Source organism: Streptomyces sp. NPDC090045 (genome assembly GCF_044747975.1).
Classification (GTDB): Bacteria; Actinomycetota; Actinomycetes; order Streptomycetales; family Streptomycetaceae; genus Streptomyces.
The window spans coordinates 1-56,670 of record NZ_JBIVFA010000020.1; the positions used below are offsets into that span (position 1 = coordinate 1).

General features: G+C 71.0%; 51 protein-coding genes, 5 tRNA genes and 2 pseudogenes (1 of these 58 only partly in view). 40 read left to right on the plus strand and 18 right to left on the minus strand.

The features are described from left to right. From ACIPYQ_RS36340 to ACIPYQ_RS36360, 5 genes and pseudogenes are all read left to right on the plus strand, one after another. Window positions 1-395, plus strand: a pseudogene (locus ACIPYQ_RS36340) (urease subunit alpha); the annotation flags it as partial. A gap of 19 nt (window positions 396-414) precedes the next feature. Next, window positions 415-1,461, plus strand: a complete 1,047-nt coding sequence (locus ACIPYQ_RS36345) for an agmatine/peptidylarginine deiminase (RefSeq protein WP_401258496.1) — start codon at window positions 415-417, stop codon at window positions 1,459-1,461. A 28-nt stretch (window positions 1,462-1,489) separates the two neighbouring features. Then, window positions 1,490-2,110 (plus strand): TetR/AcrR family transcriptional regulator, encoded by a 621-nt coding sequence (locus tag ACIPYQ_RS36350; RefSeq protein ID WP_361768342.1) that lies wholly within the window; start codon window positions 1,490-1,492, stop codon window positions 2,108-2,110. A 415-nt stretch (window positions 2,111-2,525) separates the two neighbouring features. Further along, window positions 2,526-4,154, plus strand: a complete 1,629-nt coding sequence (gene cimA, locus ACIPYQ_RS36355) for a citramalate synthase (RefSeq protein ID WP_401258498.1) — start codon at window positions 2,526-2,528, stop codon at window positions 4,152-4,154. Between the two features lie 59 nt (window positions 4,155-4,213). Then, the gene (locus ACIPYQ_RS36360) at window positions 4,214-5,560 is read left to right on the plus strand and encodes a hypothetical protein (RefSeq protein WP_401258500.1); all 1,347 of its coding nucleotides are present in this window, start codon (window positions 4,214-4,216) and stop codon (window positions 5,558-5,560) included. Between the two features lie 30 nt (window positions 5,561-5,590). Here the strand turns inward: ACIPYQ_RS36360 and ACIPYQ_RS36365 are convergent, their stop codons facing one another. Then, on the minus strand, window positions 5,591-6,211 hold the full coding sequence (locus tag ACIPYQ_RS36365; RefSeq protein ID WP_361768348.1) for a YceI family protein: 621 nt from the start codon (window positions 6,209-6,211) through the stop codon (window positions 5,591-5,593). A 280-nt stretch (window positions 6,212-6,491) separates the two neighbouring features. On the opposite strand from ACIPYQ_RS36365, the gene ACIPYQ_RS36370 reads away from it, so the two are divergent. Together ACIPYQ_RS36370 and ACIPYQ_RS36375 are read left to right on the plus strand one after the other, a co-directional pair. Beyond that, complete coding sequence (locus tag ACIPYQ_RS36370; RefSeq protein WP_361768350.1) at window positions 6,492-8,075, plus strand: acyl-CoA carboxylase subunit beta; 1,584 nt, start codon at window positions 6,492-6,494, stop codon at window positions 8,073-8,075. A 23-nt stretch (window positions 8,076-8,098) separates the two neighbouring features. Continuing rightward, window positions 8,099-8,299: an acyl-CoA carboxylase subunit epsilon gene (locus tag ACIPYQ_RS36375; RefSeq protein ID WP_401258501.1), complete on the plus strand. Its 201-nt coding sequence runs from the start codon at window positions 8,099-8,101 to the stop codon at window positions 8,297-8,299. Window positions 8,300-8,463: 164 nt separating this feature from the next. Here ACIPYQ_RS36375 and ACIPYQ_RS36380 read toward each other — a convergent pair whose 3' ends face one another. The 8 genes from ACIPYQ_RS36380 to ACIPYQ_RS36415 all read right to left on the minus strand — a co-directional run bounded on the left by ACIPYQ_RS36380 (window position 8,464) and on the right by ACIPYQ_RS36415 (window position 18,782). Next, window positions 8,464-9,051 (minus strand): ATP/GTP-binding protein, encoded by a 588-nt coding sequence (locus ACIPYQ_RS36380; protein WP_073911148.1) that lies wholly within the window; start codon window positions 9,049-9,051, stop codon window positions 8,464-8,466. Continuing rightward, window positions 9,032-9,586, minus strand: coding sequence for a DUF742 domain-containing protein (locus ACIPYQ_RS36385; RefSeq protein WP_319722193.1), 555 nt, complete (start codon window positions 9,584-9,586; stop codon window positions 9,032-9,034). The genes ACIPYQ_RS36380 and ACIPYQ_RS36385 overlap by 20 nt, the downstream gene beginning before the upstream one ends. Before the next feature lie 93 nt (window positions 9,587-9,679). After that, window positions 9,680-10,093, minus strand: coding sequence for a roadblock/LC7 domain-containing protein (locus ACIPYQ_RS36390; RefSeq protein WP_030037347.1), 414 nt, complete (start codon window positions 10,091-10,093; stop codon window positions 9,680-9,682). Window positions 10,094-10,103: 10 nt separating this feature from the next. Continuing rightward, on the minus strand, window positions 10,104-13,286 hold the full coding sequence (locus tag ACIPYQ_RS36395) for a nitrate- and nitrite sensing domain-containing protein (protein WP_401258504.1): 3,183 nt from the start codon (window positions 13,284-13,286) through the stop codon (window positions 10,104-10,106). Window positions 13,287-13,619: 333 nt separating this feature from the next. Next, window positions 13,620-14,204, minus strand: coding sequence for an ATP/GTP-binding protein (locus ACIPYQ_RS36400; protein WP_266605322.1), 585 nt, complete (start codon window positions 14,202-14,204; stop codon window positions 13,620-13,622). Then, entirely contained in the window at window positions 14,185-14,577 is a 393-nt protein-coding gene (locus tag ACIPYQ_RS36405; RefSeq protein WP_030037344.1) for a DUF742 domain-containing protein, read from the minus strand. The genes ACIPYQ_RS36400 and ACIPYQ_RS36405 overlap by 20 nt, the downstream gene beginning before the upstream one ends. Window positions 14,578-14,729: 152 nt before the next feature. Next, on the minus strand, window positions 14,730-15,143 hold the full coding sequence (locus ACIPYQ_RS36410) for a roadblock/LC7 domain-containing protein (protein ID WP_030708442.1): 414 nt from the start codon (window positions 15,141-15,143) through the stop codon (window positions 14,730-14,732). Between the two features lie 9 nt (window positions 15,144-15,152). Then, a complete protein-coding gene (locus tag ACIPYQ_RS36415; RefSeq protein WP_401258505.1) occupies window positions 15,153-18,782 on the minus strand; it encodes a nitrate- and nitrite sensing domain-containing protein in 3,630 nt (1,209 codons plus the stop codon). A 579-nt stretch (window positions 18,783-19,361) separates the two neighbouring features. On the opposite strand from ACIPYQ_RS36415, the gene ACIPYQ_RS36420 reads away from it, so the two are divergent. From ACIPYQ_RS36420 to ACIPYQ_RS36465, 10 genes are all read left to right on the plus strand, one after another. Continuing rightward, entirely contained in the window at window positions 19,362-19,550 is a 189-nt protein-coding gene (locus ACIPYQ_RS36420) for a hypothetical protein (RefSeq protein WP_361768357.1), read from the plus strand. Window positions 19,551-19,646: 96 nt separating this feature from the next. After that, window positions 19,647-20,453: a fumarylacetoacetate hydrolase family protein gene (locus ACIPYQ_RS36425; protein WP_361768359.1), complete on the plus strand. Its 807-nt coding sequence runs from the start codon at window positions 19,647-19,649 to the stop codon at window positions 20,451-20,453. Further along, window positions 20,446-21,921 carry a glutamate--tRNA ligase gene (gltX, locus tag ACIPYQ_RS36430; RefSeq protein ID WP_361768361.1) on the plus strand — a complete coding sequence of 492 codons (1,476 nt, stop codon included), beginning with the start codon at window positions 20,446-20,448 and terminating at the stop codon, window positions 21,919-21,921. The genes ACIPYQ_RS36425 and gltX overlap by 8 nt, the downstream gene beginning before the upstream one ends. 126 nt (window positions 21,922-22,047) lie before the next feature. Next, a complete protein-coding gene (locus ACIPYQ_RS36435; protein WP_401258507.1) occupies window positions 22,048-22,719 on the plus strand; it encodes a DUF4241 domain-containing protein in 672 nt (223 codons plus the stop codon). 10 nt (window positions 22,720-22,729) lie between these two features. Then, window positions 22,730-23,458 (plus strand): HAD family hydrolase, encoded by a 729-nt coding sequence (locus tag ACIPYQ_RS36440; RefSeq protein WP_401258508.1) that lies wholly within the window; start codon window positions 22,730-22,732, stop codon window positions 23,456-23,458. An 86-nt stretch (window positions 23,459-23,544) separates the two neighbouring features. Next, a tRNA-Gln gene (locus tag ACIPYQ_RS36445) sits at window positions 23,545-23,616 on the plus strand. Window positions 23,617-23,643: 27 nt separating this feature from the next. Then, window positions 23,644-23,716 (plus strand) — tRNA-Glu (locus ACIPYQ_RS36450). A gap of 61 nt (window positions 23,717-23,777) precedes the next feature. Further along, window positions 23,778-23,850: transfer RNA gene (locus ACIPYQ_RS36455), tRNA-Glu, on the plus strand. A gap of 24 nt (window positions 23,851-23,874) precedes the next feature. Next, window positions 23,875-23,946 (plus strand) — tRNA-Gln (locus ACIPYQ_RS36460). Window positions 23,947-23,969: 23 nt separating this feature from the next. Continuing rightward, window positions 23,970-24,042, plus strand: a tRNA-Glu gene (locus ACIPYQ_RS36465). 152 nt (window positions 24,043-24,194) lie between these two features. Here ACIPYQ_RS36465 and ndgR read toward each other — a convergent pair. Further along, the gene (gene ndgR, locus ACIPYQ_RS36470) at window positions 24,195-24,911 is read right to left on the minus strand and encodes an IclR family transcriptional regulator NdgR (protein WP_007266782.1); all 717 of its coding nucleotides are present in this window, start codon (window positions 24,909-24,911) and stop codon (window positions 24,195-24,197) included. 184 nt (window positions 24,912-25,095) lie between these two features. Here ndgR and leuC point away from each other — a divergent pair, with 184 nt between their 5' ends. From leuC to ACIPYQ_RS36490, 4 genes are all read left to right on the plus strand, one after another. Beyond that, the gene (leuC, locus tag ACIPYQ_RS36475) at window positions 25,096-26,520 is read left to right on the plus strand and encodes a 3-isopropylmalate dehydratase large subunit (RefSeq protein WP_361768367.1); all 1,425 of its coding nucleotides are present in this window, start codon (window positions 25,096-25,098) and stop codon (window positions 26,518-26,520) included. A gap of 3 nt (window positions 26,521-26,523) precedes the next feature. Continuing rightward, window positions 26,524-27,117, plus strand: coding sequence for a 3-isopropylmalate dehydratase small subunit (gene leuD / locus ACIPYQ_RS36480; RefSeq protein WP_319722185.1), 594 nt, complete (start codon window positions 26,524-26,526; stop codon window positions 27,115-27,117). Window positions 27,118-27,254: 137 nt separating this feature from the next. Continuing rightward, on the plus strand, window positions 27,255-27,482 hold the full coding sequence (locus tag ACIPYQ_RS36485; RefSeq protein ID WP_030009267.1) for a hypothetical protein: 228 nt from the start codon (window positions 27,255-27,257) through the stop codon (window positions 27,480-27,482). A 144-nt stretch (window positions 27,483-27,626) separates the two neighbouring features. Next, a complete protein-coding gene (locus tag ACIPYQ_RS36490) occupies window positions 27,627-28,307 on the plus strand; it encodes an HU family DNA-binding protein (RefSeq protein ID WP_401258511.1) in 681 nt (226 codons plus the stop codon). 314 nt (window positions 28,308-28,621) lie between these two features. Here ACIPYQ_RS36490 and cofC read toward each other — a convergent pair. Next, a pseudogene (gene cofC, locus ACIPYQ_RS36495) lies at window positions 28,622-29,299 on the minus strand (2-phospho-L-lactate guanylyltransferase); the annotation flags it as partial. Window positions 29,300-29,491: 192 nt separating this feature from the next. Here cofC and ACIPYQ_RS36500 point away from each other — a divergent pair. The 3 genes from ACIPYQ_RS36500 to ACIPYQ_RS36510 are packed head-to-tail and all read left to right on the plus strand — an operon-like array spanning window position 29,492 to window position 32,448. Next, the gene (locus ACIPYQ_RS36500; protein ID WP_361768372.1) at window positions 29,492-30,244 is read left to right on the plus strand and encodes a lysophospholipid acyltransferase family protein; all 753 of its coding nucleotides are present in this window, start codon (window positions 29,492-29,494) and stop codon (window positions 30,242-30,244) included. Further along, a complete protein-coding gene (locus ACIPYQ_RS36505) occupies window positions 30,241-31,251 on the plus strand; it encodes an NAD(P)H-dependent glycerol-3-phosphate dehydrogenase (RefSeq protein ID WP_401258513.1) in 1,011 nt (336 codons plus the stop codon). The genes ACIPYQ_RS36500 and ACIPYQ_RS36505 overlap by 4 nt, the downstream gene beginning before the upstream one ends. 39 nt (window positions 31,252-31,290) lie before the next feature. Beyond that, a complete protein-coding gene (locus tag ACIPYQ_RS36510) occupies window positions 31,291-32,448 on the plus strand; it encodes a D-alanine--D-alanine ligase family protein (protein ID WP_401258514.1) in 1,158 nt (385 codons plus the stop codon). Between the two features lie 94 nt (window positions 32,449-32,542). On the opposite strand, the gene ACIPYQ_RS36515 is transcribed toward ACIPYQ_RS36510, so the two are convergent. Beyond that, the gene (locus ACIPYQ_RS36515; RefSeq protein WP_361755353.1) at window positions 32,543-33,034 is read right to left on the minus strand and encodes a DUF3515 domain-containing protein; all 492 of its coding nucleotides are present in this window, start codon (window positions 33,032-33,034) and stop codon (window positions 32,543-32,545) included. 23 nt (window positions 33,035-33,057) lie between these two features. Continuing rightward, window positions 33,058-33,291, minus strand: coding sequence for an Lrp/AsnC family transcriptional regulator (locus ACIPYQ_RS36520; RefSeq protein WP_030011290.1), 234 nt, complete (start codon window positions 33,289-33,291; stop codon window positions 33,058-33,060). A 245-nt stretch (window positions 33,292-33,536) separates the two neighbouring features. Here ACIPYQ_RS36520 and ACIPYQ_RS36525 point away from each other — a divergent pair, with 245 nt between their 5' ends. Continuing rightward, entirely contained in the window at window positions 33,537-34,520 is a 984-nt protein-coding gene (locus ACIPYQ_RS36525) for a thiamine-phosphate kinase (RefSeq protein ID WP_361755120.1), read from the plus strand. Further along, the gene (thiD, locus tag ACIPYQ_RS36530; protein ID WP_361755123.1) at window positions 34,517-35,317 is read left to right on the plus strand and encodes a bifunctional hydroxymethylpyrimidine kinase/phosphomethylpyrimidine kinase; all 801 of its coding nucleotides are present in this window, start codon (window positions 34,517-34,519) and stop codon (window positions 35,315-35,317) included. The genes ACIPYQ_RS36525 and thiD overlap by 4 nt, the downstream gene beginning before the upstream one ends. Window positions 35,318-35,405: 88 nt before the next feature. Here thiD and rpmB read toward each other — a convergent pair whose 3' ends face one another. Then, a complete protein-coding gene (rpmB, locus tag ACIPYQ_RS36535) occupies window positions 35,406-35,591 on the minus strand; it encodes a 50S ribosomal protein L28 (protein WP_007266795.1) in 186 nt (61 codons plus the stop codon). 240 nt (window positions 35,592-35,831) lie between these two features. Between rpmB and ACIPYQ_RS36540 the strand changes: the two genes are divergently transcribed. From ACIPYQ_RS36540 to mutM, 9 genes are all read left to right on the plus strand, one after another. Further along, entirely contained in the window at window positions 35,832-37,526 is a 1,695-nt protein-coding gene (locus ACIPYQ_RS36540) for a DAK2 domain-containing protein (protein ID WP_401258516.1), read from the plus strand. 26 nt (window positions 37,527-37,552) lie between these two features. Next, window positions 37,553-40,765 (plus strand): helicase-related protein, encoded by a 3,213-nt coding sequence (locus tag ACIPYQ_RS36545; protein ID WP_401258517.1) that lies wholly within the window; start codon window positions 37,553-37,555, stop codon window positions 40,763-40,765. A gap of 73 nt (window positions 40,766-40,838) precedes the next feature. Continuing rightward, window positions 40,839-41,420: a 16S rRNA (guanine(966)-N(2))-methyltransferase RsmD gene (rsmD, locus tag ACIPYQ_RS36550; protein WP_361755132.1), complete on the plus strand. Its 582-nt coding sequence runs from the start codon at window positions 40,839-40,841 to the stop codon at window positions 41,418-41,420. A 14-nt stretch (window positions 41,421-41,434) separates the two neighbouring features. After that, complete coding sequence (gene coaD, locus ACIPYQ_RS36555) at window positions 41,435-41,914, plus strand: pantetheine-phosphate adenylyltransferase (RefSeq protein ID WP_361755356.1); 480 nt, start codon at window positions 41,435-41,437, stop codon at window positions 41,912-41,914. A gap of 103 nt (window positions 41,915-42,017) precedes the next feature. Beyond that, window positions 42,018-43,040, plus strand: coding sequence for a DivIVA domain-containing protein (locus ACIPYQ_RS36560; protein WP_401258518.1), 1,023 nt, complete (start codon window positions 42,018-42,020; stop codon window positions 43,038-43,040). A gap of 129 nt (window positions 43,041-43,169) precedes the next feature. After that, on the plus strand, window positions 43,170-43,820 hold the full coding sequence (locus tag ACIPYQ_RS36565; RefSeq protein WP_030773532.1) for a YceD family protein: 651 nt from the start codon (window positions 43,170-43,172) through the stop codon (window positions 43,818-43,820). A 2-nt stretch (window positions 43,821-43,822) separates the two neighbouring features. Beyond that, window positions 43,823-43,996: a 50S ribosomal protein L32 gene (gene rpmF / locus ACIPYQ_RS36570; RefSeq protein WP_003965982.1), complete on the plus strand. Its 174-nt coding sequence runs from the start codon at window positions 43,823-43,825 to the stop codon at window positions 43,994-43,996. 19 nt (window positions 43,997-44,015) lie between these two features. Beyond that, window positions 44,016-44,861, plus strand: coding sequence for a ribonuclease III (gene rnc / locus ACIPYQ_RS36575; protein WP_327416644.1), 846 nt, complete (start codon window positions 44,016-44,018; stop codon window positions 44,859-44,861). A gap of 115 nt (window positions 44,862-44,976) precedes the next feature. Next, window positions 44,977-45,861: a bifunctional DNA-formamidopyrimidine glycosylase/DNA-(apurinic or apyrimidinic site) lyase gene (gene mutM, locus ACIPYQ_RS36580; protein ID WP_361755140.1), complete on the plus strand. Its 885-nt coding sequence runs from the start codon at window positions 44,977-44,979 to the stop codon at window positions 45,859-45,861. Here mutM and ACIPYQ_RS36585 read toward each other — a convergent pair. Beyond that, window positions 45,834-46,244, minus strand: a complete 411-nt coding sequence (locus tag ACIPYQ_RS36585) for a winged helix-turn-helix transcriptional regulator (RefSeq protein ID WP_401258519.1) — start codon at window positions 46,242-46,244, stop codon at window positions 45,834-45,836. The genes mutM and ACIPYQ_RS36585 overlap by 28 nt on opposite strands. Before the next feature lie 140 nt (window positions 46,245-46,384). On the opposite strand from ACIPYQ_RS36585, the gene ACIPYQ_RS36590 reads away from it, so the two are divergent. Beyond that, the gene (locus ACIPYQ_RS36590) at window positions 46,385-46,996 is read left to right on the plus strand and encodes a flavodoxin family protein (protein WP_362241278.1); all 612 of its coding nucleotides are present in this window, start codon (window positions 46,385-46,387) and stop codon (window positions 46,994-46,996) included. Between the two features lie 42 nt (window positions 46,997-47,038). On the opposite strand, the gene ACIPYQ_RS36595 is transcribed toward ACIPYQ_RS36590, so the two are convergent. After that, window positions 47,039-47,983 (minus strand): CAP domain-containing protein, encoded by a 945-nt coding sequence (locus tag ACIPYQ_RS36595; RefSeq protein WP_401258521.1) that lies wholly within the window; start codon window positions 47,981-47,983, stop codon window positions 47,039-47,041. Window positions 47,984-48,120: 137 nt separating this feature from the next. Between ACIPYQ_RS36595 and ACIPYQ_RS36600 the strand changes: the two genes are divergently transcribed. The 4 genes from ACIPYQ_RS36600 (at window position 48,121) to ACIPYQ_RS36615 (ending at window position 55,012) form a co-directional block, all read left to right on the plus strand. Beyond that, the gene (locus ACIPYQ_RS36600; RefSeq protein WP_078909436.1) at window positions 48,121-48,402 is read left to right on the plus strand and encodes an acylphosphatase; all 282 of its coding nucleotides are present in this window, start codon (window positions 48,121-48,123) and stop codon (window positions 48,400-48,402) included. Between the two features lie 348 nt (window positions 48,403-48,750). Next, a complete protein-coding gene (locus ACIPYQ_RS36605) occupies window positions 48,751-48,969 on the plus strand; it encodes a hypothetical protein (RefSeq protein ID WP_030708500.1) in 219 nt (72 codons plus the stop codon). A 219-nt stretch (window positions 48,970-49,188) separates the two neighbouring features. Next, window positions 49,189-53,364 carry an AAA family ATPase gene (locus tag ACIPYQ_RS36610; protein WP_401258523.1) on the plus strand — a complete coding sequence of 1,392 codons (4,176 nt, stop codon included), beginning with the start codon at window positions 49,189-49,191 and terminating at the stop codon, window positions 53,362-53,364. A gap of 217 nt (window positions 53,365-53,581) precedes the next feature. Further along, a complete protein-coding gene (locus ACIPYQ_RS36615) occupies window positions 53,582-55,012 on the plus strand; it encodes a sugar porter family MFS transporter (RefSeq protein ID WP_401258524.1) in 1,431 nt (476 codons plus the stop codon). A gap of 40 nt (window positions 55,013-55,052) precedes the next feature. Here the strand turns inward: ACIPYQ_RS36615 and ACIPYQ_RS36620 are convergent, their stop codons facing one another. Both ACIPYQ_RS36620 and ACIPYQ_RS36625 read right to left on the minus strand, forming a co-directional pair. Further along, entirely contained in the window at window positions 55,053-56,039 is a 987-nt protein-coding gene (locus tag ACIPYQ_RS36620; protein WP_401258526.1) for an LLM class flavin-dependent oxidoreductase, read from the minus strand. Window positions 56,040-56,102: 63 nt separating this feature from the next. Further along, window positions 56,103-56,670: the final stretch of a cytosine permease gene (locus tag ACIPYQ_RS36625; RefSeq protein ID WP_401258527.1), read on the minus strand. The gene runs 893 nt beyond the window's last position; the window shows 568 of its 1,461 coding nt (coding positions 894-1,461); its start codon lies beyond the right edge, outside the window; its stop codon occupies window positions 56,103-56,105.

The following is a 56,670-nucleotide window of genomic DNA, read 5'->3' on the forward strand; positions in this document are numbered from 1 at the left end:
GGCGCCCGCAGTTCTTCGGCGCCAAACCCCAGCTCGTCCTCAAGTCGGGCTTCCCCGCGTACGGGGTCACCGGCGACCCCAACGCCGCCACCGACACCTGCGAACCGCTGGTGCTCGGCCCGCAGTTCGGCTCGTACGGGGCCACCGCGGCCGACATCTCCGTGGCCTTCGTCTCCGCCGCGGCCGCCGCCCTCGGCTCCGACGAGATGCCGACCCGCCGGCGCCGGGTCGCCGTCCGCGGCACCCGCGGCATCGGCCCCAAGGACCTGCTCCTCAACTCCCGGGTGGGCGCGGTCGATGTGGACGCGCGCAGCGGACTCGTCTCCCTCGACGGGGAACCGCTGCGCTCCGAAGCCGCCGAGTCGGTCTCGCTCAACCGCCTGTACTTCTTGTAAGCCTGTGAGGACCCCTGCCATGACTGCACAGCCCGCCAAGCCCGTGAACGACGGCTTCCGGATGCCCGCCGAGTGGACTCCCCACGAGCGCACCTGGATGGCCTGGCCCAGCCCCAACCCCACCTTCACCAACGAGCAGGAGCTCGCCGAGGCCCGCGAGGCCTGGGGCGCCGTCGCCCGCGCGGTCCGTGCGTACGAGCCCGTGACCCTGGTCGTCTCGCCCGGCGACGCCGACAGCGCCCGCGCGATCGTCGGCGACGGCGTACAGCTGGTCGAGCAGGAGCTCGACGACGCCTGGATGCGCGACATCGGCCCGACCTTCGTCACCAACGACGCCGGCGAGATCGCGGCCGTCGACTGGACCTTCAACGGCTGGGGCGCCCAGGAGTGGGCCCGCTGGGACCACGACTCGAAGATCGCCCGGCACGTCTCGGACGTGGCCGGCACCCGTACGTACAGCACCGAGCTCGTCAACGAGGGCGGCGCCATCCACGTCGACGGCGAGGGCACCGTGCTCCTCACCGACACCGTGCAGCTGGGCGAGGGCCGCAACCCCGGCTGGACCCGCCAGCAGGTCGAGGCCGAGATCCACGCCCACCTCGGCACCACCAAGGCGATCTGGCTGCCGTACGGCCTGGCCGGCGACTACGGCACCTACGGCACCCAGGGCCACGTCGACATCGTGGCCGCCTTCGCCCGCCCCGGCGTCGTCATGGTGCACACGCAGCCCGACCCGGCCCACCCGGACCACGAGCGCTGCAAGACCATCGCCGCCATCCTGCGCGCCTCCACCGACGCGCGGGGCCGGCAGCTGGAGGTCGTGGAGATCCCCGCTCCGACCGTGCTGGAGGAGGACGGGGAGTGGGTGGACTACTCCTACATCAACCACTACCTGTGCAACGGCGGCGTGGTCCTGTGCTCCTTCGACGACCCGCGCGACGAGGAGGCGGCGGAGATCTTCCGCGGACTGTTCCCCGAGCGGACCGTGACACTCGTTGACGCACGTACGATTTTCGCCGGGGGTGGCGGTATCCACTGCATCACCCAGCAGCAGCCGAAGGTCTGACCTTCGGGAAACGGACGAGGAGTGGGCCATGGTGGCGGGTGGAGTGCCGGTACGGGCGGCGCGCAAGAACGCGCCCCCGCGCGAGGACGTACTCGTCGCCGCCATGGCCACGATCGCCGAGCGCGGCCTGGAAGGCCTGACCATGGCCGGTCTGGGCCGCGAGGTCGGCATGAGCAGCGGCCACCTCCTCTACTACTTCCGCAGCAAGGACGAGCTCCTGCTGCAGACCCTGGAGTGGAGCGAGGCGGCGCTCGGCAGCGAGCGGCGGGCCCTGCTCTCCCGCCGCGGTCCGGTCGCCGAGCGCCTGCAGGCGTACGTCGACCTGTACGTGCCCACGCAGGCCCGCGACCCGCACTGGACGCTGTGGCTGGAGGTGTGGAACCGCTCCCAGAACGCCGGCCCCCAGGAACGCGAGCGGCAGGCGGCCATCGAGGGCGCCTGGCACCGCGACCTGGTGGCCCTGCTCGCCGAGGGCATCTCCCGCGGGGAGTTCCGCCCGGTGGACGCCGAGCGCGTGGCGACCCGCATCAGGGCCCTGCTCGACGGATTCAGCATCCAGCTGGCGGTAGGTCTGCCGACGATCGGCCGGGAGGAGATCCTGGCCCACGTCCGCGAGTTCCTGACGGACACCCTGTCCCTCCGGCCGTAGATTCAGCCTCGCCGGCGTTCGAGGCGCGGGGGCTCGGGGGGCGGAGCCCCCGCAACGGCGCGGCACCCGGCCACGGGCAGGTCCGAGCGGGCCCGCCGGCCGAGGTGCCCGCATGCTGAGATACCTGTCCATCCGCGGCGAGCGGTGTGCCACACTGCCAGCGTGCCTGCTCAGCTCATGATTATCGCCAGCAGCGCGCCGGTCCCCAGTGGCCGCTGAACCGCGGAAGAACTTCGCGGAAGCGGCCACCGTGCCTCGGACCCGCGCGCAGACCTCTCGCTACCCGCGAGAGGTTTTTTCGTTTCCCGGACCATCCGAGCCGGGACCGGACCGCGCGCGATGATGGGGGCAGTGACGGCGGCCTGCCCGTTCGGCGGGCATCCGGAACCACTCATCCGACAGGAGTCAGATCAGCATGACGACGACACCAGAGGCGGCAACTGTGCGCTCAGGGGGCCTGGACGACAGCTTCCACGTCTTCGACACCACCCTGCGCGACGGTGCGCAGCGCGAGGGCATCAACCTCACGGTCGCCGACAAGCTGACGATCGCCCGGCACCTGGACGACTTCGGAGTGGGCTTCATCGAGGGCGGCTGGCCCGGCGCCAACCCCCGTGACACCGAGTTCTTCGCCCGCGCACGCGCCGAGATCGGCTTCAAGAACGCCCAGCTGGTCGCCTTCGGCGCGACCCGGCGGGCTGGCGGCACGGCAGCCGCGGACCCGCAGGTGCGGGCCCTGCTGGAGTCCGGCGCCCCCGTGATCACGCTCGTCGCCAAGTCCCACGACCGCCACGTCGAACTCGCCCTGCGCACCACCCTCGACGAGAACCTGGAGATGGTCCGCGACACCGTCTCCCACCTGGTCGCCCAGGGCCGCCGCGTCTTCGTCGACTGCGAGCACTTCTTCGACGGCTACCGGGCCAACGCCGCGTACGCGAAGGCCGTCGTCCGCACCGCCCACGAGGCCGGCGCCGACGTCGTCATCCTCTGCGACACCAACGGCGGCATGCTGCCCGCCCAGGTGACGGCCACCGTCGCCACCGTCCTCGCCGACACCGGCGCCCGCCTGGGCATCCACGCCCAGGACGACACCGGCTGCGCCGTCGCCAACACCCTGGCCGCCGTGGACGCGGGCGCCACGCACGTCCAGTGCACGGCCAACGGCTACGGCGAGCGCGTCGGCAACGCCAACCTCTTCCCCGTCGTCGCCGCCCTGGAGATCAAGTACGGGCGCAAGGTGCTCCCCGAGGGTGCGCTCGCCGAGATGACCCGCATCTCGCACGCCATCGCCGAGGTCGTGAACCTCACCCCGTCCACGCACCAGCCGTACGTCGGCGTCTCCGCCTTCGCGCACAAGGCGGGCCTGCACGCCTCGGCCATCAAGGTCGACCCCGACCTCTACCAGCACATCGACCCCGAGCGGGTCGGCAACACCATGCGGATGCTGGTCTCCGACATGGCCGGCCGCGCCTCCATCGAGCTCAAGGGCAAGGAGCTCGGCGTCGAGCTGAACGGGGACCGCGCGCTGATCTCCCGGGTCGTGGAGCGGGTCAAGGAGCGGGAGCTCCAGGGCTACACGTACGAGGCCGCCGACGCCTCCTTCGAGCTGCTGCTGCGCGCCGAGGCCGAGGGCCGGGCCCGCAAGTACTTCCGCATCGAGTCCTGGCGGGCGATCGTCGAGGACCGGCCGGACGGCACCCACGCCAACGAGGCCACGGTCAAGCTGTGGGCGAAGGGCGAGCGGATCGTCGCGACGGCCGAGGGCAACGGCCCGGTCAACGCGCTGGACCGGGCGCTGCGGGTGGCGCTGGAGCGGTTCTACCCGCAGCTGGCCAAGTTCGAGCTGGTCGACTACAAGGTCCGCATCCTGGAGGGCAAGCACGGCACGGAGTCCACGACCCGCGTGCTGATCGCCACGACGGACGGTGTCCGCGAGTGGTCCACGGTCGGCGTCGCCGAGAACGTGATCGCCGCTTCCTGGCAGGCCCTGGAGGACGCGTTCACGTACGGCCTCCTGCACGCGGGCGTCGAACCGGCCGAGTAGTCCCGGGTCCTTATGTCCTACTCACACAGGAAAGGTCCGGTTCGGGTAGCGTCATCCGTATGAGGACCAGGCTTATATCCGTACGTTTGGGATCAGTGCTGGCCGGTCTGCTGCTGGCCCTGTCGGGGACCGCGCTCGTGGCCGCCCCGCAGGCGTCGGCGGCGACCGGGGTCGCCGCCGTGGGGGAGGCCCTCAAGGACGGGCCCGTCTACGTGGACCCCCGGATGCAGGCGCAGCTGCCGCAGGCCGAGGCCGACGCGCTCGCGAAGAAGATCAAGGACGCGGGGAAGCCGGTGTTCGTCGCCGTGCTGCCCGCGACGGACGAGTTCCCCGCCGACAAGGTGTTCGGGGCCGTCAGGACCGAGACCGGCATCACCGGTCTCTACGCGATCCGGCTCGGCGACGGCTTCAGCGCCCGAGCCGACACGGCGGTCATGCCGGCCAACGCCGTACGCAACCTCACCGACGCGGTGAAGGTGGGGACGCCCGACGCGGCGACCCAGCTCGACAACTTCGTCGACCAGGCCCTGAGCCAGGCCAAGGGCACCGCCCCGGCCTCCTGGGGCACCACGGGCGCTGACACCGGCGCCCCCGTCGGCGGGCTGATCGCCCTCGGCGCGGTGGCCGCCCTCGGCGGCGGAGGCGCGTACGCGCTGGTCCGCCGCAACCGGAAGAAGAAGGAAGAGGCCCGGCGCGCGGCCCTGGAGCGCCTGAGCGTGGTCGTCGACGAGGACATCACGGCCTTCGGCGAGGAGCTCGACCGGCTCGACTTCCACCCCGGCGAGCCCGGCGCCGACGACGCCATGCGCAAGGACTTCGAGCAGGGGCTCGACTCGTACGACAAGGCCAAGCAGATCATGGGCTCGGTGCGGTACCCCGAAGAGGTCACGGGCGTCACCCAGGCCCTGGAGGACGGCCGGTACGCCCTGGCGTGCCTGGACGCGCGCCGGCAGCGGAAGCCGGTGCCCGAGCGCCGGTCGCCCTGCTTCTTCGACCCGCGTCACGGGCCGAGCACCGAGGACGCCTCGTGGGCTCCGGCCGGCGGGGCGGCCCGTACCGTGCCCGTCTGCACGGCGGACGCCGTGCGGCTGCGCGACGGCCTGGACCCGGCGGTGCGCACGGTCGACACCGAGCACGGTCCGCGGCCGTACTACGACGCCGGCCCGGCGTACGGTCCCTGGGCCGGCGGCTACTTCGGCGGCGGCATCCTGCCCGGCCTGCTCGTGGGCACGATGCTCGGTTCGATGATGTCCAGCCCCGCCTACGCCGCGGACCTCGGCGGCGGCGGCTTCGACGGCGGGGACGTCTCCGGGGCCGACTTCAACCCGTCCGATTTCGGCGGCGGGGACTTCGGCGGCGGCGGCTTCGACGGGGGCGGCGGCTTCGACGGCGGGGGCGGCTTCTAGCCGCCCCCGGGGTGCGCCGGATCCCGCCGGTCAGCCCTGCTTGACGGCCGAGATGTCGAAGGTCAGCTTCACCTTGTCGCTGACCATGACGCCGCCGGCCTCCAGTGCGGCGTTCCAGGTCAGGCCCCAGTCGGAGCGCAGGATCTCGGCGGAGCCCTCGAAGCCGACGCGCTCGTTGCCGTATACGTCCTTGGCGGAGCCCGTGAACTCCAGGTCGATGGAGAGCGGCCGCGTGACGTCCTTGATCGTCAGTTCGCCGGTGATGCGGTAGTCGTCCCCGCCGAGCTGGCGCGCCTCCGTGGAGCGGAAGGTCATCAGCGGGAAGAGCTCGGCGTCGAAGAAGTCGCTGCCCAGCAGGTGGGCGTCGCGGTCGGCGATGCCGGTGCTGACCGACGGGATCTTGACGTCGATGGAGGCCGTGGAGCGGGCCGGGTCGGCGCCGTCCAGGTGCAGGGCGCCCTCGTGCTCCGCGAAGGAGCCGCGGACGTTGGTGACCATGGCGTGGCGGACGGTGAAGCCGATGCTGCTGTGGGCGGCGTCGATGACGTAGTCGCCGGTGAGGGCGGCGAGCGCCGGGTCCACGTCCAGCGTGGTGACGGCGGCGCCGTTCTGGTGGTCGGCGGTCTGGTTACGGCGGGTGAAGAGACCCATGGCCTGCTCCTCGGTAGTGTCTGGGCGTTCTGCTCGGTCGGAAGAGTCTGTTGAACTTTCAACGACTTCAACGAGAACGACGCTAGACCCATTCCGTTTAAATTTCAACATCTAGGCGGGGTGTCAGGTCATTTTGTGAAGGTCCTACAACTGGTGAAGGTCCCGTCTGGCGGAGTCCGTACATCCTCCGGTCGTACTGTGCGGGCCACACAGCGGAAGACTCCCGAGACTGTGCGGAATGAACGGAGGTTTTTCATGGCGATCTTCGTAAGGTCGGTACATGACCGTTGTGGACCAGACCCCGAGCGAGCCGACGGACGCCCGTGGGCGCGTGGCCGAGCTGCACTCCCTGCGCGAGCAGGCGCGGCGCGGCCCCAGTGACCGCGCGACCGAGACCCAGCACGCCAAGGGCAAGCTGACCGCCCGTGAGCGCATCGCGCTGCTCCTCGACGAAGGTTCCTTCAAGGAGGTCGAACAGCTCCGCCGCCACCGCGCGACCGGGTTCGGCCTGGAGGCCAAGAAGCCCTTCACCGACGGTGTCATCACCGGCTGGGGCACGGTCGAGGGCCGCACGGTCTTCGTCTACGCGCACGACTTCCGCATCTTCGGCGGCGCCCTGGGCGAGGCCCACGCCACGAAGATCCACAAGATCATGGACATGGCCATCGCGGCCGGTGCCCCGCTGGTCTCCCTGAACGACGGCGCCGGCGCCCGTATCCAGGAGGGCGTCTCCGCCCTCGCCGGCTACGGCGGCATCTTCCAGCGCAACACCAAGGCCTCAGGCGTCATCCCGCAGATCTCGGTCATGCTCGGCCCGTGCGCCGGCGGCGCCGCGTACTCCCCGGCCCTGACGGACTTCGTCTTCATGGTCCGCGACACCTCGCAGATGTTCATCACCGGCCCGGACGTGGTCCGCGCGGTGACCGGCGAGGAGATCACCCAGAACGGCCTCGGCGGCGCCGACGTGCACGCCGAGACCTCGGGCGTCGCGCACTTCGCGTACGACGACGAGGAGACCTGCATCTCCGAGGTCCGCTACCTCATCTCGATGCTGCCCTCCAACAACCGCGAGAACCCGCCCGTCCACGAGACGAGCGACCCCGCGGACCGCCGCAGCGAGGTCCTGCTGGACCTGGTGCCCGCCGACGGCAACCGCCCGTACGACATGCTCAAGGTCATCGAGGAGATCGTCGACGAGGGCGACGTCCTGGAGATCCACGAGCGCTGGGCCCGCAACATCATCTGCGCCCTGGCCCGGATGAACGGCCAGGTCGTCGGCATCGTCGCCAACCAGCCCGGCCACCTCGCCGGAGTCCTGGACATCGAGGCCTCCGAGAAGGCCGCGCGCTTCGTCCAGATGTGCGACGCCTTCAACATCCCGATCGTCACCCTGCTCGACGTCCCCGGCTTCCTGCCGGGCGTCGACCAGGAGCACGGCGGCATCATCCGCCACGGCGCCAAGCTGCTGTACGCGTACTGCAACGCCACCGTCCCGCGGATCTCGCTGATCCTGCGCAAGGCTTACGGCGGCGCGTACATCGTCATGGACTCCCAGTCCATCGGCGCCGACCTCACCTACGCCTGGCCCACCAACGAGATCGCCGTGATGGGCGCCGAGGGTGCCGCCAACGTCATCTTCCGCAAGCAGATCGCGGACGCCGAGGACCCCGAGGCCATGCGCGTCCGCATGGTCAAGGAGTACAAGGCCGAACTGATGCACCCGTACTACGCGGCCGAGCGCGGCCTCGTCGACGACGTCATCGACCCCGCCGAGACCCGCGAGGTCCTCGTCAGCGCCCTCGCGATGCTCCGCAACAAGCACGCCGATCTGCCGTCCCGCAAGCACGGCAACCCGCCGCAGTAACCGCGAAGGAGACCTGCCACCCCATGACCACCGCCACTGACACCCTGCTGCGCGTCGAGAAGGGCAATGCCGCGCCCGAGGAGCTGGCCGCGATCACCGCGATCCTGCTCGCCCGCGCCGCCGCCACCCCCGAGGAGACCGCGATCCGCACGCCCCGCCAGGCCGGCTGGCGCCGTCTGGAGCGCACCCCGGGCTTCCGCGCCCCGCACAGCTGGCAGGGCTGAGTCCCCGAGCCCGGCGCAAGGCCCCGCACCCCGAACAGGGTGCGGGGCCTTCCGCGTACCCGGTCAGGGGCGCGGATGCCGTCCCGTACGGCCGGGCCCTGACACGCCGAAGGCCCCCGCGTCGTACGACACGGGGGCCTTTCGGATGCTGCGAACCGCTGCCGCTACCGCAGGCGCGCCATGAGGGCGTGCTCGACGAGCGTGATGAGCGCGCTCTTCGCGTCCGCCCGGTGGCGGGCGTCCGTCGTGATGATGGGGGCGTCCGGGCCGATCTGCAGGGCCTCGCGGACTTCCTCCGGCGTGTAGGGCTGGTGCCCGTCGAAGCCGTTGAGGGCGATGACGAAAGGCAGGCCGCTGTTCTCGAAGTAGTCGACCGCGGGGAAGCAGTCGGCGAGGCGGCGCGTGTCGACGAGCACGACGGCGCCGATGGCGCCGCGGACGAGGTCGTCCCACATGAACCAGAAGCGGTCCTGGCCCGGGGTACCGAAGAGGTACAGGATCAGGTCCTGGTCCAGGGTGATGCGGCCGAAGTCCATGGCGACCGTGGTGGTCGTCTTGTCACCGGTGTGGGTGAGGTCGTCGATGCCGGCGGAGGCGCTGGTCATGACGGCTTCGGTGCGCAGCGGGTTGATCTCGGACACGGCTCCGACGAACGTGGTCTTGCCCACGCCGAAGCCGCCCGCCACCACGATCTTCGCGGAGGTGGTGGAGCGAGCAGGAGCCGCTCCGCCGTTAGAGCTTGCGAAGTCCACTGAGCACCCTTTCGAGCAGTGTCACGTCTGGCTGGCCACCGGCAGACTCGTCGCCGCCGGGCTGGTGAATGGCGACAAGGCCCGCCTCCGCCAGGTCGGCGACGAGGATGCGGGCGACACCAAGAGGAATGGAGAGGAGTGCCGAGATCTCCGCGACGGATTTGATCTCCTGGCACAGGCGGCAGATGCGCTGGTGCTCGGGCAACTGCCCTTGCAGGCGCGCGGGATCGGCCGTGGTACTGACCAGCGCCTCGATGGCGAGCTGGTAGCGCGGCCGAGTACGGCCGCCGGTCATCGCGTACGGGCGCACCAGCGGGTTGTGGGCCTTCGGCGCCGGTTGCCGTGCGGCGCGCGGAGGCTGCTGCGGCGGCATCTGGTGCTGGGGCTGCTGGGGCTGTCCGTACGGCTGCTGCTGGTACGGGTTCTGCTCCGGCACGGGCCGGCTGGGAGCGGAGGGGAAGTTGAAGCGGTTCTGGTCGTGCCCACCCTGCGGCTGCTGCGCGCCGCCATAAGGATGTCCTCCGGGTGTTGTCACGTTTCCTCCTCCGACTCCAAGTACGCAGTACTCCCTGTGGAACCGCGCCACCGCACCCTACGGTGCGATGGCGCGAAACGCACTGCCTGTTTGCTAGTTGAGAAGGCTTCCCTGCAGTTCGGCGCGCAGGTCCGGGGTGAGGACACTGCCCGCGCGATCCACCAGAAGGGCCATCTCGTAGCCCACGAGGCCGATGTCGCACTCGGGGTGCGCGAGCACCGCGAGGGACGATCCGTCCGAGACGGACATGAGGAAGAGGAATCCCCGGTCCATCTCGACCACGGTCTGGTTGACGGCGCCACCCTCGAAGATGCGGGAGGCCCCGGCGGTCAGCGAGGTCAGACCGGAGGCCACGGCCGCCAGCTGATCGGCGCGGTCGCGCGGAAACCCGTCGGACATCGCCAGAAGAAGGCCGTCGGCGGAGACCACCACGGTGTGGGACACCCCTGGGGTGTTGTCCACGAAGTTGGTGATCAACCAGTTCAGGTTCTGTGCCGCCTGGCTCATCGGGCTCACACTAACGCTCCTGGTCATAGCTGTTACTTGACTGCTCAGAACCCGCGCTGCGTCCCTGCTGGACACCGCGCCGCAGGTTGCTCAACCTGCCGCGGACGTCCTCCGGAGCGCGGGAGACCTGGGGGCCGCCCTGCGGGGTCGTCTCCGCTGCGCCCTCGACCAGGTTGGCCTTGGGCACGCGCCGAGGGAGACCGGACGGGGTGACCCCGCCCGCCTTCGGCTCACGGAGTTTGGCGGCCTGCTGCCAGCGCTCGTCGTTACCCGAGCGCCAGTCGGTGCCGCCTTCCTTCCCCTGCTCCGGAGCGGCGGGCTGCTGCTGACGCGGCGACCGCTGTTCGAAGAGGGATCCGGTGGACTCCGCTTCCTGCTGTGCCGGCTGCCACTGCTGCTGGCTGCCGCGGCGCGGCAGGCCCGCTCCGGTCATCACGTGACCGGTGTCGGCAGCGGCGCCCGGACGGTCGAAGCCTACGCGTTCCGCGGCCCGTTCGGGGACGGCCTGGGATTCCGATTCGGTCCCGTAATCCTGCTGGTAGGCAGCCGGATACGTGTTCTGATCGGGCCACTCGGCCTGCTCCGACCGGGCTTCGTAGCCATTGTCGTAGCCCTGGGTGGCCGGCTGCTGGTCCGGGTAGCCGTCTTCCGTATAACCGTAGTCCTGCTGCGGGTACGCCTCGTAGCCCTGCTGTGCCTGCTGAGCCTCGTAGGAGGAGTCGTAGGCCTGTCCGGACTGCTGGTCGTAGCCCTGGTACTCCTGGTACCCGTGCTCCGGCTGGGGTTCCGGATACTCCTGGGCGGACGGGTCGGCGTACTGCTGCTGGTCCTGCGGGTAACCCACCTGGGCGGCCAGCGCGGCCCGGCGCTCCTGCTGTCCCAGGGACCGGCCCACCGGGTCGGCCGGGAGGCCGTCGGCGCCCTGCTGGTCGTACCGGGAGTCGTCGAAACCGAGTTCGGCGGCGGTGCGCAGCGGTGCGGCCTGCTGGGCCTTCTGCTCCGGGATGATCTGGGAGACCGTGAAGTCGTCGTCCGGCATGCCCTCGCCACCGCCACCGTGGGTGATGGCGTCGGGGAGCATGACCAGCGAGGTGGTGCCGGCCGCCTCGCCCGAGGGGCGCAGCTGGACGCGGATGCTGTGGCGGTCCGCCAGCCGGCCGACCACGAACAGACCCATGCGCTGCGAGATCGCGGCGTCCACGGTCGGCGGGTTGGCCAGCTTGTGGTTGATGTCCGCGAAGTCCTCGGCGGTGAGGCCGATGCCCTTGTCGTGGATCTCGACCATCACGCGGCCGTCCGGAAGACGGGTCGCGTTGACGCGGACCTTGGTCTGCGGGGAGGAGAACGTGGTGGCGTTCTCCAGCAGCTCGGCGAGCAGGTGCACGAGGTCGGTCACGGCCTGGCCGTGGATCTCGGCCTCGGAGACGCCCGAGAGCTCGATGCGCTCGTACTGCTCCACCTCGGAGGAGGCGGCGCGCAGCACGTCGACGAGGGGCACCGGCTGGTCCCAGCGGCGGCCCGGCTCCTCACCCGCGAGGATGAGGAGGTTCTCGCCGTTGCGGCGCATACGGGTGGCCAGGTGGTCCAGGCGGAAGAGGTTCTCCAGCTGGTCCGGGTCGGCCTCGTTGTTCTCCAGGTCGGTGATGAGGGTCAGCTGGCCCTCGATCAGCGACTGGTTGCGCATGGAGAGGTTCGTGAAGATCGCGTTGACGTTCCCTCGCAGGAGCGCCTGCTCGGCGGCGAGCCGGACGGCTTCCCGGTGGACCTGGTCGAAGGCGCGGGCGACCTCGCCGATCTCGTCCTGGGAGTCGATCGGGATCGGGAGGACACGGGTGTCGACCTTGCCCGGATCGGTGCGCGAGAGCTGGTCGACGAGCATCGGCAGGCGCTGCTCGGCGATGTCGAAGGCCGAGCTGCGCAGGCGGCGCATCGCGCGGCCCATCTGGCGGGCCATGAGGCCGGCCATGATGAAGGCGGCGAGCAGGGCCACGACCACGATGGCGCCGTTGACGATGGCGTCGGTGCGGGCCTCGTCGGAGACCGCGACGGCGTCGTCGACGGCCTTGGCGAGGAGTTCCTTCTCGATCTCGTCGTAGCCGTCGAACTTGGCGGTGGCGGCGGCCTGCCAGAACAGGGGGTTCGTCCCGTTCTCGGCGAGCTTCTTCTTGCTCTCGCCGCTGGCGATCGCCTCGGTCATGCCGAGGAGCGGGTTGCCGTTGGGGGCGGGCGGCGGCACGAAGCGGGTACCGGCCTGCTCGGCCTGGTGCTTGGCGTCGGCGAGCTTGGCCTTGCCCTCGTCCGACTTCTTGCCCATGACCTCCTTGAGGCGGTTCACGTCGTCCTCGGTGCCGGCCGCGACGTACTCGCCGATGGCGATTTCCTCGAGGTAGGCGTACGAGGAGAAGGCGACGAGCTGGGCCTTGCGCACGTTCTCGTCCGTGCTGGGACGGACGAGCAGGTGGGTGCCGACGGAGCGCTGCAGCGAGTTCGCCGCCTTGGCCAGCTGGACCGCGTAGACCATGCGGCCGTACGAGGTCACGTTGCCGGTGCCGAGACCGAGCTCGTTGGCGAACTGCATGAGGTAGTGCTGGACCCCGACGTAGCCCTCTTCGGTCGGGATGGGGCCGGCAGCGGAGGGGAGGTTCTTCTTGGGGGTCTCGAAGGCGGCCTGGTAGGCCTTCTCCCGGACGTCCTTGAGCTTGGGCTCTTCCGCGCGGAAGAGGTCCAGGCGCCGCTCCAGGCCCTGGTTCTTCGGCATGTCCTGGACGGCCTTGTCGAACTTCTCCTTGGCACCCGTGGTGACCGCGTACGCCTTGGTGACCTGCTCGGCGTTGGTCTGGCCGTTCAGGAGGGGCTCGGCCGTGAGGTCACGCTCGTTGAGCAGTGCCTGGCTGTACTCCGAGGCCGCCTGGACGACCCGGGCTATCTGCTCGGCGTCCTTGGCTTCGTTCCACTGGTCGACCGAGCCCTTCACCTGGAAGCCGCCCATGACCAGGCCCACGAGGGCCGGTACGAGGAGGATGGCGTTCAGGCGGGTCGGCACGCGCCAGTTGCGGGGCGAGAACTTGCTGGTGCTCCCGGGGCGCGCCGGTGGCTCCACGGGCACGTCGACGGGCGACGCGGCCGCTCGCGGCGGCGGGGTGAAGTTGCCGCGCGCGGGTTCAACCGCGGGGCTTGCATTGCTTCGCCTCACTCGACCAACAACCTTCCGGCGGTGCTACTAGCTAGTTCGTTGAATTCCAGCACGGTTAACGGCCGTGTTCCAAACAGTTGGAATCAGCCATTCCGTGATCCTTATGCCCCACGTAAATCGGACATAAAGAGCTTCCTACGGCAAAAATAGAAGGAGTTGTGCGCGTAGCGGCACCAACCGAACGCACCCCGTGGCCAACTGGCGGCAATTGTCTGTCGAAACGTTATGAACCGAGAGGGCGGGCCGTGTCCTATGACACAGCCCGCCCTCTCACGTTGTGAAGAACCCGTGGGACTTGAGTGGTGCCGCTTGAGCCGGGCTGCCTGCGTGGTGTTACTTGAGACGCGCCATGAGGGCGTGCTCGACGAGCGTGATGAGCGCGCTCTTCGCGTCCGCCCGGTGGCGGGCGTCCGTCGTGATGATGGGGGCGCCGGGGCCGATCTGCAGCGCTTCGCGGACTTCCTCCGGGGTATACGGCTGGTGCCCCTCGAAGCCGTTGAGGGCCACGACGAAAGGCAGGCCGCTGTTCTCGAAGTAGTCGACCGCGGGGAAGCAGTCGGCGAGGCGGCGCGTGTCGACGAGCACGATCGCACCGATGGCGCCGCGGACGAGGTCGTCCCACATGAACCAGAAGCGGTCCTGGCCCGGGGTACCGAAGAGGTACAGGATCAGGTCCTGGTCCAGGGTGATGCGGCCGAAGTCCATGGCGACCGTGGTGGTCGTCTTGTCACCGGTGTGGGTGAGGTCGTCGATGCCGGCGGAGGCGCTGGTCATGACGGCTTCGGTGCGCAGCGGGTTGATCTCGGACACGGCTCCGACGAACGTGGTCTTGCCCACGCCGAAGCCGCCCGCCACCACGATCTTGGCGGAGGTGGTGGAGCGGGCAGGAGCCGCTCCGCTAGATGTTCCGAAGGCCACTGAGCACCCTTTCGAGCAGCGTTACATCCGGCGTGCCGCCGGCCTCTCCATTGCCCGGCTGGTGGATGGCCACCATTCCGGCCTCCGCCAGGTCGGCGACGAGGATCCGGGCGACACCGAGCGGCATCGACAGCAGTGCGGAGACCTCGGCGACCGACTTGACCTCGCGGCACAGGGTGCAGATGCGCTGGTGCTCCGGGAGCAGGCCGGACAGGTGCATCGGATCGGCGGTGGTGCTGACCAGCGCCTCGATGGCGAGCTGGTAGCGGGGCCGGGTCCGGCCGCCGGTCATCGCGTACGGACGCACCAGCGGCTGATCGCCTTCCGAGTACGAGTCTCCGTACGCATCGGGGTAGGCGGGGGGCGGGGTCATTGATCCTCCGGGCTGGACAGCAGTGGTCAGCGTGCCGTCTGACGGGGCGGCCGGTGGGGGGAGCGGTATGACGGCCTGGCGGGGGTACTGGATTTCGGGGCGGGGCCCCGATCTCCCGGCCGGTAGTACCGTCCGGCCGGGAGATTGGGAAGTCAGCCGAGCAGGCTTCCCTGCAGTTCGGCGCGCAGGTCCGGAGTGAGGACACTGCCCGCGCGATCCACCAGAAGGGCCATCTCGTAGCCCACGAGGCCGATGTCGCACTCGGGGTGCGCCAGTACGGCGAGTGAGGATCCGTCCGAGACGGACATGAGGAAGAGGAATCCCCGGTCCATCTCGACCACGGTCTGGTTGACGGCGCCACCCTCGAAGATGCGGGAGGCCCCGGCGGTCAGGGAGGTCAGTCCGGAGGCCACGGCCGCCAGCTGATCGGCGCGGTCGCGGGGGAATCCTTCGGACATCGCCAGAAGGAGTCCGTCGGCGGAGACCACCACCGTGTGGGACACCCCGGGGGTGTTGTCCACGAAGTTGGTGATCAACCAGTTCAGGTTCTGTGCCGCCTGGCTCATCGAACTCAACTAACGCTCCTGCTGGTAAGTGGGATCGATGTGGTAACTGCCGGTCGCCGGTCCGTTGTTGCCGGCCTGACGGCCCTGCTGGATACCGCGTCGGAGGTTGGTCAGACGGCCACGGACGTCGTCCGGTGCCCGCGAGACCTGGGGGCCTGCCTGCGCCTCGGCCTGCTGCTGCGCGGTGCCGGCCACGAGGTTCGCCCGCGGGACCCGGCGGGGCAGCCCCGAGGTCGTGATCCCGCCGGCGGCGGGCTGGCGCACGCGCTCGGCCTGGCGCATCAGCTCGTCGTTCGGCGAGGACTTCCAGCTGACGGTCGGCATGCTGCCGGTCGCCGCCGCGGCGGGCTCGGCCGCCTGCTCCTGGCCGCGCTGCGGCAGCTGCTGCTGAGGCGCCGGGGCCGCAGGAGCGGACTGCTGCTGCTGGGGTACGCCCGGTCCCTGCGCGGGGGGCTGCTGCCCCTCCTCGCGGAACCAGTTCGACTCCAGCGTGTCGAATATCGGGCTGCGGCCGTCACCGGAGCTCGGGGCCGGCGGCAGCGCCTCCGGCCGGTGAGCCTGCGGCAGTCGCGGGGTCTCCGGGCGGGCGGGCGGTGCGTACGCGCCGCCGGACTGCGGAGCCTGCGGCTGCGTGTGCTGCGGCTGCTGCGGGGCCTGGGGCTGCTGACGGGCGAATCCGCCGACACCGGGGCCGCCGGGCCGCTGGGGCTGGTAGCCCGGGCGCTCGAACTGTCCGGTGGTGGACGGGTCCACGGGGCCCCGCACGTCCGGACGCTCGAACTGTCCGGTCGTGCTGGCCAGGCCGTCGCCCTGCGGCATCGGGGCGTTGAAGTCCGGGCGGGCGAACTCCGCCGTCGAACCGGGACCCGAGAGCTCGTCGTGGCCGCGGGCCTGGTCGGCGCCCCAGCTGGTCGTCTGCGGGCCGGGAAGCTCGGGACGCGGGGCACCGCCGCGCGGCGGCAGCTGCGGGCGGGCACCGTTCGGAGCCTGAGCGCCCGACTGCTGCTGGGGCTGCGGCTGCTGGGCCTGCTGCGGCTGCTGCGGCCGCTCGAAGCCGTTGCCCTGCGGGAATCCGGAGGGACCGGAGGCCGAGGGAGACGACGCCGGACGGCCCTGCGGGCCGCCGCCGAAGCCGCCGTTGGCGACCGGACCGCGGGCCGGCAGCGGCCCACCGGCGCCGAAGGCGCCCTGGCCCTGCCCCGCGGTGGTCTGACCCTGCTGCGGACGGGCACCGGGAGCACCGGGACCGCCCTGCTGCGGAGGCCGCCCGCCCTGGGGGCCCTGCGGACGCTGACCGGCGCCGTCGCGGCCCGGGAGGGCGGCGCGCTGGCCGCCCGCACCGACCTGGCCGCGCTGCGGACCCGCGCCCACGGGCGGCCGTGCGGCCGCACCGGGCACGGAAGCCTGCCCGCCGGGGGCACCCTGGGCGCCACCGGGGCCGCCCTGGCCCGGCATCGGACCCGGCTTCTTGCCGCCCTGGGCGACGTCCACCGGGAGCATGACGAGGGCCGTCGTACCGCCCGAGTCGGAGGGGCGCAGCTGGATGCGGATGCCGTGTCGCAGGGACAGGCGGCCGACCACGAACAGACCCATGCGGCGGGAGACGGAGACGTCCACGGTCGGCGGCGACGCGAGCCGCTCGTTGATCGCGGCGAGGTCCTCGGGGGAGAGGCCGATACCGGTGTCGTGGATCTCGACGAGCACCCGGCCGTCGGGCAGCGCGTGACCGGTGACCTTGACCTTGGTCTGCGGGGAGGAGAACGAGGTGGCGTTCTCCAGCAGCTCGGCGAGGACGTGCACGAGGTCGTTGACGACGCGGCCGGCGACGTCGGTGCCGGGCACCGAGGCCAGCTCGACGCGCTCGTACTGCTCCACCTCGGAGGCGGCCGCACGGAGCACGTCGACGAGCGGGACGGGTCGCGTCCACCGGCGGCCCGGCTCCTCGCCCGCGAGGACGAGGAGGTTTTCGCCGTTACGGCGCATGCGGGTCGCGAGGTGGTCGAGCTTGAAGAGCGAGGAGAGCTGGTCCGGGTCGGCCTCGCGCGACTCCAGTTCGGAGATGAGCGACAGCTGACGCTGGATGAGGCCCTGCGAGCGGCGCGAGAGGTTGGTGAACATCGCGTTGACGTTGCCTCGCAGGAGGGCCTGCTCGGCGGCGAGGCGGACGGCCTCGCGGTGCACGTCGTCGAACGCCGCGGCCACCTGGCCGATCTCGTCGCGGGTGTGCACACCGACCGACTCCACGGACGTGTCCACGTCCTGCGGGTCGGACTCGGACAGCTGCTTGACGAGCTCGGGCAGCCGGTCCTGGGCGACGCGCGTCGCGGTGTCCTGCAGGCGGCGCAGCGAGCGGATCATCGAGCGGGCCATGACGAAGGCGCCGACGAGGGAGACACCGAGGACGATGAGGATCAGGGCACCGTTGACGATGGCGTCCTGCTGGGCCTCGTTCTTCAGCTCACGGGCCTTCTGCTCCATCTCCTCGAGCAGGGTCAGCTCGATGACCTTCATGGCCGCGAGCTTGGTGCCGTCGGCGTCGTACCAGTCCAGCCACGAGCGGTTCTTCTCGCGGAGGAAGGCGTCCTGGCTGGTCAGCACGCGGCGCGCGTAGTGGTCGGCGGTGGAGATCTCCGAGTTGCTGTCGCCCAGACCCGCGAGGAGTTCCTCGGTCCGGCCCTGGTAGACGAGCTCGAAGGTGGTCTTTGCCTGCGTCTCGCCCTTCTGGGCGGAGAGGGCGTAGAGCCGGTCGTTCTCCTCCAGCTTGCCCTGGCGCTCGTTGGTGTCCGGGAGCGAGGCGGCGATGATCGCGCGCTGGATGGAGGCGTACTCCTTGGCGGCGGAGAAGGCCGCCAGGGCGCGCGTACGCTTGATCATCTCCGGGTTGGAGGTGGCCTGCGCCATGTCCTGGGAGAGCGAGAGCAGCGAGACGATCATCGCGTTGTACTCGCTGACGGTCTGCTGGGCGCCGTTGACGTACGCCTTGTCGCGGACGGTCTGGATGTTCGCGATCTGGCGGCCGATCTGCAGCACGTTGTTGCGGATCGACTTGAGGGTGTCGTCCTTCGCGCCGGTGCTGTCGACCTTGTCGGTCGCGGCGGCGAAGGCCGTGGCGGCGGTGTCGGTCTGCTTGCGGACGACGTCGACGCTGCTGGTCGTCTTGCCCTTGGAGAGTGAGAGCGGACCCGCGGAGAGGTCGCGCTCCTCCTGGAGCATGGCGGCCAGGTTGGTGGCCTGCCGGGTCATCGTCGTGAGCAGCTGCATGTGCTCCAGCTGCGCGATGTCGTTGAGCGAGTCGTTGATGCGGAAGCCACCGAGCGTGGTGGCGGCGACGACCGGCAGGGTCAGCAGCGACACCAGTCGCGTGCTGATGCGCCAGTTCTGCATGGCGAGACGAGAGCCGGGCCCACTGGGGGCCTTCGGTATCGCCACGTCCTGCTCGGCCGGCCCGGCTTTGGCCTTGCCTGCCTTGGCGGTCTTCCCACGGCCCTTCGCCTTCACCGCGGCGGAGGAGTCGGGGCTTGCGCCCTCGACAGCCGGCCCGCGGTTCTGGGCGTGCTGGGGCGAGGAGCCACGGTCGGTCCCGCCGCGCGGCTCCTGCTCCGCCGCAGCGCTGCCATCCCTCTTGAATCGTCCCTGCACTAGCGTCGCAACCTCTGGACCAGGCGTCCCGCCGGGCGACCGGTGGGACGGTGTCGAGTCGTGGGGCACGTGCGGCCCCATGGTGGTCGTCGGTGACCGGCGCGTCTCCCTCTCCTTGCCGCCGCGCTCGGCGCTGAGTCGCGCCACCTGCGCGCCGTCTGATTCCCGCGGCGGTCCCGCGAATTCCAGCACAGTGGAGGATCTCCAACAAGGTGCGCGGGTCGGCCCGGAGAGTTGGTTACGGCTTGTGACGGATGTGCTACGCGATGTGTGACCACATTCGGTAGAAACCGGACTTACGTCATGCAAACAACATGGCTGGCAAGGTGTCCCAGTCGCGATGATCAGGAGCGGAATGGCGCATTCAGTGGCGCAATGTCCGTTTCGTCGGGTGAAGTTGGCTGTCTGAATTGCCGTGAATGTCTGGTCACAGGTGAGCAAACTCACACAGCCATGGCCATTACTTCCTGGTTCGGCGGGGGATTCAGATGTTTAGCCTTGCCACTTAAAGGGTTGGCGCCAAGGTTGGTGCATCGACAGCCGACGACTCACAGATCGAACCGAGGACCCCGAACTCACATGAAGACGACGATGATGTTCCGCAACATAGCCAACCCCCGCCGCACCACCCTCGCGCACCTCAAGGACGCCGACGAGCTGCAGGCGGCCCCGGCCACCCCGGAACACTCCGTCGAGCTGCCGACGCAGACCGCCAACCCGCGCCGCACGGTCCTGATGGACGCACCGGTCGCCGTCGCCGCGCAGTAGCCGCACGGCTGCGGAACGCGAAGCCCCCCTGCTCGCCGCGTTAGCCTGGGTCCGCAGACTCCAGCCAGCGGACATACAGAGGGGCAGACGCAACACGTGCGCATCGCCAGGTTCTCGATCGACGGCAATGTCGCGTTCGGCGCGGTCGAGGGCAGCACCGCCCCCGGCGACGAAGCGACGCTCGTGCTCGACATCATCAAGGGCATCCCGTTCGCGGACTTCGAGCTCTCGGGCACGAAGGTCCCGCTGAGCAAGGTCCGGCTGCTGCCGCCCGTGCTCCCGAACAAGGTCGTGGCCATCGGCCGCAACTACGCGGAGCACGCGGCGGAGCTCGGCAACGCCATCTTTGACGATCAAGGCCGTCCGGACGCCCCGATCACCTTCTTCAAGCCCTCCACCTCGGTGGTCGGCCCGGGCGACCCCATCACGTACCCCTCCTTCTCCCAGGACGTCCACCACGAGGCGGAGCTCGCCGTGGTCATCGGACGCATGTGCCGCGAGGTCCCGAGGGAGCGCGTCAAGGACGTGATCCTCGGCTACACCTGCGCCAACGACGTCACCGCGCGCGACGTCCAGCAGCGGGAGAAGCAGTGGGCCCGGGCCAAGGGCTTCGACAGCGCTTGCCCCCTCGGCCCCTGGATCGAGACCGACCTGGACCCGGGCGACCTGACCATCCAGTGCACCGTCAACGGCGAACAGCGCCAGCTCGGCCGCACCAGCGACATGGTCCGCTCCATCGAAGACCTCGTCGTCCACATCACCGAGGCCATGACGCTGCTCCCGGGCGACGTCATCCTCACGGGGACCCCGGCTGGAGTCGGCCCCCTGAACGTCGGCGACGAGGTCGCCGTCACCATCGAAGGCATCGGCACTCTCACCAACAAGGTGATCAAGCGTGGTTAACGGACCTGTCCGCGTACGTTTCTGTCCCTCCCCGACCGGCAACCCCCACGTGGGCCTGGTCCGCACCGCCCTGTTCAACTGGGCGTTCGCCCGCCACCACGGCGGCACGTTCGTCTTCCGCATCGAGGACACCGACGCGGCCCGCGACTCCGAGGAGTCCTACGACCAGCTGCTCGCCTCGCTGCGCTGGCTCGGCTTCACCTGGGACGAGGGCCCCGAGGTCGGCGGCCCGCACGCCCCGTACCGCCAGTCCGAGCGCATGGACATCTACAAGGACGTCGCGCAGAAGCTGCTCGACGGCGGGTACGCGTACCACTGCTACTGCACCACCGAGGAGCTCGACGCGCGCCGCGCGGCCGCCCGCGCGGCCGGCAAGCCCTCCGGCTACGACGGCCACTGCCGCGAGCTCACCACCGTGCAGGTCGAGGCGTACCAGGGCGAGCACCGCCCGGCGATCGTCCGCTTCCGGATGCCCGACGAGCCGATCACCTTCACCGACCTGGTCCGTGGCGAGCTGACCTTCACCCCGGAGAACGTGCCGGACTTCGGCATCGTCCGGGCCAACGGCGCCCCGCTCTACACGCTGGTCAACCCGGTCGACGACGCGCTGATGGAGATCACGCACGTCCTGCGCGGCGAGGACCTCCTCTCCTCGACCCCCCGCCAGATCGCCCTCTACAAGGCGCTGATCGAGCTGGGCGTCGCCAAGTCCACCCCCGCGTTCGGCCACCTGCCGTACGTGATGGGCGAGGGCAACAAGAAGCTCTCCAAGCGCGACCCCGAGGCCTCGCTCAACCTGTACCGCGAGCGCGGCTTCCTCCCCGAGGGCCTGCTGAACTACCTCTCGCTCCTCGGCTGGTCCTTCTCCAAGGACCAGGACGTCTTCTCGATCGAGGAGATGGTCCAGAAGTTCGACATCGACGGCGTGAACGCCAACCCGGCGCGCTTCGACCTGAAGAAGGCCGAGTCGATCAACGGCGACCACATCCGCCTGCTTGACCCGAAGGCCTTCGCGGACGCCTGCGCCCCGTGGCTGCAGGCCCCGCACGCCAACTGGGCGCCCGAGGACTTCGACGCCGAGGCCTGGGAGCGCATCGCCCCGTACGCCCAGACCCGCGTCACCGTCCTGTCGGACATCACGGCCAACGTCGACTTCCTCTTCCTGAAGGAGCCGGTCGAGGACCAGGCCTCGTGGGACAAGGCGATGAAGGGCGAGCCGGCGGCCCTCCTGACGACGGCCCGAGAGAACCTGGCGAACGCCGACTGGTCGGACCCCGAGTCCCTCAAGCAGGCCGTCCTGACGGCCGGCGAGGCCCACGGCCTCAAGCTCGGCAAGGCCCAGGCCCCGGTCCGCGTGGCCGTCACCGGCCGCACGGTCGGCCTGCCGCTGTTCGAGTCCCTGGAGATCCTGGGTAAGGACCGCTCCCTGGCCCGCATCGACGCGACGCTGGCCAAGCTGGCCGCGTAGCCCTCCCGTGGTCCCGAAGGGGGCGGCGGCCGGATTCCCGGCCGCCGCCCCCTTCGGCGTTGTCGGAGGCGGGCCCTAGTCTCCGGGAGAACGATCACCGCTCTCTCCCGCGCTCCGGAGGCCCCCGTGCCGATGACCCCGCCCGACTACTCCTGGCACTTCACCCAGGGCTCCGCCTTCGCCTACGAGGACGGCATGACGGGGACCCTCGTCCCGGTCGTCATCGGCGACGTGACCCTGCCCACGGGCCGGGTCGTCGCCTGCGACCCCTTCGTCTGCCTCGGCGAGGGCGAAGCCGGGCCGTTCAGCGTCACGGTGGACCCGGGCCGGTACCGGGCGGAGGCCGCGATCGCCACGCTGGTGCGCCCCGGCGCCACGGCGGGACCCCGCCCGCACACCCGGGTCGCCGCCGCGCGCCTCGTGATACGGGACACGCCGACCGTGAGCTGGGAGATGGCCGTCGAGGAGGGCCAGGACCCCGCCGTCCTCGGCGAGGACGAGTTCTACGGCTACGGCGTGGACGCGGGCACCGGCTGCTTCTACGACGCCGCCGCCGACGGCTCGTTCCCCGGCACCGAGGACGAGGAAGGGGCGGTGTGGGCCGCCATGGAGGCGGTCGGCGACGGCCCCTCCGTCTTCCTGGCCGAGGGAGAGGACGGTCACACCCTCGCGGGCTTCACCTCCGGATGGGGCGACGGCTGCTACCCGACCTGGGTCGGGCGCGACACCGAGGGCCGGGTCACCTGTTTCGTGACGGACTTCATGATCGTGCCCACGGCGCAGGTGCCCGCGGCGTAGGCTCGGCCCCATGCCGATCCGCGCCGTGCTGTGGGACATCGACGACACCCTCTTCGACTACACGGGGGCCGATGCCGCCGGGCTCGCGCGGCAGCTGGAGACCGAGGAACTCACGGACCGGTACGGGACCCCCGTGCAGGCGCTCGCGCTGTGGCGGGAGATCACCGACCGGCACTGGGCCCGCTTCGCCGCGGGTGAGGGAACGTTCCAGGGACAGCGGCAGGACCGGGTGCGGGAGTTCCTGGAGCGGCCCGGGATGACCGCGGACGAGGCCGACGCCTGGTTCGACCGGTACATCGAGCACTACAAGGCCGCCTGGGCCGTCTTCCCCGACGTGGTGCCCGTACTGGACACCCTCGCGGCCGGCTACCGGCACGGGGTGCTCTCCAACTCCTCCACCGTCAACCAGGACCCCAAGCTGCGTCACCTCGGGCTGCGCGACCGCTTCGAGGTGCTGGTCTGCGCGGTCGAACTCGGGGTCAGCAAGCCCGAGGCGGCGGCTTTCCTGGCCGCGTGCGAGGCGCTCGGACTGCCGCCGGGCGAGGTGGCGTACGTGGGGGACCAGCCCGAGATCGACGCGCGCGGGGCCCGTGACGCCGGGCTGCTGGCGGTCTGGATCGACCGCGACGGCGGTCGCGGGCCCGGTCCCGACGGCGCGCACCGCATCGAGGGCCTTGACCAGCTCCCGGAGCTGCTGGCAGGGGATACCCGTTTTGGAGCACGGTCAGGCATCCGGTAATGTTCTTTCTGCGCCGCCGGAGCGGGCCGAAAGGCCGGACGGAGGCGCCACCCGAAGGAAAACCCCGCCAAGGGGTTGACTTTTGGTGGGGTATAGTGTAATTGGCAACACGAGGGTTTCTGGTTCCCTTATTCTAGGTTCGAGTCCTGGTACCCCAGCGCAGTGCAGCAGTAACGCAGTGCTTTGCCCCCGTTGTGTAGCGGCCTAGCACGCCGCCCTCTCAAGGCGGTAGCGCCGGTTCGAATCCGGTCGGGGGTACAGATCCTTCCCGCGAGATCTCTTGGGTCGCACCCGGACGTCTCGAAGTAGGATCGCTAGGGCCCCCGTTGTGTAGCGGCCTAGCACGCCGCCCTCTCAAGGCGGTAGCGCCGGTTCGAATCCGGTCGGGGGTACTGTTGGTCTGGTCTAGACCACTTTGGGCTATAGTGTAATTGGCAACACGAGGGTTTCTGGTTCCCTTATTCTAGGTTCGAGTCCTGGTAGCCCAGCGCAGTAACAGCAGCACCAGCTAGCCCCCGTTGTGTAGCGGCCTAGCACGCCGCCCTCTCAAGGCGGTAGCGCCGGTTCGAATCCGGTCGGGGGTACGCATCGAAGAGGCCCTCCGCGTCCATCGCGGAGGGCCTCTTTCGCGTTGTGTCGGCGCGCGGGACAAGTACGGGCCCGGAGGCGCGTGTTAGGACGTGTGCGGCGTCGTACGCGCCCCCGGACCCGGGGGTGAACAAGGTGGGATGGAAGGTCAGCCGGAGCGGCGCAGGGCCTCCGTGAGGCGGGCGGCCGCGTCGATGACGGCCTGGGCGTGCATCCGGCCCGGGTGGCGGGTCAGCCGCTCGATCGGCCCGGAGACCGACACGGAGGCCACCACGCGGTTCGACGGCCCGCGCACCGGCGCCGAGACGGAGGCCACGCCGGGCTCCCGCTCGCCGATCGACTGCGCCCAGCCGCGGCGCCGTACGCCCGAGAGCGCCGTCGCCGTGAAGCGCGCGCCCTGCAGCCCGCGGTGGAGCCGCTCGGGCTCCTCCCAGGCCATCAGGATCTGCGCCGCCGAGCCGGCCTTCATCGGGAGCGTCGAGCCCACCGGGACGGTGTCCCGAAGGCCCGACAGCCGCTCCGCGGCCGCCACGCAGATGCGCATGTCTCCCTGACGGCGGTAGAGCTGTGCGCTCTCGCCCGTCACGTCACGGAGGTGGGTGAGTACCGGTCCCGCCGTGGCCAGCAGGCGGTCCTCGCCGGCCGCGGCGGCGAGCTCCGCCAGCCGCGGTCCGAGGATGAACCGGCCCTGCATGTCCCTCGCCACCATCCGGTGGTGTTCCAGTGCCACGGCAAGGCGATGTGCCGTGGGTCGTGCGAGCCCTGTCGCCGCGACCAGCCCGGCGAGGGTGGCCGGACCGGACTCCAGTGCGCTCAGTACCAGAGCTGCCTTGTCGAGAACGCCGACGCCGCTAGAGTTGTCCATGAAACGATATTCGCGTCTCACACTGTGAAACGCAAGTTCAATTTTTCCAAGAACCAGCGAGTCTGTATGTGCGGGTCCACGAACCACTGGGTCCGAGCCGTCGTCCAGGACGTGGGGTACGGACGATGCGGCGCACAAGATCTCTATGAAGCGCCGGCACAACCGGCCGGCCGGAGGGAAAGCGATGGGTAGGACACTCGCGGAGAAGGTCTGGGACGACCATGTCGTCCGGCGCGCCGAAGGCGAGCCCGACCTCCTCTTCATTGATCTGCACCTGCTGCACGAGGTGACCAGCCCGCAGGCCTTCGAGGGCCTGCGTCAGGCCGGCCGCAAGGTCCGACGCCTCGACCTCACCATCGCGACCGAGGACCACAACACCCCCACCCTCGACATCGACAAGCCGATCGCGGACCCGGTCTCCCGGGCCCAGCTGGAGACGCTGCGCAAGAACTGCTCCGAGTTCGGCGTCCGCCTGCACTCGCTGGGCGACGTCGAGCAGGGCGTCGTCCACGTCGTGGGACCGCAGCTGGGTCTGACCCAGCCCGGCACCACCGTGGTCTGCGGCGACTCGCACACCTCCACGCACGGCGCCTTCGGCGCGCTGGCCTTCGGCATCGGCACGAGCCAGGTCGAGCACGTGCTGGCGACGCAGACGCTGCCGCTGGCCCGCCCGAAGACGATGGCGATCACCGTCACCGGCGCGCTGGCCGAGGGTGTCACCGCGAAGGACCTGATCCTGGCGATCATCGCCAAGATCGGCACCGGCGGCGGCCAGGGCTACATCCTGGAGTACCGCGGCGAGGCCATCGAGCAGCTCTCGATGGAAGCCCGCATGACCATCTGCAACATGTCGATCGAGGCCGGCGCCCGCGCGGGCATGATCGCCCCCGACCAGACCACCTTCGACTACCTCCAGGGCCGCGACCACGCCCCCGAGGGCGAGGACTGGGACGCGGCCGTCGCGTACTGGAAGACGCTGCGCACCGACGACGACGCGGTCTTCGACGCGGAGGTCGTCATCGACGGCACCGCGCTGTCCCCGTTCGTCACCTGGGGCACCAACCCGGGCCAGGGCGCGCCGCTGTCGGCCAACGTCCCCGACCCGGCTTCGTACGAGGACGCTTCGGAGCGCCTGGCCGCCGAAAAGGCCCTGGAGTACATGGGGTTGACCGCCGGACAGCCGCTGCGCGACATCAAGGTCGACACCGTCTTCGTAGGTTCCTGCACCAACGGCCGCATCGAGGACCTGCGCGCCGTGGCCGGGATCATCGAGGGGCGCAAAGTCGCCGACGGGGTACGGATGCTGGTCGTCCCGGGCTCGGTCCGCGTCGCCCTGCAGGCCGTGGAAGAGGGCCTGGACACGGTCTTCAAGGAGGCCGGCGCCGAATGGCGGCACGCGGGCTGTTCGATGTGTCTGGGCATGAACCCCGACCAACTGGCGCCCGGTGAACGCTCCGCGTCCACCTCCAACCGCAACTTCGAGGGCCGGCAGGGCAAGGGCGGGCGCACCCACCTGGTCTCCCCGCAGGTGGCCGCCGCCACCGCGGTGCTGGGCCATCTGGCCTCGCCCGCCGACCTGTCCGCCGCCGACGCGACCGCCGGAGTCTGAACCATGGAAGCCTTCACCACCCACACCGGCCGGGCCGTCCCGCTGCGCCGCAGCAACGTCGACACCGACCAGATCATCCCGGCCCACTGGCTGAAGAAGATCACCCGTGACGGGTTCGAGGACGGGCTCTTCGAGGCCTGGCGCAAGGACCCGGAGTTCGTCACGAACCGCCCGGAGCGCGCAGGCGCGACCGTGCTGGTCGCCGGCCCCGACTTCGGTACGGGTTCCTCGCGCGAGCACGCCGTCTGGGCCCTGCAGAACTTCGGCTTCAAGACGGTCATCTCCTCCCGCTTCGCCGACATCTTCCGCGGGAACTCGCTGAAGAACGGTCTGCTGACGGTCGTGCTCCCGCAGGAGACCGTCGAGCAGCTGTGGAAGCTGACCGAGGCCGACCCCACCGCCGAGATCACGGTCGACCTGGTCGACCGCCAGGTGCGAGCGGAAGGCGTCGTCGCGGAGTTCGAACTCGACGACAACGCCCGCTGGCGTCTGCTGGAGGGCCTGGACGACATCTCGCTCACCCTTCAGAACGAAGCGGACATCGCTTCGTACGAAAGCGCCCGCCCGGCCTTCAAGCCGCGCACGATTCAGGCCTGATTCCTGCCTGATCAGCGCTTATTCACCCCCGGGTGATCACATCGACAACACTGTGCCCCCCGCCCTCCGGCGGGGGGCACAGCCGTTTGTTGAGGCCCCGTGAGGCGACAACTCGCCCCAGATGGCACAATCTGTGCATGGAACGCGACAGTCAACTCGAGCTCTACGAACTCGTCGCGGACCGGCTGAAAGAAGCACACACACGGGTGCGCTCACTGCAAGTCCCGGAGGGCGTAAGGATGGCGCTGTCCCGGAAGCTGTTGGTCGTCACGGCCGCGGCGAAGCATGATCTCGCCGATGCGGCAAGGCGCCTGGACAGGTTGATGAAGGACCTCGACGAGGGTCGATTCCCTGAAGGCGACTGATGCGAAGGAACTCCGTAACGGCCTCCAGCGTTGCGGCACTAGGGTGATTAGCCCGTTTCGTGTTTGATTTGCGGTATATATCCGCCTAACGTGCGAAATAAGCTTGAACACATTCGTTCTGGCGAAGTCTCCGAAGGGGAAGACGTGAACAAGGCGCAGCTCGTAGAAGCGATTGCCGACAAGCTGGGCGGCCGCCAGCAGGCCGCGGATGCTGTCGACGCGGTACTGGACGCGATCGTCCGCGCTACCGTCGCGGGCGACCGGGTCTCGGTCACGGGCTTCGGCTCGTTCGAGAAGGTCGACCGTCCGGCCCGTTACGCCCGCAACCCGCAGACGGGAGAGCGCGTCCGGGTCAAGAAGACCTCGGTGCCCCGATTCCGCGCCGGCCAGGGCTTCAAGGACCTGGTCAGCGGCACCAAGAAGCTGCCCAAGGGCGGCGAGGTGTCGGTGAAGAAGGCGCCCAAGGGCAGCCTCACCGGTGGCGCCTCGGCGACGGTCAAGAAGGCCGTCGCGAAGAAGGCCACCACCGCCAAGAAGGCCGCGGCGAAGACCGCGGTCGCAAAGAAGGTCGTGGCCAAGAAGACCACCGCGACCGCCAAGAAGGCCGCGGTGAAGAGCACGGCCACGGCGAAGAAGGCCACGGCCACCGCCAAGAAGGCGACCGCCACCGCCAAGAAGGCCACGGCCGCGGCGAAGAAGACCACCGCCGCCGCGAAGAAGACCGCCCCGGCGGCCAAGAAGGTCACCGCCGCGACGAAGGCGCCCGCCAAGAAGACGGCGACGCGCAAGGCCACCGCGAAGAAGACCACGGCCCGCAAGAAGTAGGGGTCCAGGTCACACACGACGGGCCGGCTTCCCCCTGCTGGGGAAGCCGGCCCGCGGTGCGTTCAGTCGCAGGTCAGAAGGCCAGAGGGGCAGAAGGAGTGGCAGGGGGATCAGAAGGTCTGCAGCGTCACCAGGGTGATCCGCAGGCCGGCGCCCTCGCCGTCCGTCTCGATCCGGACCCGCTGCCCGGGCCGCAGCAGCCGCAGGCCGCCCGCGTCGAAGGCCGGGGCCTCGAAGGGCACCGGGGTGCCGTCGTCCAGCAGCACACTGCCGCTGCGGGTCTCGGAGTCGTACGTGTACGCGGTCGCCTGCATACCGGCACTGTATCGGGCCGTGTGACGCCCCACACCGAGGGCGAGCGCCGTCCGCAGATCCGCCGCGGTGTCCACGTCCCGGCGCACGCTGTCGACGCCCGCCAGCGCGATTTCCACCGCCCCCGAGGCCGAATGCCTGGCCCGTGACGGCCCGCCGAAGGAGGGGGCCAATTCCACGTCCGGCGCAGCGGAAAGCAAGGTCGTCCCGATTCCGGCCGCATCCGCCAGAAATGCCCGTGGAAATGCCGAGGCGTTTTCGAGCACGCGTAGCAATTCGGGGGGCCGCAGTGCCGGAAGGTCGGCGTTCATCGCGGCCACCGCGGCACCGGGCCGCCCCGACCGCACCGCCCGCGCCCCGTGGGCCAGCGCGGCGTTGAGTCCGGCCGCCGGGGCGTCCGGCACGATCCGCGCGCCCAGCCGGGACAGTTCCGCACCGGCCGTCGCGTCGTCCGTGACGACCACCACATCCGCGACCGCCGCGCAGGCCAGGGCCCCTGCGACGGTGTCCTGGGCGAAGGCCAGCGCCAGCCCCGGACGGGAGGCGCCCACGGCCGCCGCGAGGCGGCTCTTGGCCACCACCAGAGGCTTCAGCGGGACCACCAGACTCCAGACGGCGTTCGTGACGGACCCCTTCCCTCCGGTGCGCTCCGGCCCATCCCCGGACCATGGTCGGGTCATGGCCGGGTCATGTGTCGGCTCATTGTCGCCTCCGCCCGGGCGACCCGGGAGCCCGGTGGCGTGAGCGGGGCGTACGGTGTTCTCGACAGAGACCGGGCCCGGGGCGACACTTGTCCGGCCGACGAGGTGCCCACGCTCCCCAGCCACCGCTGGGAGGTCCCCCGCCCACCGGTCCAGAGGAAAGGTGTCCGAGTGTCCCGCCGCAGAATCGGCTTCTGGTACCGCCTGGCGGCGGTCATCGCAAAACCGCCGCTGGTAGTGCTCTTCAAGCGGGACTGGCGGGGAATCGAGCACATTCCGGCCGAGGGCGGATTTATCACCGCCGTCAATCACAACTCGTATCTGGACCCGCTCTCCTACGCGCACTTCCAGTACAACACCGGCCGCGTCCCCCGATTGCTCGCGAAGGCCGCCCTCTTCAAGGTCCCCATTGTCGGGTCGATCCTGCGCGGATCCGGCCAGATCCCCGTCTACCGGGAGAGCACCAACGCCCTGGACGCATTCCGGGCCGCGGTGGACGCGATCGAGCGCGGCGAATGCGTGGCCTTTTACCCGGAAGGCACCCTCACCCGGGACCCCGACATGTGGCCCATGGCCGGCAAGACCGGCGCCGCCCGTGTCGCGCTGATCACCAGGGCGCCCGTCATTCCGGTGGCCCAGTGGGGTGCGAACCTCGCGATGCCGCCGTACGCCAAGGAGAACAAGGTCCGGCTCTTCCCGCGCAAGACCCTCCAGGTGCTCGCCGGACCGCCGGTGGACCTCTCCGCCTTCTACGACCGGGAGCCCACTCCCGACGTGCTCAAGGAGGCCACCGAGGTCATCATGGCCGCCATCACCGGGCTGCTGGAGGAGGTGCGGGGAGAGACCGCGCCCGAGCAGCCGTACGACCATCGCAACGCCAGGGCGGAACAGCGGCGCAAGGCCGCAGGGGAGGGCAAGAAGTGACACGTCCCGTGAAGGCGACCGTCTTCGGAACAGGCTCCTGGGGCACGGCCTTCGCCATCGTGCTCGCCGACGCCGGCTGTGAGGTGACCCTCTGGGGCCGCCGCCAGGAGGTGGTCGACGCCATCAACACCGGCCGGACCAACCCGGACTACTTCCCCGACGTCGAACTCCCCGCGAACCTCCGGGCCACCACCGACCCGGCCGAGGCCGCGGCCGGCGCCGACTTCACCGTCCTCGCCATCCCCTCCCAGACCCTGCGCGACAACCTCGCCGCCTGGGCCCCGCTGCTGGCCCCCGACACGGTGCTCGTCTCCCTCATGAAGGGCATCGAACTCGGCACCGCCAAGCGGATGAGCGAGGTCATCGAGGAGGTGGCCAAGGTCCCCGCCGAGCGCATCGCCGTGGTCACCGGCCCCAACCTGGCCGCCGAGATCGCCGCCCGCCAGCCCGCCGCCTCCGTCGTCGCCTGCGTGGACGAGACCGTGGCGCAGCGCCTCCAGGCCGCCTGCCACACCGCGTACTTCCGCCCGTACACGAGCACCGACGTCACCGGCTGCGAGCTCGGCGGCGCCGTCAAGAACGTCATCGGCCTCGCCGTCGGCATCGCGGACGGCATGGGCCTGGGCGACAACACCAAGGGCTCGCTCATCACCCGCGGACTCGCCGAAGCCACCCGGCTGGGCGTGGCGATGGGCGCCGACCCGCTCACCTTCTCCGGCCTCGCGGGCCTCGGCGACCTGGTCGCCACCTGCTCCTCGCCGCTCTCCCGGAACCACACCTTCGGCACCAACCTCGGCCGCGGGATGACCCTGGAGGAGACCATCGCGGTCACCAAGCAGACCGCCGAGGGAGTCAAGTCCTGCCAGTCGGTGGCCGATCTGGCCCGCCGGCACGGGGTCGACATGCCCATCACGGACACCGTGGTGGACATCGTCCACCACGGCAAGCCGACCCTGGTCGCGCTGAAGGAACTGATGGGCCGCAGCGCCAAACCGGAACGTCGCTGACTCCATTCCGGACGCATGAGCGGGTACTCTCGTGGCGATATGAGCAGCGAGAACCTCCCCCAGACCCCTGAGCAGCAGGGCCGCAAGCCCCGCGTGGCCGTCGTGTTCGGCGGCCGCAGCTCGGAACACGCCATCTCGGTCGTCACGGCGGGCGCCGTGCTGCGCTCCATCGACCGGTCCAAGTACGAGGTGCTGCCCATCGGCATCACCACGGACGGCCGATGGGCGCTGACCGCCGACGAGCCCGAGCGGATGGCCATCGCCGACCGCCGGCTCCCGAGCGTCGAGGAGCTCGCCGAGTCCGAGGACGGCGCGGTCGTGCTCTCGGTCGACCCCGCGAGCCGCCAGGTCGTCTACACCGAGCCGGGCGCCGTTCCGAAGGCCCTCGGCGAGGTCGACGTCGTCTTCCCCGTCCTGCACGGCCCGTACGGCGAGGACGGCACCCTCCAGGGCCTCCTGGAGCTGTCCGGCGTCCCGTACGTCGGTTCCGGCGTCCTCGCCTCGGCCGTCGGCCAGGACAAGGACTACATGAAGCGGGTGTTCACCTCCTTCGGGCTGCGCGTCGGCCCGTACGTGACCATCCGCCCGCGCGAGTGGGAAGCCGACCGGGACGCCGCCAGGGCGAAGATCCTCGACTTCGCCGACGAGCACGGCTGGCCGCTGTTCATCAAGCCCGCCCGGGCCGGCTCCTCCATCGGCATCACCAAGGTCGACGACGTCTCCGGCCTGGACGCCGCGGTCAAGGAGGCCCGGCGCCACGACCCGAAGATCATCGTGGAGGCGCTGCTGCGCGGCCGCGAGATCGAGTGCGGGGTCCTGGAGTTCGAGGACGGGCCGCGCGCCAGCGTGCCCGCCGAGATCCCGCCGGTCTCCAGCCACGAGTTCTACGACTTCGAGGCGAAGTACATCGACTCCGCCTCCGGGATCGTGCCCGCCCCGCTCACCCCGGAGCAGACCGCCGAGGTGCAGCGGCTCGCGATCGAGGCCTTCGAGGCCGCGTCCTGCGAGGGCCTGGTGCGCGCCGACTTCTTCCTCACCGAGGACGGCACCTTCGTCATCAACGAGATCAACACGATGCCGGGCTTCACGCCGATCTCCATGTACCCGCTGATGTGGCAGAAGACGGGCGTCGCGTACCCGGAGCTGGTGGACCGCCTGATCCAGGCCGCCCTGAGCCGCTCCACCGGACTGCGCTAGACCGGACCGCGACAGAGCAGCGACCGCCCGCCGGGATGCCCGGCGGGCGGTCGCTGTGAGTCGGAGCGGTCCTCCCGCCGGGGGCGGGGGAGGGTCAGTACGAGGAGAAGCCCACGGGCACCGTCTTGGCGATGGCCGTGGACAGCCCGACCAGCATCCCCGCGTCCGTGGCATGCTCCTTGTCGACCAGGACCTCCGTGTACGCCTTCCGCATCCCGGAGACGAAACGGAACCCCCCGTCGGGGCGCTTGTCCAGCAGCCAGGCGACGTCGTTGACGTGGACGCCCTCCTGCTTCTCATCCAGCATCTCGGGGGGCTTGGGGACACCGCACCGCAGTACGATCGCCGAGCCGCCCCACGCGGCCGTCAGAGCGGACTCCGGTTCGGCCCGGGTCCGCTCCAGGCCGGCCACCGTCTCCGGAAGCTCCTCGTGCAGTGCTGCACAGAGCTCACCGATGGCGGCGGGCGGCGTGGGCGGCGGATCCACCCGGGCCTCGGAATCGCCCGGTGAGCACGCCGCGAGGCCCAGCAGGGCCACCGCGGCGGGCAGGGCCAGGACACGGAGGGGCCGGCGGTGAGAGGTCATCACCGGCCAAGAGTAGACGGGGGCTACAGATGGACCACCGGGCAGGTCAAGGTGCGGGTGATCCCCTCCACCTGCTGGACCTTGGCCACGACCATGCGGCCGAGATCGTCCACGGTGTCGGCCTGGGCGCGCACGATCACGTCGTACGGGCCCGTCACGTCCTCGGCCTGGATCACCCCCGGGATCTGGCCGATGGACTCGGCGACGAACGACGCCTTGCCCACCTCGGTCTGGATAAGGATGTACGCCTGTACCACGGAACCTCCAGGGCGGCCACGAGGATCATTTCCCCTAACCTTCGGGTGGGCCCCACACGAACGACGGGGCCGGGGGAAGAAGGGACGCCACGGTACCGCGTCGCCGTGCGCCGCGGGGAGACCTGCGGGCCCGGCGCCACGCACAGCGGGGCGTACGGAGAGCAGAAGTTGACGTATCTGTTGACGGTACCCAGAGCTGTGACGGCTCGCGACCGCAAGCGGACTGGGCAAGAAGGGGCACAGCGATGAAGGGCACTGTGGGCGAGCTGGGGGAGTTCGGGCTGATCAGGGAGCTCACCTCACGGCTCACCACCACCCCGGCGGTCCGGCTCGGACCGGGTGACGACGCCGCGGTGGTGTCGGCCCCCGACCGGAGGGTCGTGGCGAGCACCGACATCCTGCTCGAAGGCCGGCACTTCCGGCGCGACTGGTCCACGGCCTACGACGTCGGCCGCAAGGCCGCCGCGCAGAACCTCGCCGACATCGCCGCCATGGGCGCGGTGCCGACCGCGCTGCTGCTCGGCCTCGTCGTGCCCGCCGAACTCCCGGTCACCTGGCCCACCGAGCTGATGGACGGCATCCGCGACGAGTGCCAGGTCGCCGGCGCGGCCGTGGTCGGCGGGGACGTGGTCCGCGGCGACGTCATCACCGTCGCCATCACCGCCCTCGGCGACCTGCGCAACCACGAGCCCGTGCTGCGCTCCGGAGCCCAGCCCGGCGACGTCGTCGCCGTCACCGGCTGGCTGGGCTGGTCCGCCGCCGGGTTCGCCGTGCTCTCGCGCGGCTTCCGCTCCCCGCGGGCGTTCGTGGAGGCGCACCGGCGCCCCGAGCCGCCGTACCACGCGGGCCCCGCGGCCGCCGGACTCGGCGCCACCGCCATGACCGACGTCAGCGACGGCCTGATCGCCGACCTCGGGCACATCGCCGAGGCCAGCAAGGTCCGGATCGACCTGCACTCGGGGGCCGTCGACATCCCGACCCAGATGCACGACATCGGGCAGGCCGTCGGCGTGGACCCGCTGCAGTGGGTGCTCACCGGGGGAGAGGACCACGCGATCGTGGCGACCTTCCCGCCCGACGTGAAGCTCCCCGCCCGCTGGAAGGTCATCGGCGAGGTGCTGAACCGCTCCGCGCTGCCGCAGGTGACCGTGGACGGGGCGCCCTGGACCAGCACCGGCGGCTGGGACCACTTCGGGGCCGACCCGGCCGCCCAGGACGGCCCGCTGTGAGCACCGCCCCGCCGCTGTGCCTGACCGTCGCCGGATCCGACTCCGGCGGCGGCGCGGGCATCCAGGCCGACCTCAAGACGATGCTCGCCCTCGGCGTGCACGGCATGAGCGTCGTGACCGCCGTGACCGCACAGAACTCACTCGGGGTACGGGGAGCCTGGGAGCTGCCCGCCGAGGCCGTCACGGCCCAGTACCGGGCCGTCGTGGACGACATCGGCGTCCGGGCCGTGAAGACCGGGATGCTCTCCTCCGCCGTGCTGGTGGAGACGGTGGCGGCGCTGCTCGCCGACACCCCCGCCCCGGCCGTCGTGGACCCGGTGGGCGTCTCCAAGCACGGGGACGCGCTGCTCGCCGCCTCCGCGCTGGACGCCGTACGCAAGGAGCTGCTGCCGCGGGCCACCGTGGCCACGCCCAACCTGGACGAGGTGGCGCAGCTCACCGGCGTGCTGGTGGAGACCGAGGACGACATGCGGCGGGCCGCCGACGCGATCCTCGGCTTCGGCCCGCGGTGGGCGCTGATCAAGGGCGGACACCTCGCGGCCCACGGCGACGAGGCGGTGGACCTGCTCACCGACGGGACCGAGGAGCGGTGGCTGCGCGCCCCCCGTCACGACAACCGGCACACCCACGGCACGGGCTGCACCCTCGCCAGCGCGATCGCGGCGGGCCTGGCCAAGGGCCTGGCCGTCCCGGAGGCCGTCACGGCCGCCAAGGAGTACGTCACGGGCGCCATCGCCGCCGGCTTCCCGCTCGGCGGGGGCATCGGCCCGGTGGATCACGCCTGGCAGTGGCGCTGAACCCCGCCGGACAAGGCAAAAGGCCGGTTCACCAGAGGTGAACCGGCCTTTTTGGCAACCGGAAAGGGCTGCGCTACGACGGGAGGCGTCAGCGCGAGACCTTGCCGGCCTTGATGCACGAGGTGCAGGCGTTGAGGCGCTTCGGCGTCCCATTGACCACGGCACGGACGCGCTGGATGTTCGGGTTCCAGCGACGCGAGGTGCGGCGGTGCGAGTGGGAGATGTTGTTGCCGAAGCTCGGCCCCTTGGCGCAAACGTCGCAGTTGGCAGCCACAGGTCACTCCAAGACTTCAGATGCAATTACAGTGAAACCGGCGCACCGGATTCAGAGGTCTGAAGTGGTTTGCCGGGGGAATGGCCCGACTCTCATCGGGCAACCGGAGCAGCATACAACGACTGCGTCCGTCCAAGAAAACTACCATGACCGCCGCCGCCCCCGCCCCGCGGTCCCGACGCCCGGGCAGACCTTGGCTACCCTGCGGTGAACCCTGGCCCGCACAAGGAGGAACGCACGGTGCCGCACGAGCCGCAGCCGCAGTCCCCTGACGAGCTCGACGCCGAAGCGGTGCGCACCTGGAGCTCGCTGGCCTTGGCCGCACTGGGCCGGGCCCGCGAGGACATCGACGCGATCAACGTCTACCCGGTCGCCGATGCGGACACCGGCACCAACCTCTACCTCACCGCCGAATCGGCCGACCGCGCGCTGGACGACGCCTTCGCGCAGGTGACCGAGGGCACAGCGGCCGCCTCCCTGGCCCACGCCGTACGGGCCTGGGCGCACGGCGCTCTCGTCGGGGCCCGGGGGAACTCCGGGACGATCCTGGCGCAGCTGCTGCGCGGTGTGGCCGACGTACTCGGCGAACCCGGGGCGACCGGAACCGGGGCGGCCGGGACGGGGCCGGGCGGGCCCGGGGAGCGCAGCTCCGGTGCGCTGCTGGCACAGGCGCTCACCCGCGCCGCTGAGGAGGCGTACGCGGCCGTCTCGCACCCGGTCGAGGGCACCATGCTCACCGTCGCCGGCGCCGCGGCACGGGCCGGCGAGGCCGCCGGAGCCGCCGCCGGGACCGCCGCGGACGTGGCCCGCGCCGCCTACGACGGGGCCCGCGCCGCCCTGGCCGAGACCCCCGGGCAGCTCGCCGCACTCGGCCGGGCCGGGGTGGTCGACGCCGGGGGGTGCGGGCTGGTCGCCGTACTCGGTGCCCTGTGGCAGGCGCTGTCCGGCCAGGAACCGGCCGCCGAACCCGTGCGCGGCCGCGCGGTGCCCGTGCCGCAGACCTCGGACCCCTGTGAGCAGGAGGAGGACGGGCCCGCGTACGAGGTGATCTACCTGCTGGAAGCCTCCGACGCGGCGGTCGGGGAACTGCGCGAACGGCTCGACGGGCTCGGCGACTCCCTGGTCGTGGTCGGCGGCGACGGACTGTGGAACGTCCACGTGCACGTCGACGACCCCGGCGCGGCCGTGGAGGCCGGGGTCGTCGCCGGGCGGCCGTACCGGATACGGATCACCCACTTCGGGGACGAGCGGCGCCGGGGCCGGGGCGAGCGCGCCCAGCGGGCCGTGGTCGCCGTGGTCCCCGGCGAGGGACTGGCCGGGCTGTGCGGGGAGGCGGGAGCCACCGCCGTGCTCGTGCGCTCCGGAGAGGTCCCCGCCGTCCCCGAACTGCTCGACGCCATCCGCCGTGCCCACGCCCGCGAGGTGGTCCTGCTGCCGGGCGGCGCCGAGCTGCGCGCCGCCGCGGCCGCGGCGGCGGAACAGGCCCGCGCCGAAGGAGTACGGGTGGCCGTGATCCCCACCCGCTCCGCGGTCCAGGGGCTGGCCGCCCTCGCCGTGCACGACCCCGACGGCAGCTTCGACGAGGACGTGGTCGCGATGACCGCGGCGGCCGGCGCCACCCGGTACGGGGAACTGGCCGTCGCCGAACGGCAGTCCTTCACCTCCGCCGGCATCTGCCAGGCCGGCGACGTGCTCGGCCTCATCGACGGCGACGTCGCCGTGATCGGCTCGGGCCTGGCCGAGACCGCCGAGGCGGTCCTGGAACGGATGCTCGGCTCGGGCGGCGAACTCGTCACCCTGGTCCTCGGCCCCGAGGTGCCGGACGCGGTCGCCGAGCGCCTGGAGGCGTACGTCCAGCACGGCCACCTCGCCGTGGACACCGTCACCTACCGGGGCGGCCGGTACTCGGCGCCGCTCCTCATCGGGGTGGAATAGCGGGCTTGTCAGCGCCATGGTGTGCAATGGAACACGTGCCCGCGCTCGACGAAGACCTCAAGAAGACGCTCGGACCCGCCACCGCCAAGGTGCTGGCCGAGCAGCTCGGCCTGCACACGGCCCTGGACCTGCTCCACCACTACCCGCGGCGGTACGCCGAGCGCGGTGAGCTGACCTCGCTGGCCGAGCTCGCCGACCAGATCGACGAGCACGTGACCGTCGTCGCGCAGGTCGCCGACGCCCGGATCCTGACCTTCAACGGGGGCCGGGGCAAGCGCCTGGAGGTGACCATCACCGACGGCAGCGGCCGCCTCCAGCTGGTCTTCTTCGGCGCCGGAGTCCACAAGCCGCACAAGGACCTGCTGCCGGGGACCCGCGCCATGTTCGCGGGCAAGGTCGGCATGTTCAACCGCAAGCTCCAGCTCTCCCACCCCGCGTACGAGCCCCTCGGCGCGGACGCCTCGGACCGGGACGCCGCGACCGCCTTCGCCAACCAGCTCATCCCGATCTACCCCGCCTGCGCGAAGATGGAGTCCTGGAAGATCGCCAAGTGCGTGGACGCGGTGCTGCCCAGCGCCCAGGAGGCCGTGGACCCGCTGCCGCCCGCCCTGCGCGAGGGCCGCGGGCTGGTCCCGCTCACCGAGGCCCTGCTGAAGATCCACCGACCGGGCACCAAGGCCGACATCGAGGACGCCCGCCAGCGCCTGAAGTGGGACGAGGCCTTCGTCCTCCAGGTCGCCCTGGCCCGCCGCCGCCACACCGACTCCCAGCTCCCGGCCGTCCCGCGCCGCCCCACCCCCGGCGGCCTCCTCGACTCCTTCGACGCGAAGCTCCCCTTCACCCTCACCGACGGCCAGGTGGGCGTCTCGAAGGAGATCTTCGACGACCTGGCCACCAGCCACCCCATGCACCGCCTCCTCCAAGGCGAGGTCGGCTCGGGCAAGGCCCAGCCCCTCGACTCGCTGGTGCTGACACCCACGGGTTTCCGGCCCATGGGAGACATCCAGGTCGGGGACGAGGTGGTGGTGCCGTCCGGCGAGATCGCACGTGTGGGGGGCGTCTTCCCGCAAGGAGAACGCGATGTGTGGCGGGTCGTCCTCTCGGACGGGAGCGCTGTCGAGTGCGACGACGAGCACCTGTGGATCGTCGGCACGAGCTGTGGATGGCACCGCGGCCAAGAGCCCAAGGTGATGACCACAAGGGAGATCCGCTCGGACCTGTACAAGGCCAATGGATCTTCCAAGTGGTACCTGCCGGTGGCCGTCCCTGTGGACCTCGGGAACGGTGACCGCCAACCACTCGATCCCTACCTGATGGGCGTACTCATCGGTGACGGCTCCTTCCGACACAACCTGAGACTGTCCACCACGGACGACGAGATCCTGGCCGCGGTCGAGGCGGCGGTCACCCCGCACTGCGAGCTGGCCGCTGTGCCCGGATCCGCCTGCGACCACACGATCCGGATGAGCGGGCCGCAGGGCGGCACCCGGCGGAATCCCGTCATCCAGGCGGTGCGAGACCTGGGGCTGTGGGGTGCGACCTCGCATGACAAGTTCGTTCCGGACGTCTACAAGAATGCACCGCTCAAGGACCGCTTGGCGGTCCTTCAAGGGCTCATGGACACGGACGGGACGCTTCAGGCGAACGGAATGAGCATTTCCTTCTGCTCCGCCTCGCTCCGGTTGGCGCAGGACGTGGCCTGGCTCGTGCGCTCTCTCGGCGGACGTGCTCGTGTGCTGCCCAAGAGGGCGGCCTTCAACGTGTCCGTCGCACTGCCCGAGGAGTTCGAGCCGTTCCGGCTGCCCCGCAAGGCGGCACGCATGCGGCCGAGGCCGAAGTACAACACCTTCCGGCGCGGTATCCGGGCCGTGGAGCACGTGGGCCCCAAGCCGGTCCAGTGCATCAGCGTCGAGCATCCGAGCCACGCCTATGTGACCGACAACTTCACCGTGACGCACAACACGATGGTGGCCCTGCGGGCGATGCTCGCCGTCGTGGATTCCGGCGGGCAGGCGGCCATGCTCGCGCCCACCGAGGTGCTCGCGCAGCAGCATCACCGTTCCATCGCCGAGATGATGGGCGAACTGGCCGAGGGAGGCATGCTCGGCGGCTCCGACCAGGGCACCAAGGTGGTGCTCCTCACCGGGTCGATGGGGATGCCCGCGCGCCGGCAGGCCCTGCTCGACCTGGTCACCGGCGAGGCCGGGATCGTGATCGGCACGCACGCGCTGATCGAGGACAAGGTGCAGTTCCACGACCTCGGGCTGGTGGTCGTGGACGAACAGCACCGCTTCGGCGTCGAGCAGCGCGACGCCCTCAGGTCCAAGGGGAAGCAGCCCCCGCACCTGCTGGTGATGACCGCCACCCCGATCCCGCGCACGGTCGCCATGACCGTCTTCGGCGACCTGGAGACCTCCGTCCTCGACCAGCTGCCCGCCGGGCGCTCGCCGATCGCCACCCACGTGGTGCCCGCCAAGGACAAGCCGCACTTCCTCGCCCGGGCCTGGGAGCGGGTCCGCGAGGAAGTGGAGAACGGCCACCAGGCGTACGTGGTGTGCCCGCGCATCGGCGACGGCGAGGACGAGCCCAAGAAGAAGAAGGCGGCCGAGGAGGACGGGGACAAGCGGCCCCCGCTGGCGGTGCTGGAGATCGCCGAGCAGCTGACGCGCGGCCCGCTCGCCGGGCTGTCCGTGGAGGTGCTCCACGGCCGGATGGACCCGGCCGACAAGGACGACGTCATGCGGCGCTTCGCCGCGGGCGAGGTCAAGGTGCTCGTCGCCACCACCGTCATCGAGGTCGGTGTGAACGTCCCGAACTCCACCGTCATGGTGATCATGGACGCGGACCGGTTCGGCGTCTCCCAGTTGCACCAGCTGCGCGGCCGCGTCGGCCGCGGCTCCGCGCCCGGCCTGTGCCTGCTGGTCAGCGAGATGCACGAGGCGAGCCCCGCCAGGGCCCGGCTGGCCGCCGTGGCCGCCACCCTCGACGGCTTCGAGCTCTCCCGGATCGACCTGGAGCAGCGCCGCGAGGGCGACGTGCTGGGGCAGGCCCAGTCGGGCGTGCGCTCCTCGCTGCGCATGCTCGCCGTCATCGAGGACGAGGAGGTCATCACCCAGGCCCGGGCGGAGGCCACCCGCGTCGTCGCCGAGGACCCCGAGCTGGAGCGGCTGCCGGGCCTGCGGACCGCGCTGGACGCCCTGCTCGACACCGAGCGCGAGCAGTACCTGGAGAAGGGCTGAGCGGCACGACCTATCGTTGGAGTGCCGCGGCAGCCCCGCGGCGCCCCCCTACCGCCGTACCGAAGGACCCCAGATGACCCGCGTGATCGCCGGCAGCGCCGGCGGGCGACGGCTGGCCGTGCCCCCCGGCACCGGCACCCGGCCGACCTCGGACCGGATGCGCGAAGGCCTGTTCTCCACCTGGGAGTCGCTGCACGGCGTCGAAGGGGCCCGGGTGCTCGACCTGTACGGCGGCTCCGGCGCCGTCGGCCTGGAGGCCCTCTCCCGCGGCGCGGCACACACCCTGCTCGTGGAGGCGGACGCCAAGGCCGCCAAGGCGATCCGGGACAACATCAGGACGCTGGGCCTGCCGGGCGCGGAGTTCAGGGCGGGCAAGGCCGAGCAGATCGTGGCGGCCCGGGCCGGCGGGGACCCGTACGACATCGTCTTCCTGGACCCGCCGTACGCCGTGGACAGCGACGATCTCCGGGAGATCCTCCTCACACTCCGGTCCAATGGCTGGCTCACGGGCGATGCGCTCGCCACCGTGGAGCGCAGCACCAGGAGCGGCGCCTTCCCGTGGCCCGAGGGCTTCGAGCCGCTCCGGTCGCGCAAGTACGGCGAGGGCACCCTGTGGTACGGCCGCGTCGCCGCCTTCACCAGCGAAGACTCATGAACGAGGGAGTTCAGTTGCGCCGCGCCGTCTGTCCGGGGTCCTTCGATCCCATCCACAACGGACACCTCGACATCATCGGACGCGCCTCCAGGCTCTACGACGTCGTGCACGTCGCCGTGGGGATCAACGAGTCGAAGCAGGGCCTGTTCACCGTCGAGGAGCGGATCGAGCTGATCCGCGAGGCGACCGCCGGCTACGGCAACATCGAGGTCGAGTCCTTCCGCGGCCTGCTCGTCGACTTCTGCAAGCAGCGGGACATCCCGGCCATCGTCAAGGGCCTGCGCGCGGTCAGCGACTTCGACTACGAGCTCCAGATGGCCCAGATGAACATGGGACTGGCGGGCGTCGACACGCTGTTCGTCCCGACCATCCCCACCTACAGCTTCCTGTCCTCCTCGCTGGTCAAGGAGGTCGCGGCCTGGGGCGGCGACGTCGCCCACCTGCTGCCGGCGCACGTCCACGCGGCGCTCGTGGAGCGGCTGCGCGACCGCTGAGTACCTGACGGGCCGTCAGGCAGTGTCGGGGGTCGGCCCGGTGGCCTTACAGTCGTCCCGTCCGTCTCAGGAACCGCCTGAGGCCGAGAGAGTGCGAGCCCCCATGGACGTGCAGAAGAAGCTCGACGAGATCGTCGCGGCCGTCGGCGGCGCCCGGTCCATGCCCATGTCGGCCTCCTGCGTGATCAACCGCGCCGAGCTGCTCGCCCAGCTCGAAGAGGTGCGCCAGGCGCTCCCCGGCTCGCTCGCGCAGGCTCAGGAGCTCATCGGCGGCCGGGAGCAGATGGTCGAGGAGGCCCGCCGGGAGGCGGAGCGGATCATCGACGCCGCCCACAACCAGCGCGGTTCGCTGATCTCCGACACCGAGATCGCGCGGCGTTCCCAGGCGGAGGCGGACCGGATCCTCGAAGAGGCCCGCCGGGAGGCCGCGGAGATCCGGGCCGAGGCCGACGACTACGTCGACAGCAAGCTCGCCAACTTCGAGGTCGTGCTGAGCAAGACCATCGGTTCGGTGGACCGGGGCCGGGAGAAGCTCCTGGGCCGCGGACCCGGCCTGGACGAGAACGGCTACCCGGACATGGACGCGCCCGAGCGCAGCCACGACCCGGAGACGCAGCGGCAGCAGGCGGACGCGTACGTGGACACCAAGCTGGCGACCTTCGAGGCGGTGCTCTCCAAGACCCTGGAGGCCGTGGGCCGCGGCCGCCAGAAGCTGCTGGGCCGGGTCCCGTCGGACGACCTGGGCGTGCACATGGCCGCCCAGGACGCGGCGGGGGGCCAGCAGTCCCGCTCCTCGAGCGACGCGGACTTCCTGGCGGGCCTGGCGGAACCGGAGCCCCTCCACGTGCAGGCGCCGATCCCGGCGCAGGCGGAGCCGGTGTACGACTCGTACTCCTACCAGCAGCCCGCCGCGCAGCAGCAGGACGCGTACGGCTACCAGGATCCGTACGGCGGCTACCAGCAGCAGCCGGACCCGTACTCGTCCTACCAGCAGCAGCAGCCCGACCCCTACGCCGCGTACCAGCAGCAGCCGCAGGACGGGCAGCCCTCGCTCGACGAGACCAGCCTCTTCGACACGAGCATGATCAACCTGGACCAGCTGCGCCAGTACGAACAGGGGCGCTAGGGCCGGATTGGGCGCTGGGCGCCGCTCCGGGTATCCTGGCTGTTCGGTCGCGCGTATGCACCGCGATCCATGCTGCCCTAGTGCGGCGGAATCTTTGATCTTCAGCGATCTGTGAAAGCAGGAACGGCCCTGAATACCCGCCTCGACCACCGCAACCCCCTCGTGTTCGACACGCACGAGCTGGGCCGGCGTCCTGGTGCCATGCAGCGGCTGTCCCGTGAGATCGCGGCACCGGCGGACTTCGGTCTCGTCGGCGTCATCGGAGTGCCGGAAGGCGCCCCGGTGAAGCTCAGCCTCCGCCTGGAGTCGGTCATGGAAGGGGTGCTTGTCACAGGCACCGCCCGTGCGTCGGCCGTGGGGGAGTGCGTAAGGTGTCTGGAGTCCGTGGAGCGCGAGCTCAAGGCGGACTTCCAGGAGATGTTCTCGTACCCTGACGCCGACGACCGGAGCCGCTCCAAGGCGGAACCGGCCGACGACGCCGAGGACGACGAGGACACGCTCTTCCTCGAGGACGGTTTGTTCGACCTCGAACCCGTGCTGCGGGATGTGGTGGTGCTCGCACTGCCCATGCAGCCGGTGTGCCGGGAGGACTGTCTCGGACTGTGCCCCGATTGCGGGCTCAGCCTGAACGACGACCCGGACCACCACCATGACGCCGTCGACATCCGTTGGGCGGCATTGCAAGGACTCGTCGTGACCGATCAGGACGACGAGAAGGACAACATGAGCGGCACTGCCTCTGACGGAGTTCAGGGCGCCGCCGAGAAGCAGGAGAAGTAGCCGTGGCTGTTCCGAAGCGGAAGATGTCGCGCAGCAACACGCGCCACCGCCGGTCGCAGTGGAAGGCTGCGGTCCCCACCCTGGTTTCGTGCGAGCGTTGCCAGGAGCCGAAGCTCCAGCACATTGCGTGCCCGAGCTGCGGCACCTACAACAAGCGCCAGGTCCTCGAGGTCTGAGCGGCTGGTGAGAGGCGCAATGTCTGAGCTGTCCAACGCTGAGAAGCAGGCAGACAGTAACAACGCGGCCTCGTCCCACACGCTTCTGGAAGGGCGGCTCGGGTACCAACTCGAGTCCGCCCTTCTGGTGCGTGCACTGACCCACCGCTCGTACGCGTACGAGAACGGCGGTCTGCCCACCAACGAACGGCTGGAGTTCCTCGGGGACTCCGTGCTGGGCCTGGTGGTCACGGACACGCTGTACACGACCCACCCCGATCTCCCCGAAGGCCAGCTGGCCAAGCTTCGGGCCGCGGTGGTCAACTCGCGCGCACTGGCGGAGGTCGGGCGCGGCCTCGAACTCGGCTCCTTCATCCGGCTCGGCCGGGGCGAAGAGGGCACGGGCGGCCGGGACAAGGCCTCCATCCTCGCCGACACCCTTGAAGCGGTGATCGGCGCGGTCTACCTCGATCAGGGCCTCGACGCGGCCTCGGAGCTGGTCCACCGGCTCTTCGACCCGCTCATCGAGAAGTCCTCGAACCTCGGGGCCGGCCTGGACTGGAAGACCAGTCTCCAGGAGCTCACGGCGGCCGAAGGCCTTGGTGTACCGGAATATCTGGTCACCGAGACCGGTCCGGACCACGAGAAGACCTTCACTGCTGCCGCCCGCGTCGGTGGTGTCTCGTACGGCACCGGCACCGGCCGCAGCAAGAAGGAAGCGGAACAGCAGGCTGCGGAGTCCGCATGGCGCGGAATCCGCACTGCGGCGGACGAGCGGATCGCGGCGGCCGCCGTGGCCGCCGCCGCTCCGGCCGAGGTCCCGGCTTCGGCCGGGTCCGAGGACGGCGGGGTGCCGACTCCCGCCGAACCGGCGCCGGACGCCTGACCCTTCCTTCCGGATTTGCCCGCCCGCCCCTGCCTCGCAGGGGCGGGCGATTCCGTTTCCGGGGGGCCGGTACGCTCGCCGGGAGCGCCCAGATCCGCACCCCCGGAGGTATACCGTGCCCGAGCTGCCCGAAGTCGAAGTCGTGCGGCGGGGGCTGGAGCGCTGGGTCGCCGGGCGGACCGTCGAGGCCGTCGAGGTCCTGCACCCGCGGGCGGTACGGCGCCATCCGGGCGGCGGGGCCGACTTCGCGGCGCGGCTGCGCGGCGAGACCTTCGGAGTGCCGCAGCGGCGCGGGAAGTACCTGTGGCTGCCGCTGGAGGGACGGGACCTGTCGGTGCTCGGGCACCTCGGGATGAGCGGGCAGCTGCTGGTGCAGCCGCAGGACGCCCCGGACGAGAAGCACCTGCGGATCCGGGTGCGGTTCACCGATTCCGGCAGCGGCTCCGCCGCGGGCGCCGCCGGGACCGAGCTGCGCTTCGTGGACCAGCGGACCTTCGGCGGGCTCTCGCTGCACGACAACACGGCCGACGGGCTGCCCGACGTCATCGCGCACATCGCCAGGGACCCGCTCGACCCCCTCTTCGACGAGGGGGCGTACCACCTCGCACTGCGCGCCAAGCGGACCACCGTCAAGCGGGCGCTGCTGGACCAGTCCCTGGTCAGCGGGGTCGGCAACATCTACGCCGACGAGGCGCTGTGGCGCGCCAGGCTGCACTACGAGCGCCCCACCGCGAACCTCACGCGCCCCCGGAGCGCGGAACTCCTCGGCCATGTCCGGGACGTCATGAACGCGGCCCTCGCCGTCGGCGGCACCAGCTTCGACAGCCTGTACGTCAACGTGAACGGCGAGTCGGGGTACTTCGACCGCTCGCTCGACGCCTACGGGCGCGAGGACGAGCCCTGCCGCCGCTGCGGTACGCCGATGCGCCGGCGCCCCTGGATGAACAGGTCGAGCTACTTCTGCCCGCGCTGTCAGCGGCCGCCGCGCGTGGCGTCGTAGGACGTCCGGGCGGTGAGCACCGCCGGCATGTTGCCCTCCAGGCAGTGGATGAGCGAGAGCAGCCGGTCCGCGACCTCGATGCCGAGCGGGGTCAGCTCGTAGTCGACGCGCGGCGGATTCGTCGGCTGGGCCTCGCGGTGGACGATGCCGTCGCGCTCCAGCGCGTGCAGGGTCTGGGAGAGCATCTTCTCGCTCACGCCCTCCACCCGGCGGCGCAGTTCGTTGAAACGGCACGGGCCTTCGCGCAGGGCGCCCACGGTGAGGCTGCCCCAGCGGCCGGTGACGTGCTCCAGGGTCTCGCGGGACGGGCAGGCGCGCGCGAACACGTCGAACGGTTGCTCGGCGTCGACGTCGGCGGCTTCGGTGCGGACAGGGGTCTCCATAGGAAGAGCGTACTCCTCTGCAGCGCTAACCCGAGGGTTGCGCTTTCTAAAAGTTAGTGCTTCTCTTGGTGGCGACACAGTCCTGCTCCGCCGCACCACGCCGGTGCGGCGGAGGGAGTCTTCCGAGGGAGAGAATCACCTTGTCCGGTATCGCGCACACCCCCGTCGTCTCGATCGCCTACCACTCCGGCTACGGCCACACCGCCGTGGTCGCCGAGGCGGTCCGCAGCGGCGCCGCCGAGGCCGGGGCGACCGTCCACCTGATCAAGGTCGACGAGATCGACGACGCGCAGTGGGAGCTGCTCGACGCGTCCGACGCGATCGTCTTCGGCTCCCCGACCTACATGGGCACCGCCTCCGGCGCCTTCCACGTGTTCGCGGAGGCCACCTCGAAGCGCTGGTTCGGCGACGTCTGGCAGGACAAGGTGGCCGCCGGCTTCACGAACTCGGCCTCCAAGAGCGGCGACAAGCTGCACACCCTGCAGTTCTTCCAGATCCTCGCCGCCCAGCACGGCATGAGCTGGGTCAACCTGGGCCTGAAGCCGGGCTGGAACAGCAGCACCGCCTCCGAGAACGACCTCAACCGGCTCGGCGTCTTCGCCGGCGCCGCCGCCCAGAGCAACTCCGACGAGGGCGCGGACGCCGTTCACAAGGCCGACATCGCGACCGCCGAGCACCTGGGCCGCCGCGTCGCCGAGCAGACCCGCATCGTCATCGCGGGCCGCGCGGCCCTCGCCGCGGCCGGGGCCTGAGCCCCGGGCCGCTGACGGTATCGCCGTCGGTCGGCGTCGGCGTCAGAAGCCGAAGTCCTGGGTCCACCAGGGGCCGCCGGCGGCGAAGTGGGCGCCGACGCCCAGGGTGCGGAACTCGCAGTTGAGGATGTTCGCCTTGTGGCCCGGGCTGTTCATCCAGGCCTTCATCACGGCCTCGGCGTCGCCCTGGCCGCGCGCGATGTTCTCGCCACCGAGGCCGGAGAGGCCGGCCTTGGCGGCGCGGTCCCACGGGGTGTTGCCGTCGGGGTCGTCGTGGCTGAAGAAGCCCCGGGTGGCCATGTCCTTGCTGAAGGCCCCGGCCAGCGCCGCGAGCGGCGGATTGGCCCGGACGGGACCGCACCCGGCCATCGCGCGCTCCTGGTTCACCAGGGCGACCACGGCGTCCTCCTCGGCGGAGTGGCCGTCCAGGGAGGGCCGGGTTGCGGGGGCGGCCGGCGTCGAGGGGGCGGCAGGCTTCGAGGGTGCCGCGGCCGGCTTCGAGGGTGCCGGAACCGGCTTCTTCTCCGGGGCCTTGCGGGCGGGAGCGGGCGTGGCCGAGGGCGTGGCCGAGGGCGTGGCCGAAGGTGCGGCGCTCGGCGGGGTGCTCGGCGACGCGGACGCGGAGGGGCTCGGCGAAGTCGAGGGTGAGGGCGAGGCCGAAGGGGACGGCGAGGCCGACGGGCCCTTGGAGGGGGAGGCGGAGCCGGCGCCCGTGGCGGCGCGGCCCGACAGGCTGGCGAGGCCGCCCTGCTGTTCCGGCGCGGGGTCCGGGGTGGGCGAGGCCTTGGCCCTGGCCTCCGGCGTGCCGGTGCCAGCCGTACCGCTGACACCCACATAGGGGAAGGCGCTGCCGACCGGCACCATGCCGGTGGTGACGGCCGCCGTGCCGAGGGCCACGGCCACCGAGACGCCGAGCAGGCCGGTGCGCAGGACGGTGCCGCGCTTGCCGCCGCTGTGCGGTGCGGCGGGGAGTCGGTGACGTCCCATCGCTGTCGTGCCCTTCCTTGCCGGATCAAGATCATCCCTTACGCACCCAAATGGGTGAGTTCGTTGCTGCGCGACTGTACGCCATGGGGCCAGGGGGCGATGTGTCCGGAAAGTCATCGCCCGGTTAGCGTTCACGCATGAATGAAGAGGTCCGTCTGACCGCCTGGGTGCGCGGCCGTGTGCAGGGAGTCGGCTTCCGCTGGTTCACCAGGGAGAACGCCCTGGAGATCGGCGGCGTCGTCGGCTTCGCGCTCAACCTCGACGACGGGCGAGTACAGGTGGTCGCCGAAGGTCAACGTGAGAATTGCCACCGGCTGCTCGACTGGCTGCGCTCCTCCGACACGCCCGGCCGGGTGGACGGAGTGACAGAGATCTGGGGCACACCGCGCGGTGGCTACGACGGATTCGGGATGCGGTGACCGATCGACTGATCATGCACTCATCACACCCCTGATCGTCCGCACACGGCCGGAACTGCGCATTCGTCGCCGACGCGTTGCCGACCGGGGCGAACCGTGGAAGGCTCGGAGATGAGGATGATCTCCGCGCGCCTTGCCGGGACCGGGGCGCTCGCCGATACGGGGTGTGATCGTGTTGACCGTCAAACTTTTTGGTGAGACGCTGGAAGCCCCGCGCACCTGAGCTGTTTGGCAGTGTTGGCAGTAGTAAGCGCAGTGACTGTCAGTCGCTGCCGGACATCCGCGGGTGCGATTCCCTCACGACCCACACCGCATCGGTCGGTCACTCAGTGTGGAGGACCATCCATCATGGCAAAGGCGCTTCTCGGTTACGTCGGCGGTTCCGATCCGCGACTCCTCGCCGAGATGCGACGGCTTCAGCAGCGCGTCCAGGACCTCGAGTCCGAGCTCGTACGGATTCAGTCTGAAAATGACGCGCTGAACGCGGCCGCCGCTCAGCACGACGGAGACTCGCTGCTGGACCGCATCGACATCGACGTACCCCAGGCGGAGCCTGCGCTCACCTGATCCGCGCTCATTCGTCGCTCGACTCCAGCCCCGTTTGATCTGCAAGGGACGCTTCGGCGTCCCTTCTTTCTTTGACCTTCCCCTCCGCCCCTCCCGTCCTCCGCCGGCCCTCCGCGCCACGGTCCCAGAGGGCCAGGTGGGGGGCGTGATGCCTTTAGCGTCAGTGGTGCCCTGCACCTTCATGGGTGAAACCGAACGTGAAAGGTAGAGTCCGGCGGCGTGCACCTCAAGTCCCTGACCCTGCGTGGCTTCAAATCCTTCGCCTCCGCCACCACCCTGCGCTTCGAACCCGGCATCACCTGTGTCGTGGGTCCGAACGGCTCGGGCAAGTCCAATGTGGTGGACGCACTGTCCTGGGTCATGGGCGAACAAGGGGCCAAGTCCCTGCGCGGCGGGAAGATGGAAGACGTCATCTTCGCCGGGACCACCGGACGGCCGCCGCTCGGGCGCGCCGAGGTGTCGCTGACGATCGACAACTCCGACGGCGCGCTCCCCATCGACTACGCCGAAGTCACCATCACCCGGATCATGTTCCGCGGCGGCAGCAGCGAGTACCAGATCAACGGTGACACCTGCCGGCTGCTGGACATCCAGGAGCTGCTCTCCGACTCCGGCATCGGCCGTGAGATGCACGTCATCGTCGGCCAGGGCCAGCTGGACTCCGTCCTGCACGCCGATCCCATGGGCCGCCGCGCCTTCATCGAGGAGGCGGCGGGCGTACTGAAGCACCGCAAGCGCAAGGAGAAGGCGCTGCGGAAGCTCGACGCGATGCAGGCCAACCTCGCGCGCGTGCAGGACCTCAACGACGAGCTGCGCCGCCAGCTCAAACCCCTGGGACGGCAGGCCGCGGTCGCCCGGCGGGCTGCCGTGATCCAGGCGGACCTGCGCGACGCGCGGCTGCGGCTGCTCGCCGACGACCTGGTCACGCTGCGGCGGGCGCTCGACGCGGAGATCGCGGACGAGGCGGCGCTCAAGGAGCGCAAGGAAGCGGCCGAGGCCCAGCTGGCGCTCGCGCTGCGGCGCGAGGCCGAGCTGGAGGAGGCCGTACGGGAGCTCGCGCCGCGGCTGCAGCGGGCGCAGCAGACCTGGTACGAGCTGTCGCAGCTCGCCGAACGGGTACGGGGCACCGCGTCCCTGGCGGACGCGCGGGTGAAGAGCGCGACGGCCCCGGCGGAGGACGAACGGCGGGGCCGCGATCCCGAGGACATGGAGCGGGAGGCCGCGCGGATCCGCGAGCAGGAGGCGGAACTGACGGCGGCTCTGGAGGCGGCCTCGCGGGCGCTGGAGGACACGGCCGAGCACCGGGCCGAGCTGGAGCGGGCGCTGGCGGAGGAGGAGCGGCGGCTGCGGGACGCGGCGCGGGCCATCGCCGACCGGCGCGAGGGGCTGGCCCGGCTGACGGGCCGGCTCGGCGCGGCCCGCTCCCGCGCGGGGGCGGCGCAGGCCGAGATCGACCGGCTCGTCGCGGCGCGGGACGCGGCGCAGGTGCGGGCCGCCGCCGCGCAGGCGGAGTACGAGGCGCTGGCGGAGGAGGTCGGCGGGCTGGACGAGCCGTCGGCGGACGCGGACCACGAGGCCGCGCGCGCCGAGCTGGCGGCGGCCGAGGCGGCCCTGTCCGCCGCCCGCGACGCGCTGTCCGGGGCGGAGCGCTCGCGGGCGGCGGTGTCGGCGCGGCGGGACGCGCTCGCGCTCGGGCTGCGCCGCAAGGACGGTACGGGGGCGCTGCTCGCGGCGCGGGAGAAGCTGGCCGGTCTGCTCGGGCCGGCGGCGGAGCGGCTGACGGTGACGCCGGGCCACGAAGCCGCCGTGGCCGCTGCGCTGGGCTCCGCGGCGGACGCCCTGGCGGTGTCCTCCCCGAACGCGGCGGCCGCCGCCCTGCGCCACCTCCGCGACACGGACGCGGGCCGCGCCACCCTCCTGATCACCCCGACGCCACCCACCGTCCCGGGCCAGACATCCGCCCCACCGGACCAGGCCGCGGTCCCGTGCCAGACCTCCACCCCTGCGGGGCCGCCCGCCGTCGCGGGCCAGACATCCGCCCCCGCGGGCTCGCCCGCGGTCCCTGGCCAGCCCCACCCCTCCGCGAGCCAGGCGCCCGCCCCTGCGGGTCCGTCAGCCGCGCCGGGCCAGCCGTCCGCCCGCGCGGGCGAGGCCATCGACCCTGCGGGTCTGCCGACCGTTCCGGGCCATGCCTCCGACCCTGCGGACCCGTCCGCCTCCGCTCCGGTGGGTCCGTCGACCGCGCCGGGGCAGGCCGCCGGCGCCGCGGGGCTGCCCGGTGTGCCGGGCCGGGCATCGGATTCCGCCGTGGAGGCGGGCGCCCAGCTGCCCGGGCAGGCTTCGGCCGGGGGAGTCTTCCCCCACCCCGCCCCTTCCCGAGACCGGGCTCTGCCCGGACCCGGTCCTCAAACGCCGGACGGGCTGAAGAATCCAGCCTCGCCGGCGTTTGAGGCGCGGGGTGCGGGGTCGAGCCCCGGTGACGGGGCGGCGGGCGAGGTCGTTTCCGCGGTGCGGCTGGTCGACGGGGAGGCCGAGGCCCTCGGGCACGGTCCGGCCTCGCGGGGTCTGGGGCTGAGCCCCGGTGACGGGGCCGCGGGTGTTCCCGCGGCGCGGCTGGTCGGTGGGGACGCCGAGGCGTGGCGGGCGGCCGCCTGGGTGCTGCGCGACCACGTCGTCGTCGGCACGCTCGACGAGGCCGAGGCACTCGTCGCGGCGCGGCCCGACGCGGTGGCCGTGACCCTCGACGGAGACGTGCTCGGGGCGCACCTCGCGCACGGCGGCTCCGCCGGGGCGCCCAGCCTGATCGAGGTCCAGGCCGCCGTCGACGAGGCGGCGGCGGAGCTGACCGAGCTGGGCGTGCGGTGCGCCGAACTCGGCGAGGCCCAGGCCGCAGCCCAGTCCCGGCGGCAGGACGCGGCCGCCCTGGTCGAGGAGCTCGCCGAGCGCCGCCGCGCCGTGGAGCAGGCCCGCGCCGGTGTCGCGCAGCAGCTCGGGCGGCTCGCCGGGCAGGCGAAGGGGGCCGCCGGTGAAGCCGAGCGCAGCGCCGCCGCCGCGGCCAAGGCCCAGGACGCGCTGGAGCAGGCGCTGGCCGATGTGGAGGAGTGTGCGGAACGGCTCGCGACGGCCGAGGAACTGCCGGTGGAGGAAGAGCCGGACGGCTCCCGGCGGGACCGGCTCGCGGCCGACGGGGCCAACGCGCGGCAGACCGAGATGGAGGCACGGCTGCAGCTGCGGACCCATGAGGAGCGGGTCAAGGGGCTGGCCGGACGGGCCGATTCCCTCGACCGCGCGGCCCGGGCCGAACGCGAGGCCCGGACCCGCGCCGAACGGCGCCGCGCGCGGCTGCGCCACGAGGCGGAGGTGGCCCGCGCGGTGGCCGACGGCTCCCGGCAGCTGCTCGCGCACGTGGAGGTCTCGCTGCTGCGGGCCGACGAGGAGCGCCTCGCGGCCGAACGAGCCAAGGGCCTGCGCGAGCAGGAGCTCGGCGAGGCGCGCAACCGCGGACGCGAACTGAAGGGGGAGCTCGACAAGCTCACCGACTCCGTGCACCGCGGCGAGGTGCTCGGCGCCGAGCAGCGGCTGCGCATCGAGGCGGTGGAGGCCAGGGCGCTGGAGGAGTTCGGCATGGAGTCCGCCGGGCTCGTCGCCGAGTACGGTCCCGACCAGCCGGTGCCGCCGTCGCCGCCCGCCGAGGGCGAGGAACTCCCCGAGGATCCCGGGCACCCGCGCAACCTGCCCGGCCCGTTCGTCCGCGCGCAGCAGGAGAAGCGGCTCAAGGCGGCCGAACGCGCCTACCAGCAGCTCGGCAAGGTCAACCCGCTCGCGCTGGAGGAGTTCGCGGCGCTGGAGGAGCGCCACCAGTTCCTCAGCGAGCAGCTGGAGGACCTCCGCAAGACGCGAGCCGACCTCCTTCAAGTGGTGAAGGAGGTCGACGAGCGCGTCGAGCAGGTCTTCACCGAGGCCTACCGGGACACGGCCCGGGAGTTCGAGGGCGTGTTCTCGCGGCTGTTCCCCGGCGGCGAGGGCCGGCTGATCCTGACCGACCCCGACAACATGCTGACCACCGGCGTCGACGTCGAGGCCCGCCCGCCCGGCAAGAAGGTCAAGCGGCTGTCGCTGCTCTCCGGCGGCGAGCGCTCGCTGACCGCCGTGGCCCTGCTGGTGTCCATCTTCAAGGCGCGCCCCAGCCCGTTCTACGTGATGGACGAGGTCGAGGCCGCGCTCGACGACACCAACCTGCAGCGGCTGATCCGGATCATGGAGGAGCTCCAGGAGAGCTCTCAGCTGATCGTGATCACGCACCAGAAGCGGACGATGGAGGTCGCGGACGCGCTCTACGGCGTGTCGATGCAGGGCGACGGAGTCTCCAAGGTCATCAGCCAGCGTCTGCGCTGACCGACTCGCTTCAGGAAATGAACGCTGTGGCTCTCTTCACTCCGGCTTGACGGTTCTTCATCGGCTATTGACTTCAGAAAGTGAAGCCATAAGCTCTGGTTGCCGTGTCCGACGTTCAGGTGGTGGTGAGCAGTTTGCTGTGCGCCACTGGAGGAACACGCGTACAGACGTACACCCCCACACCGCCCGCCGTCGGCGCCGGGCCCAGGAGCACACCTTGACCAGCACAGCGAACGCACCCGCGTCCGGCAGTGGCCGGGAGGCACGCCCCGACCATCTCGGGCACGTCATCTTCATCGCCGCGGCCGCGGCGATGGGCGGCTTCCTCTTCGGCTACGACAGCTCCGTCATCAACGGCGCCGTCGTCGCCATCCGCGAACGGTTCGACGTCGGGTCCGCGGCGCTCGCCCAGGTGATCGCCGCCGCGCTCATCGGCTGTGCGTTGGGTGCCGCCACCGCCGGCCGCATCGCTGACCGGATCGGCCGAATCCGCTGCATGCAGATCGCCGCGGTCCTCTTCACCGCGAGCGCCATCGGCTCGGCCCTTCCGTTCGCCCTGTGGGACCTGGCCATGTGGCGCGTGATCGGCGGCTTCGGCATCGGCATGGCCTCCGTCATCGGCCCCGCCTACATCGCCGAGGTCTCCCCGGCTGCCTACCGCGGCCGCCTCGCCTCCTTCCAGCAGGCCGCCATCGTCATCGGCATCGCCGTCTCCCAGCTGGTCAACTGGGGCATCCTCAACCTTGCCGACGGCGACCAGCGCGGCGAGATCGCCGGCCTAGAGGCCTGGCAGTGGATGCTCGGCATCATGGTCATCCCGGCCGTGCTCTACGGGCTGATGTCCTTCGTCATCCCGGAGTCCCCCCGCTACCTGATCTCCGTCGGCCGCACCGAGCAGGCCAAGAAGGTGCTGCGCGAGGTCGAGGGATCGAAGATCGACATCGACGCCCGCGCCGCCGAGATCGACCGGGCCATGCGCTCCGAGCACAAGTCCACCTTCAAGGACCTGCTCGGCGGCCGCTTCGGCTTCCTGCCCATCGTCTGGATCGGCATCGGCCTCTCCGTCTTCCAGCAGCTCGTCGGCATCAACGTGATCTTCTACTACAGCTCCTCGCTGTGGCAGTCCGTCGGCATCGACCCGACCAGCTCGTTCTTCTACTCCTTCACCACGTCGATCATCAACATCATCGGCACGGTGATCGCGATGGTCTTCGTCGACCGGATCGGCCGCAAGCCGCTGGCCCTCATCGGCTCGGCCGGCATGGCCGTCTCGCTCGGCCTCTGCGCGTGGGCGTTCTCGTACAAGGAAGGCAGCGGCGACCACATCACCATCCCCGACACCCAGGGCACGATCGCACTCGTCGCCGCCCACTCCTTCGTGCTCTTCTTCGCCCTCTCCTGGGGCGTGGTCGTCTGGGTGCTGCTCGGCGAGATGTTCCCGAACCGCATCCGGGCCGCGGCGCTCGGTGTCGCCGCCGCGGCCCAGTGGATCGCCAACTGGGTCATCACCGTCACGTTCCCGACGCTGTCGGACTGGAACCTCGCCGGCGCGTACGTGATCTACACGTTCTTCGCCCTGCTCTCGATCCCGTTCATCCTCAAGTGGGTGCCGGAGACCAAGGGCAAGGCGCTGGAGGAGATGGGGTAATCATCCCCGCCACCACCCCTCTCCTCGATACTGCCCCGGCTCAGTCCTTGAGCCGGGGCAGTACCTGTTCGCACAGCAGGTGCAGGCTGCGCCAGCCCTCGTCCAGCGGCATCCCGCCGCACAGCGGATGCAGGACCAGGTTCCCCGCCTCGCCCGCGGTCCGGCCGTACGCGACCGCCTCGTCCGGGGTGAGGATCCGGTACACGCCCTCCGCGCGCAGTTCCGCCACCGAGCGCGCGGCCGACCGTACGGCGCTGCGGATGTCCTTGGACTGCCAGGACGCGTACATCCCGGCCTCGTGCAGGAAGCGCTCGCCGTGCTCCGCCCAGACCCGGTCCGGATCCTCCGCGATGTGCAGCAGCGGGGTCTCGGCCGCCGGCATCATGCAGAAGCCCTCGGTGCCGTACTCCGCGAGCCTCGCCTGGTAGTACGCCTCCAGCTCCGGCAGGTGCGCGCTCGGGAAGAACGGCAGGCCCAGCCGGGCCGCGCGGCGGGCCGCCGCCTCGGAGCTGCCGCCGACCAGCAGCAGCGGGTGCGGCTGCGTGAACGGCCGCGGGGTGACCCGTACCGTACGGCCGCGGAACTCGAAGGGCTCGCCGGTCCACGCCTTCAGCAGGGTCTCCAGCAGCTCGTCCTGGAGCCGGCCGCGCCGGCCCCACTCCACCCCGTGCTGCTCGTACTCCTCGGGCCGGTAGCCGATGCCCGCGACCGTCACCAGCCGCCCGCCGCTCAGCAGGTCGAGGACCGCGATGTCCTCGGCCACCTTCAGCGGGTCGTACAGCGGACCGATGATCGCCGAGACGGTGACGGCGATCCGGCGCGTCGCACCGAAGACCGCGCCCGCGAAGGCGAAGGGGGAGGGCAGCCAGTTGTTGTCCGTGCCGTGGTGCTCCTCGGTCTGGATGGTGTCGATCCCGCGGTCGTCCGCGTACCGGGCCATCTCCAGGGCCGCCTTGTAGCGGGCGGAGAGGGACTCGGGGGTGCCGTTCGGGTCGACGAGATTGAACCGGGCCACGGTGATGGGCATGGAGGAGTCCCCCTTCGCCGGATGTGGGTGGGCGGGCGAAGGGGGACGTTAGCTGACGCAGCGTCAGTTGGACAGGGATCCGGCGAGCGCGGGCTCCTCCGCCGCGGCCGGGGCCGGCTCCGCGGGGGCCGTGCGCGGCAGGACGGCGTAGAGCACGCCCGAGGTCACGATGCCGGCCACCCAGCCGAGGCCGTTGCGCCCGATCCAGGTGGTGGCGAGCGGCCCGCTGAACCAGTCCACCGAGGTGAACAGCAGCCCGACCACCAGGGCGAGGGCCCATGCGGTCATCGCCTGCCAGGCGAACCCGCCCTTGTACCAGTAGGCGCTGGTCCGCGTGGTGTCCAGCAGTGCGGCCCCGTCGTAGGTCCGGCGGCGCAGCATGTCCACTCCGAAGACGCCGATCCAGGCCGAGAAGGCCACGGCCAGCAGCGTCAGGAAGGAGATGAACGAACCGAAGAAGCTCGTCGCGACCACCATCAGCAGGAAGCCGAAGACCAGGCTGATGGCCGCGTTGACGCTGACCGCCCACGCGCGCGGGACCTTGATGCCGAGGGTCTGCGCGGTGAAGCCAGCCGAGTACATGGACATCGAGTTGATCAGCAGCATCCCGACGAGCGCGACGAGCAGGTAC

Excerpts from the sequence above, each read along its gene's own strand:
- ACIPYQ_RS36345 (WP_401258496.1), top strand. The coding sequence starts at position 415 with ATGACTGCACAGCCCGCCAAGCCCGTGAACGACGGCTTCCGGATGCCC.
- ACIPYQ_RS36350 (WP_361768342.1), top strand. The coding sequence starts at position 1,490 with ATGGTGGCGGGTGGAGTGCCGGTACGGGCGGCGCGCAAGAACGCGCCC.
- cimA (WP_401258498.1), top strand. The coding sequence starts at position 2,526 with ATGACGACGACACCAGAGGCGGCAACTGTGCGCTCAGGGGGCCTGGAC.
- ACIPYQ_RS36360 (WP_401258500.1), top strand. The coding sequence starts at position 4,214 with ATGAGGACCAGGCTTATATCCGTACGTTTGGGATCAGTGCTGGCCGGT.
- ACIPYQ_RS36365 (WP_361768348.1), bottom strand. The coding sequence starts at position 6,211 with ATGGGTCTCTTCACCCGCCGTAACCAGACCGCCGACCACCAGAACGGC.
- ACIPYQ_RS36370 (WP_361768350.1), top strand. The coding sequence starts at position 6,492 with ATGACCGTTGTGGACCAGACCCCGAGCGAGCCGACGGACGCCCGTGGG.
- ACIPYQ_RS36375 (WP_401258501.1), top strand. The coding sequence starts at position 8,099 with ATGACCACCGCCACTGACACCCTGCTGCGCGTCGAGAAGGGCAATGCC.
- ACIPYQ_RS36390 (WP_030037347.1), bottom strand. The coding sequence starts at position 10,093 with ATGAGCCAGGCGGCACAGAACCTGAACTGGTTGATCACCAACTTCGTG.
- ACIPYQ_RS36405 (WP_030037344.1), bottom strand. The coding sequence starts at position 14,577 with ATGACCCCGCCCCCCGCCTACCCCGATGCGTACGGAGACTCGTACTCG.
- ACIPYQ_RS36410 (WP_030708442.1), bottom strand. The coding sequence starts at position 15,143 with ATGAGCCAGGCGGCACAGAACCTGAACTGGTTGATCACCAACTTCGTG.
- ACIPYQ_RS36420 (WP_361768357.1), top strand. The coding sequence starts at position 19,362 with ATGAAGACGACGATGATGTTCCGCAACATAGCCAACCCCCGCCGCACC.
- ACIPYQ_RS36440 (WP_401258508.1), top strand. The coding sequence starts at position 22,730 with ATGCCGATCCGCGCCGTGCTGTGGGACATCGACGACACCCTCTTCGAC.
- ndgR (WP_007266782.1), bottom strand. The coding sequence starts at position 24,911 with ATGGACAACTCTAGCGGCGTCGGCGTTCTCGACAAGGCAGCTCTGGTA.
- leuC (WP_361768367.1), top strand. The coding sequence starts at position 25,096 with ATGGGTAGGACACTCGCGGAGAAGGTCTGGGACGACCATGTCGTCCGG.
- leuD (WP_319722185.1), top strand. The coding sequence starts at position 26,524 with ATGGAAGCCTTCACCACCCACACCGGCCGGGCCGTCCCGCTGCGCCGC.
- ACIPYQ_RS36485 (WP_030009267.1), top strand. The coding sequence starts at position 27,255 with ATGGAACGCGACAGTCAACTCGAGCTCTACGAACTCGTCGCGGACCGG.
- ACIPYQ_RS36510 (WP_401258514.1), top strand. The coding sequence starts at position 31,291 with ATGAGCAGCGAGAACCTCCCCCAGACCCCTGAGCAGCAGGGCCGCAAG.
- ACIPYQ_RS36515 (WP_361755353.1), bottom strand. The coding sequence starts at position 33,034 with ATGACCTCTCACCGCCGGCCCCTCCGTGTCCTGGCCCTGCCCGCCGCG.
- ACIPYQ_RS36525 (WP_361755120.1), top strand. The coding sequence starts at position 33,537 with ATGAAGGGCACTGTGGGCGAGCTGGGGGAGTTCGGGCTGATCAGGGAG.
- ACIPYQ_RS36545 (WP_401258517.1), top strand. The coding sequence starts at position 37,553 with ATGGAACACGTGCCCGCGCTCGACGAAGACCTCAAGAAGACGCTCGGA.
- rsmD (WP_361755132.1), top strand. The coding sequence starts at position 40,839 with ATGACCCGCGTGATCGCCGGCAGCGCCGGCGGGCGACGGCTGGCCGTG.
- ACIPYQ_RS36560 (WP_401258518.1), top strand. The coding sequence starts at position 42,018 with ATGGACGTGCAGAAGAAGCTCGACGAGATCGTCGCGGCCGTCGGCGGC.
- rnc (WP_327416644.1), top strand. The coding sequence starts at position 44,016 with ATGTCTGAGCTGTCCAACGCTGAGAAGCAGGCAGACAGTAACAACGCG.
- ACIPYQ_RS36585 (WP_401258519.1), bottom strand. The coding sequence starts at position 46,244 with ATGGAGACCCCTGTCCGCACCGAAGCCGCCGACGTCGACGCCGAGCAA.
- ACIPYQ_RS36595 (WP_401258521.1), bottom strand. The coding sequence starts at position 47,983 with ATGGGACGTCACCGACTCCCCGCCGCACCGCACAGCGGCGGCAAGCGC.
- ACIPYQ_RS36600 (WP_078909436.1), top strand. The coding sequence starts at position 48,121 with ATGAATGAAGAGGTCCGTCTGACCGCCTGGGTGCGCGGCCGTGTGCAG.
- ACIPYQ_RS36605 (WP_030708500.1), top strand. The coding sequence starts at position 48,751 with ATGGCAAAGGCGCTTCTCGGTTACGTCGGCGGTTCCGATCCGCGACTC.
- ACIPYQ_RS36620 (WP_401258526.1), bottom strand. The coding sequence starts at position 56,039 with ATGCCCATCACCGTGGCCCGGTTCAATCTCGTCGACCCGAACGGCACC.